The sequence below is a fragment of the Flavobacterium bernardetii genome (assembly GCF_011305415.1).
GTDB lineage: Bacteria > Bacteroidota > Bacteroidia > Flavobacteriales > Flavobacteriaceae > Flavobacterium > Flavobacterium bernardetii.
In genome coordinates this window covers 1-57,671 of record NZ_JAANOQ010000005.1, presented here as the reverse complement: position 1 = coordinate 57,671, position 57,671 = coordinate 1, and the positions used below count along the sequence as shown (strand labels likewise).

Sequence of the window (57,671 nt, the reverse complement as noted above, 5' to 3'; positions counted from 1 at the left end):
AAATGGCGGAAAAACTTGGACAAAAACCTTATTCATCAACGATGAAACAGGGATTATAGATATTAGTTTCGCACCAAATAATCCTAAAATTATGTTTGCCGCCGCTTGGGAGCGTGAAAGAAAAGCATATAATTTCAAAGGAAACGGAATCGGTTCTGGAATATATAAAAGTGAAGATGCCGGAACAACTTGGACAAAAATTGATTCGAATTCTGGTTTTCCAACAAATATTGGAATTGGAAGAATCGGTGTAACATCGTTTAACGAAAATGTTGCCTACGCAATAGTGGACAATCAGAATTTACGTCCAAATTCAAAAAAAGAAAAATCAACAGATGCCAATACGAATTTGTTTGATACCGAAGTAATTGGTGCAGAAATTTATAAAACTACCGATGGTGGAAAAAACTGGAGAAAAACACATAATCAATTTATAAATGATGCTTTTTATTCATACGGCTATTATTTTGCCGACATAACTGTTGATGAATCAAATGAAAACAGATTATACATTTCGGCAGTTCCAATAATTTTTTCAAATGATGGTGGAAAATCTTTTGAATCATTAAGCAAAGATAATGTGCATTCAGATCATCACGTGTGTTGGGTGAATCCGAAAAATCCAAATCATGTCATAAATGGAAACGATGGTGGCGTAAATATCACTTATGATAACGGAAAACATTGGATAAAATGCAACAATCAAGCAGTTGGGCAATTTTACACGGTAAATGTGGATAATAAAGAGGATTATGAAGTGTATGGAGGCTTGCAAGATAATGGAGTTTGGGCCGGACCGAATAACTATGTTCATAATGTAGATTGGCTTCAAGATGGAAAATATCCATACGAATTTTTAAGTGGTGGCGATGGCATGCAGGTTCAAATTGATACCAGAACAAATGACTTAGTTTATACAGGATCTCAATTTGGAAGTTATATTAAAATTGATAGAAAATCAGGTAAAAGTGATTACATTACACCAAAAGCTGACAAAAAAGAGGAACCATACAGATTCAATTGGCAAACACCTATTTTGTTATCGTCACACAATCAGGACATTGTTTATTTTGGCGGACAATACGTGTTTCGTTCTATGAATCAAGGAAAAGATTGGGAAAAAATTTCAACCGATTTAACAAACGGAAAAGTAGAAGGAAATGTGCCTTTTGGAACCATAACTTCTATTGCGGAAAGTAAGTTTAAATTCGGACAACTTGTGGTTGGAACCGATGATGGAAACATTCATGTAACAAAAGATAGCGGTTCAAATTGGACCAAAATTTCTAATAGTTTACCTCAAGGTTTATGGGTTTCTCGTGTGCGATTTTCGAACTTTAAAAAAGAAAGAATTTACATTACGCTAAACGGATATCGAAATGATAATTTCACAACTTACGCTTATGTTTCGGAAGATTTAGGTGCGAATTGGAAATTATTGACAGAGAATTTCAATCAAAATGCTGCGAATGTAATTTTGGAAGATTCAGAAAACGAAAACATTTTATATTTAGGAACCGATACTGGTTTGTTTATTTCTATTGATAAAGGAACATCCTGGCAAGATTTTTCAAACGAAATTCCAAATGTTGCCGTTCACGATTTAGTCATTCAACCAAGAGTAAAAGATTTAATTGTTGCGACTCATGGACGTTCTTTGTATAAAGTTAATATATCTAATATTCAACAAATTAACGAAGCAATAAATACTAAAGGAATTGCGTTATTTAAAATAGAAGACATTTATTTTTCTAAAAACTGGGGAAATAAGTCGTTTACTTGGGGAACAGAAAATAATCCAAATGTTGAAATTTGGTATTATTTAAAAGACAATTCAAATAGTGCAATTACCATAAAAAATAATGATGGAATTGTAGTTTTAAATCGTCATGCTAAAGCCGAAAATGGAATGCTAAAAATAGATTATGATTTAAGCATCGATGAAAAAACAAAAACGGCAATTGAAAAGAAAGATACCAAGATAAAAATTAGTCAAGCCGATAATAAAAAGTATTATTTACCTATTGGAAAATATACAGTTGAATTAGAGTCAAATGGTAAAAAAGAAGCTCAAACCTTAATCATAAAAGAAAGAAAATGAAGATAAAAATTTTAACATTACTAGTGTTATCAGTCATAAGTTTTTCATGTAGTGATAAAGATGACGACCAAGTTATTGCAGAAGACCCACAATTAATTATCAAATTTAAGTTTGATCCCACTCAAGTGAGATTAAACGGTACCGGACAACCTTCAACGATTCCAGCTGGGAATGCAGCACAATCGCCAATTTTTAATAGTATTAGCGCACATTATTTAGAATTTACACCTAATGCATTAACTCAAGTTGGACAAGGCGCTATTTTATATACTGGACCTTCCACAGCTTTAGGAGGTGCTAATGCTATTGATTTTAGTCAAGCCAAAATTGTGGGAGAAGGTGAAGCTTTTTTATCTATACCTTTAAAAAATGTACCTCATGGAAGTTATGAATATGTTCGAGTTTCGTTATCGTATCAAAATTACAACGTCAATGTTTTAGCTAGTGGCGTAAACTATGTTGGTACTTTAGCAAGTTTTGTTGGTTATAATAATTATATCACTACGCACAATGTTGCAGGCAATCCATTTGTTGTAAATGACGATAAATTACAGGGTTATTGGGCTTTCGTTATTCCATCTGTTGGATATTCTACTTCTGGTCAATCGACAGGTGTAACAACTGTTCCAAACCCAATTTCTTCTACTTCCCCAATTCCTGCAGGTTCTTGTTTGGTGACTGGAAAATTTGCCAATAATTTTGTGGTTACAGGTAATGAAACTAAAAATATAGAAGTACAATTATCACTATCAATTAACAATAGTTTTGAATGGCAAGAAGTCAATATAGACGGAAAATACGAACCAGCTGCAGGTGAAAATGTGGTAGATATGGGCTTGAGAGGATTAATTCCTAGTTTTACCATTTTAAATTAACATCTAACGCATTGATATTCAACAAAAGTTAAACTCATTTAAAATCATTATAAATTATCTTTCAAAGGTTGTAAGTCTTACTTATAACCTTTATTTTTGCTTACATTATTCAAACTCAAATTAACTTTAACTATAATTATGGCAAAATCAGCATTTTTAAAGTCATCTATTGCAAAAAAATATTGGATGGCACTTACTGGATTGTTCTTATGTTTGTTTTTAGTTGGGCATTTATTAGGAAACTTACAATTGTTAGCGGGAAATAATTATGAAGCCGCTCTTCAATTTAATAAGTATGCTTTGTTTATGACAACTAATCCAGCAGTAAAATTACTTTCTTATTTAACGTACATCTCTATTATTTTCCATGCAATTGATGGAATTTATTTAGCAATTCAAAACAAAAAAGCGCGTCCTGTAGCTTATGCAATGAATAATCCTTCTAAAAACAGTAGTTTTTCTTCAAGAAACATGGCTGTTTTAGGTACAGTAGTTTTAATTTTTATCGCTACTCACATGGTTAATTTTTGGGCAAAAATGCATTTCGCTAAAAACTTCCCGTTACAAACTATCCAGATAGATAACATGGGTCAAAAAATGAATTTAGTTGTAGGTACTCAAAATGCTCAATTTTTCCCTGCGGATTCAATTGCTTTAGCTCAGCAAGGTATGGAAATTAGAAATCGTTCTGACTTTTACAATAAACAAGCTAACGTAAAAATGGGTGAAGGTTATAAAGACTTACACAAAATAACCTATGCTTTTTTCAAAAGTAAAGGAAAGTTGTTTAATGCCATTCCAAACGAAGGATTGTTTTTCACTTTGTTTTATGTTCTTTCTATGGCAGTTTTAGGATTCCATTTATGGCATGGTTTTCAAAGTGCGTTTCAATCGTTAGGAGTTAATGGTAAATTTACACCAGCAATTAAAGTTTTCGGAAAAGCATTTTCAGTTATAGTTGCAATACTTTTTGCAATCATTCCAATTTACATTCACTTTTTTTCAAAATAAAAACATATGGCATTAGATTCTAAAATTCCTCAAGGTCATATTTCAGAAAAATGGACCAACCATAAGAACAATCTTAAATTAGTTGCTCCGAATAATAGACCAAAAATCGATGTAATTGTAGTAGGAACAGGTTTAGCTGGTGCTTCGGCAGCTGCTTCTCTTGGAGAAATGGGTTACAACGTAAAAGCATTTTGTTTTCAAGATTCTCCACGTAGAGCACACTCAATTGCGGCTCAAGGTGGTATAAACGCTGCAAAAAACTATCAAAATGATGGTGATAGTACGTACAGATTATTTTATGATACTATTAAAGGTGGTGATTACCGTGCGCGTGAAGCAAACGTTCATCGTTTAGCAGAAGTATCTTCAAATATTATCGACCAATGTGTAGCGCAAGGTGTTCCTTTCGCTAGAGATTATGGTGGATTATTAGATAACCGTTCGTTTGGTGGAACGCAAGTACAACGTACTTTTTATGCTGCCGGACAAACTGGACAACAATTATTATTAGGAGCATACTCTGCATTGTCTAGACAAATTGGTTTAGGAAATGTAAAAATGTATAACCGTCATGAAATGCTTGACATTGTTAAAGTAGACGGAAAAGCACGTGGAATTATTGCTCGTAATTTAATTACTGGAGAATTAGAGCGTCATTCAGCTCACGCAGTAATTATTGCTACTGGAGGTTATGGAAATGTATATTTCTTATCAACAAATGCAATGGGAAGTAACGTTACAGCTTCTTGGAAAATTCATAAAAAAGGAGCACATTTCGCAAATCCTTGTTATGTACAAATTCACCCAACTTGTATTCCTGTTCACGGAACAAATCAATCAAAATTAACGTTAATGTCAGAATCATTACGTAATTCTGGTCGTATTTGGGTTCCTGCTAAAAAAGAAGATGCGGAAGCAATTAGAGCTGGTAAATTAAAACCAACACAAATTGCTGAAGAAGATAGAGATTATTACTTAGAAAGAAGATATCCTGCATTTGGTAACTTAGTACCTCGTGATGTGGCTTCTCGTGCAGCAAAAGAGCGTTGCGACGAAGGACACGGAATTGAAGCTAACGATACTAATGAAGGTGTTTATTTAGATTTCGCTGCTGAAATTATTACTAAAGGTAAACAAGCAGCTTTAATTCAAGGAGATCCTAATCCTTCAGATGCGAAAGTACAAGAATTAGGTAAAAAATGGGTTGAATCTAAATATGGTAATCTTTTCACGATGTATGAAAAAATTACAGACGAAAATCCATACGAAACACCAATGAAAATTTATCCAGCGGTTCACTATACAATGGGTGGTGTTTGGGTTGATTATAACTTAATGTCATCTATTCCTGGATGTTTCGTAGCTGGTGAAGCAAACTTCTCAGACCACGGAGCTAACCGTTTAGGAGCTTCTGCTTTAATGCAAGGTTTAGCTGATGGTTATTTCGTATTACCTTATACAGTTTCTAACTATTTAGCAGACGAAATTAGAACAGGTAAAATTTCTACGGATACACCAGAATTTGTGGATGCAGAAAATGCAGTTCGTCAATCTATTGAGCAATTAATCAATAATAACGGAACAAAATCTGTTGACCATTTCCACAAAAAATTAGGTTTAATTATGTGGAATAAAGTTGGAATGGGTCGTAACGAAAAAGGATTAACTGAAGCAATTGAAGAAATCGGACAATTAAGAGAAGATTTTTATGCTGATGTAAAAGTTCCTGGTGCAGCTAACGAATTTAACCAAGAATTAGAAAAAGCACTTCGTGTAGCTGACTTTATCGAATTGGGTCAATTAATGGCAAAAGATGCTTTATTACGTAAAGAATCTTGTGGTGGACATTTCCGTGAAGAATATCAAGACGCTGAAGGAGAAACACTTCGTGACGATGAAAACTTTGCTTATGTTGCAGCTTGGGAATATAATGGAAGCGATGCAAGTAAATCAGTACTTCATAAAGAAGAATTGAAATATGAGTTTATCAAAATTGCAGCTAGAAACTATAAATAAGATATTATGAGTGCTAAAAAAAATATAAATATTAACCTTAAAATCTGGCGTCAAAAAAACGCTAGTGCAAAAGGTAAAATGGAAACTTATAAATTAGATAATGTTTCTACTGACAGTTCTTTCTTAGAAATGTTAGACCAATTAAATGAGCAATTAGTAAATACACAAAACGAACCAGTTGCTTTTGATCACGACTGTCGTGAAGGTATTTGTGGAATGTGTTCATTATACATTAATGGTCGTGCACATGGTCCAGATACTGGAACTACTACTTGTCAATTACACATGCGTAAATTTAAAGATGGTGAAACTATCTTTATCGAACCATGGAGAAGTAAAGCATTCCCAGTTGTAAAAGATTTAGTTGTAGATAGAAGTTCTTTTGATAGAATTCAGCAAGCTGGTGGATTCGTTTCTGTAAATACTTCAGGAAATACAATTGATGCAAATGCAACACCAATTAACAAATCTGATGCAGATAAAGCTTTTGAAGCAGCAGCTTGTATTGGTTGTGGCGCTTGTGTAGCTACTTGTAAAAACGGTTCAGCTATGTTATTTGTTGGTGCGAAAGTATCTCAATATGCTTTATTACCTCAAGGTAAAATTGAAGCTACAGATAGAGTTTTAAATATGGTACGTCAAATGGACGAAGAAGGTTTCGGAAATTGTACCAATACTGGAGCATGTGAAGTAGAATGTCCTAAAGGAATTTCTTTAGAAAACATCGCTCGTATGAATAGAGAATATTTAAAAGCAAGTGTTGTTTAATTAGAACACATAAAATAAATTTTAAAAAACGCATTCATCTTTTTGAATGCGTTTTTTTTATACATTTATAGTATGAACGTAGCGCTTATACAAACCAATATTATTTGGGAAAATCCATCGGAGAACAGAAAAAAATCAGAAGAAAAAATCAATGCTCTAAAAGAAAGTGTCGATTTAATAGTTCTTCCAGAAATGTTTACGACAGGTTTTACAATGCATCCAAATTTGGTAGCTGAAACCATGGATGGAGCAACTATTTTGTGGTTGAAAGAAATCGCAAAAGCTAAAAATTGTGCGATTACAGGAAGTTTAGTAATTACTGAAAATGATAATTTTTATAACCGAATGGTTTTTGTTTTTCCAAATGGAGAAATTCAACATTACGATAAAAAACACCTTTTTACTTTAGCCGGAGAAGATAAAATTTACACTTCCGGAAAGGATAAAGTAATTGTGAAGTATAACGATTGGAAAATTTGCTTACAAGTTTGTTACGATTTACGTTTCCCCGTTTTTTCTAGAAATACAGAATATTACGATTTGTTAATTTATGTAGCAAGTTGGCCAAAAGCTAGAACAAATGCTTGGGATATTTTACTAAAAGCACGAGCTGTAGAAAATTTATCTTATGTCATTGGCGTCAACCGAATCGGAACAGATAACAATAATTTTGAATATATTGGACATTCGCAAATTATTGACGAATTAGGGGATTTCATCATCGTACCAACAGAAAATGAAGGTGTTTTCATTGCCGATTTAGATAAAAATAAAATGCTTGAAACCAGAAATAAGTTGAATTTTCTAGAAGATAAAGATAGGTTTTGTTTCGTATAAATGTTTGCATTTGTTTTTTTATAATTCCTGACTTGAAACTAAATTATCTGTTTTTTTCAATGTATTTTTCTTTAAATAAATGATTTGGATTTAGGTAAACAAAGTTGTTTTGGAAATCTAAAAACAAATTAAATCTTTTTAAAACTTCATTTCCTAAAATATGGATGTTTTTGTTTTTTAACGGCTTGTGTGTTGTCGTTAATTGAATAGGTACATTTTTTAGTTTATATTTTCCAATTTTCAAAAGTTTTAAGTTAGAAGTTATCACTGGAATTTCATTACCTTGAGCGCCTTTCATTATTGTTTTTTTTATAATTTTCATATCTTTTATGGGAAATTCAGCTTGTTTTAATAAATCCTCATCTAACATAACTGTTCTTTGATAACCTGTATCAAATAGAAAAATATCTTTATTGGTGATGTTGTTTTGTTTAATTTCACTTTCAATTAAAAATAAATCTTCAAAAAATTCAATTTTTAACTTTGTGAAAGCATTGTTACTAATTAAGTTTTTTGGTAAAACACTATGAATAATCATTAAATTCAAGTCATAATTTAATTCAACAATTTTGCCTTTGAAAATATCCCAACCAAATCGCCCGTCCGTTCCATGTCCGCTTAGTTCTGCATCATATACTTTTGTACTATAATTTGTATTCCCTATTTTTAAGTTGTAAAAATTAGTATAAAGTTTTGGAGTAGATTTTAGTTTATTACTCAAGACCTCATTTGTTAAAATTAGTTCTGTAGTCCCTGTGTCAAAATTAAGATTTAAAGTATCCTTTTCGTTAAAAATTGCCTGTATTGAAATTGTATTTTGTTTATTGATTGTAAAAGGAATACTATCACTTATTGTTTCATTTTGACCAGAAACATTGATGTATAAAAAAATAAAATAGAGGAAGATTAGTTTTTTCATTTGTTGTGTTTATTTAAAACTATTGTTTTAGTTCAAGTTCTATTACTTTTTTAAACATCGGATCTTTTTGCGATAAGAAGTTTTTCCCTAAAATATCTTCATTTGTTGTTGCACGATCATGCAAAAAATCAATAGGGTAGGTTACAAAATGCTCGACTTGGTTCTGAAAAATATCAGCAACTGTTTTGCAATCTGTAAAATCGATTTGAGGTTCTAATCTAAAAATTACTTTGCTATAGGGTAAGCAAAATACAGAAGGAATGTTTTGTATGCCACCCAATAAATTAGGCATTTCACCAATACTTATCAAACGTTTGTTTTTATAAGCTAAACTTGATAAGTTACTTGTTGAAGAAAAAATAAATCGATCTTGTAATACATAAATATTTCCTTCAAAAGGTAAAATTTCTTTTTCCGGATAGAAGAAACTATAGTTTGGGATAATATTGTAAAACATTTTAAGATTTTTTAGTTTTGGACCTTCTTTTGACAAACTCATACCATAAGCTGTGATTGAATCTTTATTCATTTCATAATATTTACAGTTTAAAGGGCTCAATATACGTCCGACAGTCAGGTTTGTTTTTATTGTATCTTTCAATATTTTCCCTAAAAATTTACCATAAGTATTATCATTACCTCCTCCATTTCCACGCACGTCCAATACAATTGACTTTACAGGAAATTTTTTTATTACGTTTTCAAAATGTTTGGTTAAAGTGTCTCCAAATTTTTCATCCATTGCAGGTATTTTACCATAAAAAATTTGCTCTTTTTCAAAGTAGTGTGTAATTACAGAAGCGGTACTGCTATTATATCCAAAATTATTTTTTTTCTCTTCAAGAAAAGTAACGGTATCATCTTTGGTTATATTTACTATTTTCTTTTCTTGATTTTTGTCAATAAAAGCTAACTTTAATTTATTGTTTTTATATATTTCACCTACAGTGTAAAAATTTTCGTGATATACTTTATTATTTGCTCTGTCCCATCTTAGTGGAGAAATTAATTCTTCCATACTCTTAACAAATTGGTGGATTTTTTTATCATTGCAACTTATGAGTTTCATAGCGGCAGGATAGTTTTTTCCTTTGTAAGAAAAAGGCAGAATATTATAGTATTCCCCATTGATGTATACTAGTTCTAGTTTTAACTTGGTATAAAAATTTTCTTTAATAAACTTTTCGTATTTATAACTATGTGGAAAATCTAATGTGTCTAAACCAGTTGCAATGCCTTTTGGAATCCAAACTGTTTTTACAATATCTAACAGCGAATTACCTAATCGGTTACTGTGTCCGTCTTGTGCTACAATTAAAGTTTTTTCTACCAAAAAAAGGTATTCCTCCCTACTCGTTTTTGAAGTTATTTTCTTTTTTAGCTTTTTAGCGTGTTTGTTAAAGTCGATATGTCTAACTTCTTTATTAAACTGAATAATTGGACTTACTTGATTTATATAAGAAACTAGCGAATCATAATCAGCTAACATTTGTGCTTTTGAAAGTATGGGAGTGTCAGATAAGTAGTTGTTGTGTTTTGAATTATTTTGAGCTTTGGTCTCAAAGAAACATAATAATGTGGCTACAGTTAATATTAGTTTTACAGAAGTTTTCATTTTTTCATTTTTTAGTCAAGTACAAAAGTATGCTACCTTGAAGTATAAAAATTGTAAAAATCTGCCAACTATTTTTAAGTGTTATTCAAATTCCAAATTAATGTATTATCAACCTGTGAACTTGTTTGTTTAAATTGTGATGGAGTGCTATTTGTGTATTTTTTGAATGTTTTTATAAAGTGTGATTGATCTGTAAAATTTAATAAAAAAGCAATTTCAATTAATGGAATGTTTTTTAAAATTAAAGGCATAGCTTCTCTAACTTTTAAAACTTGCAAATATTCTTTTGGAGTAGTATTTAATTGATTTACAAAATATCTATGAGTAGAACGATAGCTTTTGCATAGTAAATCATTTAGTTCCTCGATTTGATTTGATTTTAGTGTTTTGTTAAATAACAAACTATTAGAAAACATTTCGTCGTGTAAAAGAGAAATAAAAAAACTTTCAATTTCGTTTTGAATAATTTCCAAAGAATTGTTACTAAAAACAATTTCAAACAAAGGAGTCCAGTTTTTGTTTTCACTCAGCACATTATTTTTAAAAATATATTGCGAAAGGTTCTCTCCAAAAATTGCTTCTAAACCCATTGGGTTAAAATTTATACACAACTCTTGATAAGGTTGTTTTGTGGTTATCTTAATAGGTTGTTTGTAAATACCAGTTAAGTAACTACTATTTTTTGATGAAGGTAATACAGAGTATTCATTTGTATTTAATTCAACCATTTCTCCACCTCTAATTAAGCTAAGACAATGATTTGTATTTGGATAACACAATTGACTTATCATCTCATTATCACTTTTGGTGATAAATAAAAAATATTGAATAAATTCTTTTAAAATTGGATTTTTAGGGTAAACTATTTTTGTTTTCATTCAATTAAATCAATTTAAATTTATCCATGAATTACTTATAAAACGAATTTTTTAAGTTACTTAACATAAGAAGAGTTTTGAAAACATTTTTAGAGTAAGTTTGAAAAAGATTACTTAAAGTCAAATCAATTCAACTCCAATTCCTGATCCACATCCCAATTAGCTCTAACATCAATTAAAGCAGGGAAGTAGATCATTTCTTCAGGTTGTAGTTTTGTTTTAAAATTACCAGAATCCCAAATTTGATTGTTATTATCGTCGTAAAACAATCTCACTTGATAAGTACTTGGTTGTATGGCTTCGAAATACATTTCTGTCTCTTTTGTACAGATTTTTTCACCAACTATTTCACCAGTATTGTTCAGAATTTGTAGTATATATGGAAATTTCTTTACATTTTTAATGCGTAATTTCAAGTTACCAAAATCACTAATTGCTCCTTTTGTAAAATCAAATTTTAAACTATCGGTTTTGGTGTTATAATCGTCTTCAATTGCGCCAGGTAATAAACTAATAGTGTATTTTTCATTTTCTTCTTGTTTGAAATCAAATGAAATTAACTGTTCAAAATCATTAATCTCCGTAGTGAAAGGAACTGAGGTAGAATCTTTTTTTCGGATAACTATTTTTTCAGAACTTATATTTTGAATTGGAGTAGTTGTTTTTAAGGATAGTTTCTCGTTAAAATTAAAATTCTTATTTACAAAAAGAGAAACTTTTAAAGAATCAGCTTCTTTTAATTTTTTTAATTTTACCGAATAATCCTTTATGAATTTACCCGATTTCACAATTACATTTATCGAATCTTTTGCGTCATTTGGAATAAAAACTTGAAGCGTATCTGATTTTTTTTCTTGCGATTTGGTGAAACGTAATGGTGTTTCAATATTATTTTTCTTAGTAAAGATTTTTACATTTTTAGCATCACCTTCATAACCTAAAAACAACTTATTATTGCTTTCTAAAGTTGGTGTGTACGTTTTAATTTCGTTTTTTTCTGCAAATAAACTCAAGGAGTATGTACTATCATTCGGAATTTTTATCTTTTCTTTTTTGAAAGCAATTTTTTCCGATTTCGATTGATAATTATAATTGTTGTTTTTGTCTTTTAGCGCCACTAAATAATACTCACCTTCTTTTATGTTTTCAATTTTAAAGGACGTAATTTTCTCTAATGTATTAGTAATGTAAATTGGTTTTTTTTTGTAAACTAAACTATCATTATAGGTTGCTGCATCATATAACATTACGGTAACAAAATCATCTGTTTTGTTTTCAAAAGCATCTTTTATATTTCCAGAAACTGTTAAAGAATCAACATAAGCTCCAGTTGAAAAGATATATTTAAATTGCGAATAAGGAATACCTTCGTTATAATCAGTAATGCTTTGTCCGAAATTGAAACTATAAGTTGTGTTTGGTTTTAAATCTTCGTTTAAGGTAATTGAAATAAATTTGCTGGCACTTCCTTGTGGAACAATTGTTGGTGTTTTTTCCATTGGAGGCGAAATAATCAATTGTTTGTTGATGTCTTTAACCTTTATATATTCACTAAAATCAATTTTTATGGTTTTTCCAGTAAAATTAGTTTCGTAATTTTTAGGTTTACTTTTTACAATCACTGGTGCAATAGTGTCTTTTGGACCACCAGTAATAGTTCCGCGTTTGGCACAACTGATAAATAAAGCAGAAATTATAGTAAGTATGAAGATTAATTTTCTCATTAATATATGTCAAATTTAATCCTGCAAAGTAACAATTATATTCACTTCCATCATAATATTTAAATAAAATTTATGATTGCGAATAGGCCATAGTTAGAATGCTAATTTTAGTATTTTTGATTTTCAAAATTTCTTTAGCACAAGCTTCAATTGTGGCGCCGGTTGTGAAAACATCATCTACAAGTAATAGATGTTTGCCTTCAATTTTGTGCTGATTTTCAATTAAAAAGACATTTTTGTTATGTGCTAAACGACCTTCTTTGGATTTATCTGTTACAGATTTTAAATGTTGTGTTTTTATTAAAACATCGTCAAGCATTGGAATTATTAGGTTTTTTTCAATAGCTTTGCAAAAAGTGGTGACTTGATTATAACCTCTTTCGTGAAATCTTTTTTTGTGTAAGGGAACAGGAATAATAAAATCTATTTCTTTGAAAATTTCTAAATCTTTTAATTCGTTAGCATATAGATTTCCTAAATAGGTTCCGATTTCCTGACGATTTTTGTATTTTAAATTATGTATAAGATTTTGTGAGATTCCTTTTTTTGTAAAATACAAAAAGGAAGCGCCAAATTCAAATGGAACTAAGCCAAAAAAAGTTTTATGAATTTCTGTTTCTTTAATTTGGTGATGATGTGTGAATGGTAATTTATGGAGGCATTTAGTACAAATTACTTTTTCATTTTTTAGTAATAAATTAGCGCATCCGTTACAAAAAACCGGGAAAAGTACATTAAACAGATTTTTGGGTATTTCATCGAAAATTTTTAACATATCTAAACAATAATTTTATATTTAATCAAAATAATAAAGTATGTCCTCAAATAAAAACAATTCTTATAAACTTATCATATTAGCATTATCAATATTTTTGTTGATTGTGCTTTTCAAAAGTTATAAAGATAATAAATACTCAAAAGAACAACAAGATAATTTAAAGCAAGAAAGTTTATTAACTCAAAATCAATTATCAGAAATTATTGACAAATATGATTCAATTTCGATGATATACAATAATTATGATGAAAGTTTTTCTGATTTAAGCATTAAAGGTGCAAATTCTAATATTGCAAAAACGAAAGCTGACTATAAAAATTTATCAGATCTTAATAAACAAATTCAAACAATAAAGGATTCAATAAATGTATTGCAAGAAAAGTTAAAAGAAATTGAAAAAATAAGATCTCTTGTTAAGCCTGAAGAAATTAAGGTCAAAATTGCACAAAATGTTACTCCAAATAGTTCAAAATTTGAAATTACAAATTTACAGGTGAAGGGTGTAAAATTTTTAACAGAAAACATTACTCCAAGTAAAATTAAAGCCATAGAACAAATTAGAGTTTGCTTCACAATTGATAAAAATGAAGGTATTACTGTTGGAGAAAAAGAGTTGTTTGTACAAGTGATAAATCCTAAAAACAATATAGTTTCAGTAGAAGGTTTAGCGTTTGAAAAAAACAATACAGTTTTGAAATACAGTAAATTAGCTAAGTTCGAATATAAACAACAAGTTACAGATGTTTGTACTTATGTAGATTTAGAAAAGAACAAAACGTATAAAGGACGTTATATCGTAAATTTATATTCTGGAACAACTAAAATCAGTTCTACAATTTTCAATTATAATTAATTAGAAATTCCTTTTTTAATTCCTTTGCTATTTTTACTTTTGCAGTATGGCAAAACAAGAAGACTTATTTAAGAATGTAGTTTCGCACGCAAAAGAATACGGATTTATTTTCCCTTCTAGCGAAATATACGATGGTTTAAGTGCAGTATATGACTACGCACAAAACGGTGTTGAACTAAAAAAGAACATTAGAGAATATTGGTGGAAATCCATGGTGCAAATGCATGAAAATATTGTAGGTTTAGATGCTGCAATATTAATGCATCCAACCACTTGGAAAGCATCTGGTCACGTGGATGCGTTTAACGATCCATTAATTGACAACAAAGATTCTAAAAAAAGATATCGTGCTGATGTTTTAATTGAGGATTATGCAGAAAAATTAAACATCAAAGCGCAAAAAGAAATCGAAAAAGCAAAATCCCGTTTTGGTGATGCTTTTAACGAACAAGAATTTATTACAACCAATCCTAGAGTTGTAGAATACCTTTCTAAAAAGAACGAAATTTTAGCCAGAATGGCGAAAAGTTTAGATGCTGGCGATTTAGACGATGTGAAACTTTTAATTGAAGAATTAGAACTCGCTTGTCCAGATTCTGGTTCTCGTAACTGGACAGAAGTACGTCAATTTAACTTGATGTTCGGAACTAAATTAGGAGCTTCTGCAGATACAGCAATGGATTTATATTTACGTCCAGAAACGGCTCAAGGTATTTTCGTAAACTTTTTAAATGTTCAAAAAACAGGCCGTATGAAAATTCCTTTTGGAATAGCTCAAACGGGTAAAGCCTTCAGAAATGAGATTGTTGCAAGACAATTTATTTTCCGTATGCGTGAATTTGAACAAATGGAAATGCAATTTTTTGTGAAGCCAGGTGAAGAAATGAAATGGTATCATTACTGGAAAGAAACGCGTTTAAAATGGCATAATTCATTGGGATTAGGAGCGGAAAATTACCGTTTCCACGATCACGAAAAATTAGCACATTACGCTAATGCTGCTGCAGATATCGAATTTAATTTCCCATTCGGATTTAAAGAATTAGAAGGAATTCACTCGCGTACTGATTTCGATTTAAAAGCACATGAACAATTCTCAGGTAAAAAATTACAATATTTTGATACTGAGGAAAATAAAAACTACGTACCGTATGTGGTAGAAACATCTGTTGGTTTAGATAGAATGTTTTTAGCGGTTTTCTCAAAATCTTTACAAGAAGAAACATTAGAAGATGGTTCAACAAGAACAGTTTTACGTTTGCCTTCAGTTTTAGCTCCAACAAAAGCAGCTGTTTTACCTTTAGTGAAAAAAGATGGTTTACCGGAAATTGCTAAAGAAATTATGGAAGAATTGAAATGGGATTTCAACGTAGCTTACGATGAAAAAGATGCCGTGGGTCGTCGTTACAGAAGACAAGATGCATTAGGAACACCATTTTGTATTACAGTAGATCATCAAACAGTAGAAGACAAAACAGTTACTATTCGTCATAGAGATACTATGTTACAAGAACGTGTAGCAATCACCGATTTGAAAAACATTATCGAAAAAGAAGTTTCAGTTAGAAACTGGTTAATGAAAATGTAAACTCATTTTCCTATAAAATTAAAAAGAGGTTGTCCAAAAAGTCCGAAAACCTGTCATTCTGAATTTATTTCAGAATCTCCAACAATTGGTTTTCAATATTATTTAGAATCTGAAACAAGTTCAGATTGACAAAATAATAACTTTTTAGACAACCTCTTTTGTTTTCACTATATTTGAAAATATAAAGATTCATTATATGAAAGAATTACCCGCGTTTTTAAAAGCACATAAATACAAAGGAATTAAATTTAAGTTTTTAAAAACACAACATTTACTAATCAAAGTGAAAGTGAATGGTGTTGCTGGAAATTTTATTTTAGATACAGGTGCGTCAAATACCTGCATAGGTCTAGAAAGTATTGAAAAATACAGATTAGAAGTTAGAGATTATGAAAGTTTTGCCGCCAGCGCAAGTTCTACAACTATGCATGCTAAAATATCAAAAGGCAATTATCTCCAAATTGGTTCTTGGAAACAATTGCCTTCTACATTTATACTTTTCGATTTATCTCATGTAAATGAAGCCTTATCACAACAAAAAATAAAACCAGTCGATGGAATTATCGGCGCGGATGTGTTACTAAAAGGTAAGGCAATTATAGATTATCCAAATCTGTGTTTGTATTTGCAATAGCTGCCGTAGCAATTAGTCGTTGTTTTTTAAACGAATAAAAAGCAATAATCGCACTAAACAACATCAATATTCCTCCCAAAACAAATGGTGCTCCTGGGAAATGTACAGCTGCATTTTTATTAGTGAAATTATAAAACACATTCGACATTAATGGCGGACCAATAATAGCCGTTAAACTCATTAAACTAGTTAACGTTCCCTGAATTTCTCCTTGCTCGTTCGCAGGAACATTTTCTGTAATTACCGATTGTAAAGCCGGACCTGAAATTCCTCCTAAACAATACGGAATTAAGAACGTAAACATCATCCAACTTTCTGTAGCGATGGCGAATAAAAACATTCCTAACGTGTATAAAACCAATCCGTAAATGATGCTTTTTTCGTTTCCGATTTTCGGATTAATATATCTAATCAAACCACCTTGCACAATTCCGACTAACAACCCAATAATTCCCAATGAAATACCAACCATTTTTTCATCCCATTTGAATTGGTACATCGTAAAGTAACTCCAATTGCTATGAACGGCATGCGAACCAATATAAACTAACATAATCGATATAAATAAACCGAAAATTTTTGGATATTTTTTTAAGTTTAAAATAGCACGAATAGGGTTGGTTTTGCTCCAATCTAATTCTCTTCTATTTTCTTTTGGAAGTGATTCAGGCAACACAAAATAACCGTATAAGAAGTTAATAAAGCACAAAGCTGCTGCCGCATAAAACGGAACTCTAGCGCCAAATTGTCCTAACAAACCACCAATTACTGGTCCGATTATAAATCCAATTCCGAAAGCCGCACCAATCATTCCGAAGTTTTTTGCTCGGTTTTCTGGTGTGCTAATATCGGCAATATAGGCTGTAGCAGTTGTGATACTTGCGCCAGTGATTCCAGCAATAATTCTTCCAATAAATAAAAAAGTTATAGTAGGAGCGAAGGCTAAAAACAAATAATCTAATGAAAATCCTAAAAGCGAAAATAAAATAATTGGTCGGCGACCGTATTTGTCACTTAAATTTCCAATTAGTGGCGACAATAAAAACTGTGTAAAAGCATACGCAAATAACAACCAACCGCCAATTTTTGAAGCGTCACTTAAATCTCCATGAATCATTTCTTGAATCAATTTCGGAATAACTGGTATGATAATTCCCCAGCCTGTAATGTCAATCACTAAGGTTAAAAATATAAATCCGATTGCTGCTTTTTTCTCTTTTTTCTTCATAAAACAAAGAAACAAAAAAAATCCCAAACTCTTTTGAATTTGGGATTTTGATAATTTTAATCTTCTTAATATTTATTTTTGAAAATAAACTATTGCTGCATCTAAAAGTTGTTTCTTCATGGCAATAACGTTTTTCATTCCTTTTTAAGAATCTTTCCTTTTTTTAAAATTAGGCTTTGATTAGTAATTCTGTAAAAATATAATCCGGAATTAAAATCAAAGGTTTCTAGTGTAAGTTCATTTATAAACTCTTTTTTAATTATTTCTCTTCCTGCTAGATCAAAAATTCTTAATTCTGATACATCATTAATATTGTTTAGCTTAAAAGTCAGTGTATTTGTGAAAGGATTAGGAAAAGAAACAATTTCGTTTTCAAATGATCTATCATCTAGACTTAAAGCACTTTCAATTCGAATGTTATCCACATGTATCCAACTTCCTGTAGTTCCTGATACTAATGGTTTTAAAGTGATGAAATTTCCATTGCTTGGCGCTACAAAAGTAAAATTCCTTTCCACCTAAGAATAAGAAGGAACAGAACTATGAATTAATGTTCCAAATGATGATGATTCTGTAGAAAGTCCAAACTCAAGTGGAATTAAACCGCCTGCGCCTCCACCAGCTGTTGAAACTTTATCAAAATATCTAATGGTATAAGAATTTCCTTGAACTAAATTCATGTCAATTTCTAACGAAATAGCATCACTTCTATAACCTACACTAGGTTGTGTACCATATCCAAGGCCTAGGAACCAAGTTCCATTTGTAGGACTTCCATACGGACAGGTACTTTTTAGTAAATCAGGACCAGAAAAGGTATAATCCCCAAAAGCAACAGAGTTTGAAATAGAGTTGTTATATGTTGTATTTGAAGGGTTTATAAGACATGAACTTAAAGTGTTTGTCTCAAAATTTCCATTTATTATAGTTTGACTCATACAGAAAGATAAACTAAATAAAGTGATTAAGCTAAGTAGCTTTTTTTTTCATTTTTTAATATTTTTTTATGTGTTGTGTGTTATTTTTACTGAGGCGATTCAATCTTTTAATTCAAAACCCAAACTCTTTTTGAATTTGGGTTTTTAATATATTTTTAAAAATTATTGTTTAATAACTTTCAATGTTTTTACTTCATTATTTGAAGTTACTTTTACTAAGTAAGTTCCTGCAGTTAAATCATTAACATCTATTGAAGTTTCGTTACTATTAACAGATTTTGATAAAACTTCTTGTCCTAATAAATTGTATATAGAAACAGTTGTAATTTCTTTATCTAATGAAATATTAAAAATAGTTTTCACAGGGTTGGGATATAATTTTACGTTATCCAATGAAAAAGATTCAGATGTAAGTACTTGCGTAGTAAATGAGCCTCCCGAAACCCAATTGGTTTGTGTGTTACCACAAATTGATTTTACCCAAAAATAATAGGTTGTGTTTGGCGATAAATTACTTAACACAGCAAAGGTATCTGTAGTAGTTCCTGTGATAGCTCCAGTAGAAAATGGATCGTTGATGGTGCTGTAGCAATATATATAGCCATTGCTTGGTGCAGGCGTTGGTGCTACCCATCCAATATTATTAGTTGTCGACGTTAAACCATCGTAATATAATTGTGTTGGTGCGTTACAACCTGTAGCTGAATAGGTTGTAAATGAACCTCCCGAAACCCAATCGGTTTGTGTGTTATCACAAATAGATTTTACCCAAAAATAATAGGTAGTGTTTGGCGATAGATTACTTAAAACAGCATAGGTTTCTGTTGTAGTTCCAGTGATAGCTCCAGCTGAAAATGGATCGTTGATGGTGCTGTAGCAATATATATAGCCATTGCTTGGTGCAGGCGTTGGTGCTACCCATCCAATATTATTAGTTGTCGACGTTAAACCATCGTAATATAATTGTGTTGGTGCGTTACAACCTGTAGCTGAATAGGTTGTAAATGAACCTCCCGAAACCCAATCGGTTTGTGAGTTTCCGCAAATAGATTTTACCCAAAAATAATAGGTAGTGTTTGGCGATAGATTACTTAAAACAGCATAGGTTTCTGTTGTAGTTCCAGTGATAGCTCCAGCTGAAAATGGATCGTTGATGGTGCTGTAGCAATATATATAGCCATTGCTTGGTGCAGGCGTTGGTGCTACCCATCCAATATTATTAGTTGTCGACGTTAAACCATCGTAATATAATTGTGTTGGTGCGTTACAACCTGTAGCTGAATAGGTTGTAAATGAACCTCCCGAAACCCAATCGGTTTGTGTGTTACCACAAATTGATTTTACCCAAAAATAATAGGTTGTGTTTGGCGATAAATTACTTAACACAGCATAGGTTTCTGTAGTAGTTCCTGTGATAGCTCCAGTAGAAAATGGATCGTTGATGGTGCTGTAACAATATACATAGCCATTGCTTGGTGCAGGCGTTGGTGCTACCCATGCAATATTATTAGTTGTTGATGTTAAACCATCGTAATATAATTGTGTTGGTGCATTACAACCTGAAGCTGAATAGGTTGTAAAAGAACCTCCCGAAATCCAATCGGTTTGTGTTTGTCCACAATTAGATTTTACCCAAAAATAATAGGTAGTGTTTGGTGATAAATTGTTTAACACAGCATAGGTTTCTGTAGTAGTTCCTGTGATAGCTCCAGTAGAAAATGGATCGTTGATGGTGCTGTAACAATATATATATCCGTTGCTTGGTACAGGCGTTGCGGCGAACCAGCCAATATTTATAGATGTAGAAGTTACACCATCAGTATATGGCTCTAGTGGAGTATTACATCCTGTAGGTGTAGCACAAGTAATAGAACGCACTCTTGAACTAGCTTGAGTACCACAATTAGCATTGCTATTAATATGATATCTGATAACTCCTGTAAAATTTGAATTCCATGTTAATGGTGTCAATCCACTTGCTAATACTCCCGTTCCACCCTCATTTGTAATGGTAATAAAATCGGTAGTTACAGAACTTGTAAAAGTATATTGCTTGTTTATTAATATATTAACGTTTGCAAATTCACCTGCATATGCATTGTTTACAATTTGTTCTGGATTGCCAGTACAAGAAGGAGTAAAAGTGGCTGCAGGAAACAAACCATATATTGCACCATTACAAGTTAATGGAGTAAGTGTAGTAAAACTTCCTCCTGAAACCCAATTGCTTTTTGTTCCATTACAATTAGAACGCACCCAATAAAAATAGGTAGTTGAAGCTGTTAATGGGTTTAATGAAGCTATAAATGTACCAGTTGCAGTGTATGTTGCAGCTGTTCCGCTCACAGGAGCTGTATTAACGGTAGATAAATATACATCATAACCAGTTGGAGTAGTTGCAGGTGGAGACCATGTAAGTCTGCAAGAATTTGATGTTATATTAGATAAAACTAAATTACTAGGTACTCCACAAGTTGGTAAGCCCATACATTGAATATATCTTACTCTATTTGTATTTTGTGTACCACAAGAGGCATTGGTATTAATATGGTATCTAACAGTTCCTGAATAAGTACCCGAAACCCAATTTAGAGGTGTAGTACCTGATGCCAGAATCGTATTTCCTAAAGCATTAGTTACTGTAATATAATCGGAAGAAACCGAGCTAAAAAAAGTATATTGGGTATTGGCAACTACATTTACATTAGAATATTCGCCAGCATAAGCATCGGCAACAATTTGTTGCGGATTACCAGTACAAGTTGGGGTAAAGGTTGCATCTGGATACAATCCATAACTTGCACCATTACATGTCAGTGCTGGTGGTGTAGTAAAATTTCCACCTGAAATCCATGATCCAGTCGTAGAACCACAATTAGATCGAATCCAATAGTAATAGGTAGTACCTGCTGCTACATTCAAAGAAATTGAAGTAGATAAGTTAGTAGTACTAAATAGTGTAGGAGTAGAATTAGCATCAGGGGCATTATTTGTTGTAACAATATAAATGTCATAATTAGAAGATGGCACTGGTGAAGCTGCTGTCCATGCTATTTTACAAGAATTTGATGTAACATTTGATACTACTAGATTTGATGGAGGCACACAGTTTGATGCATCGGCACATCTTAAATAGCGAGATCTATTAACTTGTTCACTGCTACAATTAGCATTTGTATGAAGGTAATAACGGATAACTCCTGTTGTACTTCCAGAATCCCATATTACTGGTTGTGTTCCGCTAGCATAGATAATAGTTCCAGTTCCGTTTGTAATTGTAATATAATCATTAGTCACAGAACTCGAGAACGAATATTGTTTGTTTGCAATTACATTTACATTACTGTATTCACCTGCATAACTTTGGCTAGTAATTGTTTCATAGTTTCCACTACAATTTGGTGTAATGGTATTACTTGGAAATAATCCGTTTGTTGCAGAGGTACATCCTATAATTACGGAACTGTTTGTGGTTTGCGCAAACACCAAAGGATTTGGAGATATTTTCAGTCCACTGCTTGTAGCTTGATGAATTCCTGCAGGGTATTTGATCCCTGTTGTGCTTTGAGCTGAAATTTTTGATGCTATAAGAAAAAGCACCAAAAATAAGGATAAAGTAATTTTCTTCCTCATTGTATAAACTTTGTAATTATTATTAAAGTAAGTCCAAAAATAATTTTTACAAAGTTGGCATACAATTTATCTATACGATTATTTATAAATAATCATATAGATTAAAAAGGTTTATTTTGCTGATATTGAGTTGTTTATATTTAATTTTCTAGTTTTTCTATATAATAATTCGGTGAACGTCCCGTTTGCTTTTTAAAAACACGAACAAAAGTATTTGCGTCTTTATAACCCACTTCTTCAGCAATAGCTTGCAATGTATATTTACGAAAATAAGGCGCGTCAATAAGTTTTTGGAGTACATATTGTATTCGTAATTCTTGTGTGTATTCTGAAAAGGTCTTTTGCATAACCTGATTGAAGTATTGTGATAAATAAGCTGTATTCGTGTTTAATTTTTTAGCAACAAAAGCCAACTTGAAGTTTGGATCTAAAAAAGTTTCTTTCTTCTCTATTTTTTTTAAACCTAATACTATTTTTTCAATAAGCTCATCATCAATTATTTGTTTAGGTTGTGTTTCCGTTTTATCGATTTCGAGGTTGTTATTCGACGAGGTTTTAGATTCTTTTAAGTTTTGAATAATTTTTAAAAAACGATAATGCTTTTCTTTCTGAACTTTATGATAATAATAAAAACTATATATTACTGAAGATAAAATGATTAGTATTCCAAAAAGAGAAATTTTAAAATAATTCTTAGACGCGATAATTTTATCAGACTCTTCTTTTATTTTATTTAAATCATAATTGTGAAGAAAATTTAAAGATTTATTTTTTATTCCTCCAATTGATTGAATTAATTCTAAACTTTTTTGAGCATAGAGATAAGCGTTCTTATTGTCTTTTTTTTCACTATAACATTGTGTCATAATGTTATATGCCATTAATAAATTTTCTTTTGAAACCTTAGTTATTTGATAATTTTTTATATATTTTCTACAATAGAAAAGGGCTGAATCAACTTCATTTAAATGATGAAAACAATCGGCCATTCCTAAATCGAATAATTGTTCTGTTCTAATGTTTTCCTGGATACTTGGAAATTTTTTTCTTTCTCTGTATAGAGACAATGATTTGACGTAATTCCCTGCCAAAGCGGCACTTTTTGCCTCTCGCATACTCAACAAGGCTCTTGTGTATTCTGGATAAAAATTATCTTGTAACATCATTTTTGCAGCTACATTAAAGTAGTAATTTGCAGAATCTAAAAGTATAGTTTTCTTGGTTTGGATATAATATTTTTGATAGGCTTCACCAATAATATTATATTTATCAGCAAATAGTTTTTTGTTCATTACTTTTTTTTCTCCAATTCCTAATTTTAAATGATGTGAGGTCTTTAATTCTCTCTTTAACAATGAAATTCCATTTACATAATCGCCCATGGCTACTTTTATTGAGCCATATTGTTCGTTAAAATGATTATTAGGTACATTCTTTTTATATTTATCGAGATAAAATAAGGCTAAGTCATATTCTCCTAAATTTTTATGTATGTAGAAAAGTTTATTGATGCACATTCCAATTAAATCCTGATATACTTTACTAGATTTAATGTTGTCACTTTTTTCAATACGATTTATAAGTGTGATGAGAAGTTGCTTGGAATGTGTAAATTCAGACTTGTTATAAAAATAATTGGCTACATAATATTTGCCAAAAAAACCAAATAACTCGTTTTTAGAATTGCTAATTTCTATTGCACCTTTATAAGCTTTTTCAGGATTAGATATAAGTAGTTCTTGTATACTGCGGTTTTTTTTAATTTCCAACTCACTCAAATTTTGAGAAAACATTCTTGGAGCGGTTACTAATAGTATAAAAAAGTAGAATAATTTATGCATATTGAAAAATTGAAAAAGCTCAATTATTAAATTTTGAAGAGTTAAAAATAAGGAATAAAGCTACAATTTTTTTTAATTTATTTTGAAAATAGTTTTATTTTTTTGTACTTGTTTTTTTAACATAAAAAAATCCCAAATTCGTAAGAGTTTGGGATTAGTTATATTTAGATCCTGAAACAAGTTCAGGATGACAAAGCAAATACTATAACTCTAAAGCTTTCTTAGGATTGTTGTCTAGTAATAATTCCATTGGGTTTTCTAAAGCTTCTTTAACTGCAACTAAGAAACCAACAGATTCTCTACCGTCAATAATTCTGTGGTCATAAGATAACGCCACATACATCATTGGGTGGATTTCCACTTTACCATTTACGGCAATTGGACGCTCAATAATGTTGTGCATTCCTAAAATTCCAGATTGAGGAGGATTAATAATTGGCGTAGATAACATACTTCCGAAAACACCACCGTTTGTAATTGTGAATGTTCCACCTGTCATGTCGTCAACAGTAATTTGTCCGTCTCTTGCACGTAAAGCTAAACGTTTAATTTCTGCTTCCACACCACGGAACGTTAATAATTCTGCATTTCTAACAACAGGAACCATTAATCCTTTTGGTCCAGAAACCGCAATTGAAATGTCTGCAAAATCGAAAGCTACTTTATGGTCACCATCCATCATTGAATTTACATCTGGGTACAATTGCAACGCTCTTGTAACCGCTTTTGTAAAGAATGACATATAACCTAAACCAATACCATTATGTTTTGCTTTAAATTCGTCTTTATATTGATTTCTGATGATATTAATTGGTGTCATGTTAACTTCGTTAAAAGTCGTTAACATAGCTGTTTCGTTTTTAGCGGCAACTAATCTTTCTGCTACTTTTCTACGTAACATAGAAAGTTTTACTCTTTCTGTTGCACGAGATCCATTTGTAGGAGTTCCCATTGAAGGTACTGCGTTTGCTGCATCTTCAGTAGTAATTCTTCCACCTTTTCCAGTTCCAACGATGTCAGAAGGAGAGATGTTTTTCTCGTCTAATATTTTTTTAGCTGCTGGAGATGGTGCTCCTGTAGCATAAGTTTTTTCAGCAACTGGTGCCGCTTTTACTTCTTCTTTTTTCACTTCTGGTGCTTTTTCAACAGCAGGCGCAGCAGTTGCTCCGTCTGGTTTTGCAGCGTCAGTATCAATATGACAAACTACTTGTCCTACAGCCACAGCGTCACCTTCTTCCGCTTTAAGCGTAATAATTCCGCTAGCTTCTGCAGGTAATTCTAAAGTTGCTTTGTCTGAATCTACTTCAGCAATAGCTTGATCTTTTTCAACGTAATCTCCGTCTTTAACTAACCAAGTTGCAATTTCAACTTCGGTGATAGATTCTCCCGGTGATGGGACTTTCATTTCTAAAATCATATTCTTTCGTTTTTAGTTTTAGGCGAAAAGGCTACCTAAAATATATTAATGTGTTGTATAACTGTTATTGAAATAAATTTTTGTCAAAAACCATAGCAATGGCATTCGCTTGACGTTTTTTCGAACGTTCGTAACTTCCTGCTGCTGGTGCACTATATGCTTTTGGTGACGCTAAACGTAATTTTACTAAATCGAAATTCATTAACATAAATCCGTAAGCTCCCATGTTTTTAGGTTCTTCTTGTGCCCAAACATAATCGTCAACATTTGGATACGAATCGATAATCGCTTTGATTTGATCTGTTGCTAATGGGAACAATTGCTCTAAACGAACAACAGCTACATCATTTCTTCCTAATTCTTCACGTTTTGCAATAATATCGTAATACACTTTTCCTGTACAGAATACTAAAGACTTGATCGCTTTTTTATCTGTAACGTTTGGATCGTCTAATATTTCTTGAAATTGTCCATTTGCTAAATCATCGGCAGTTGAAACCGCTTGTGGATGACGTAATAAACTTTTTGGTGAAAACACAATTAACGGTTTACGGAATTTTGTTTTCATTTGTCTTCTCATCAAGTGGAAGAAGTTCGCTGGAGTCGTAACGTCAGCAATGTACATATTGTGTTTCGCACACATTTGTAAATAACGTTCCATACGAGCAGAAGAGTGTTCCGCACCTTGATTTTCATACCCATGAGGCAATAAGAAAACCAATCCGTTTTGATTGTTCCACTTGTCTTCACCTGCAGATATGTATTGGTCAATCATAATTTGCGCTCCGTTAGAGAAATCTCCAAACTGTGCTTCCCAAATCGTTAACGTATTTGGCGATGCTAAAGCGTAACCGTATTCAAAACCAACTACACCATATTCTGAAAGGTGCGAATTGTATATATAAAAGTTTCCTTTTTTGTTTTTAACGTCGTTTAATAAAACAACTTCTTCTTCTGATTCTTCAACTTTAATAACGGCATGACGGTGAGAGAAAGTTCCTCTTTCCACATCTTGTCCAGAAATACGAACATCGTACCCTTCAGAGATTAAAGATCCATAGGCTAATAATTCTCCCATTGCCCAATCTAATTGGTCTTTTTCGAAGAACATGTTTTTTCTATCACCAATTAATTTCGTGATTTTGCTAATGAATTTTTTGTCTGATGGTAATTCTGTAATGGTTGAAGCAATTTCAGTTAATTGTTGCTTGTCAAATTTTGTATCAAATTTCGAAAGCATCACATCATCTGAAACTTTTTCGAAACCTGTCCATTCATTTTGCATAAACGGCGTAATAACCGTTAAGCTTTTCTTACGAGATTCTTCTAAATTTTCATCTAGTTTAGCTTTATAAGCGTCTTCTAGAGTTTTTACATAAGTTCCGTCAATTACACCTTCGTTTTGTAGCTTTTCAGCATAAAGGTCTCTTGAGTTTTTATGTTTAGAAATCGCTTTGTATAATTTTGGTTGTGTGAAACGAGGTTCGTCACCTTCGTTATGACCATATTTTCTGTATCCTAACAAATCGATAAATACATCACCGCCAAATTCCATACGGTAATCTAAAGCAAATTTCATCGCGTGAACTACTGCTTCTGCATCATCTGCATTAACGTGTAAAACTGGCGATAAGGTTACTTTTGCGATATCTGTACAATACGTTGAGGAACGTGCATCTAAATAGTTTGTTGTAAAACCAACTTGGTTATTAATTACTAAATGGATAGTTCCACCAGTTTTATAACCGTCTAATTTTGCCATTTGGATAATTTCATACACAATACCTTGTCCTGCAACTGCAGCATCACCATGAACGGCGATAGGTAAAACTTTTGAAAAATCGTCAGCAAAATATCGGTCTTGTTTGGCTCTTGCAATTCCTTCAATAACGGCACCAACTGTTTCTAAATGCGAAGGGTTTGGTGCTAAGTTTAAATTGATTTTTTTCCCAGAATCAGTTACACGGTCTGAAGTTAAACCCAGGTGATATTTAACGTCACCATCAAAGTTCATGTCTTCATCGTAATCTTTTCCGTCAAATTCTGAGAAAATATTTTGTGTATTTTTTCCAAAAATGTTGGCTAAAACATTCAAACGACCACGATGTGCCATTCCCATTACAAATTGTTCTACGCCTTTTTCAGCAGCAGCTTCCACTAAAGCATCTAAAGCAGGAATTGCAGCTTCACAACCTTCTAATGAGAAACGTTTTTGACCTACATATTTAGTATGTAAGAAAGTCTCAAAAGAAACCGCTTCGTTTAATTTTTTTAATATATTTTTCTTTTCATCAGCTGAGAAATTCGGCTGATTGTCGTTGATGTCTAATCTGTTTTTAATCCAATCTAGAACTTTTGGTTCTCTGATGTACATAAACTCAACACCAATTGATGAGCAATATACACTTTCTACATGCTTGATAATATCCGCCAAAGTACTTGGTTTCATATTTACCATTTTTGCTGCATCAAAAACTGTAGTTAAATCAGCTTGAGATAACCCATAATTTTCTAAAGCTAAAGTAGGAGCATACGTTCTTCTTTCTCTAACAGGATTTGTTTTAGTGAATAAATGCCCGTTGGTTCTGTAGCCATCAATTAATCTAAGAACATTGAATTCTTTTTGAAGTTGCTCAGAATTCCCACCAGAAGCTGAGCCATTAGCAGTATGAGCAATTTGCTCACCTGGATTTGAAAATTCATTCGCAAAATCAAAACCTTGAAAGAAACTTCTCCAACTTGGTTCTACACTATCCGGATTTTGTAAATATTGGTCGTATAAATCTGCAAAAAATGCAGTATGTGCTGCGTTTAAAAAGGAAAACCTATCCATAATTCTGTCCTAATGACGATTTGGTTAAAAAAATTTATGCAAAAGTATAAACTTTTATGCTAAAAGTTCAAAGAAATTTATACTTTTATGTTCATATTAACAAATAAGTAAAAATTCCCATGAAATTACACGCAAAGATACTAAAAACGTTTTTTTACACACTTGTTTTTTTGAATTCCGCATTACTATTTTCACAACAAGATAGTATTCCTAAAACGGAAAGTGTATTTTGGAAAAAAGTTCAGTTTGGGGGTGGATTAGGATTAGCGGTTGGAAATGGCTTTACAAATGTATCTATTTCTCCAACAGGATATTACAATATTGACAAAACGTTTACAGTTGGAGTGGGTTTAACTGGAAGTTATGTGGCGCAAGAACAAAATCCTTCTAACTTTAATTCTATTGGATACAAGTCGACTATTTTTGGCGGAAGTTTAATTGGTTTAGTACATCCGATTGAAGAAATTCAGCTTTCTGCAGAATTAGAACAATTAAAAGTAAACCGGAATTTTGATGGTGATTTCTTAATTGATGACACTTTTTGGAACACGGCTTTTTTTGTTGGTGCGGGTTATAGAGCACAAAATTTGACTGTAGGTATAAAATATAACTTGTTACACAAAGACAACAATCATGTGTATTCACAGGCTTGGGCGCCATTTATTAGAATTATGTTTTAGAAAAGTAATTATTTCTTAACATTGAAACCTTTTGTAAATGTTTAATTTTGCAAAAAAAATCATGCGAATTCTTTTAGCTTTCTTACTATTTTCTATTTCGGTTTTTTCACAAAACAATTTACAATCCGGACCAATGGTTGGATATTGTGAAATGAAAGAAGCTATGATTTGGTTTCAAACCGAAAAACCGGCTTCAGTTTATGTGGAGTATTATTCGGTTGATAATTCCTCTTCAATTTTTCAAAGCGAAAAGTATCAATCTACTAAAGAAAATGCTTTTACTTGTCATGTAGTTTTAGATAAATTACAACCTGGAAAAAAATATAATTACGCTATTTTTATTGATAAAAAGAAAATAGTTTTGCCTTATGAAACCTCTTTTTCTTCCAAAAAATTATGGCAATGGCGAGAAAATGCTCCCGATTTTACAATTGCTTTAGGGAGTTGTTCTTATGTAAGCGAAGAAGCTTTGGACAGACCAGGAAAACCTTATGGTTCTAATTACTCCATTTTTGAAAGTATTGCTCAAAAAAATCCAGACATTATGCTTTGGGGTGGCGATAATATTTATTTGCGTGAAGCAGATTGGGACAGTCAAACTGGAATTTACCACAGATATTCACATTCTAGAAAATTAAAAGAAATGCAACCGCTTTTAGCAAAAACTCAAAATTTTGCTATTTGGGACGATCATGATTTTGGTCCAAATGATAGCGATAGAGGATATTACAACAAATATGTAACGCAACAAGCCTTTAAAGATTTTTGGGCAAATAAATTTTACGGAACAAATTCCAATCAGAAAGAAGGTGTTTTTTCTTGTTTTAATTGGGGCGATGCAGAAGTTTTTTTATTAGACAATCGTTTTTTTAAATCGCCAAACGATAGAATTACTGGAGAAAAAGTGCTTCTTGGAACGGAACAAATGCAATGGTTAATAGATGCTTTAGTTGCTTCAAAAGCGAGTTTTAAAATTATTGTAGTTGGAGGTCAGGTTTTAAATACCGAAGCTGTTTTTGAAAATTACGAAAATTACAAAACCGAAAAAGAACAACTATTAAACGAAATTACCGTAAATAAAATAAAAGGCGTGACGTTTATTTCTGGCGACAGACATTTCACAGAATTATCTATGTTAAAACGCAGCAATTCTTATTCTTTATATGATTGGACCGTTTCACCATTAACTTCCGGACACGGAAATATTGAAAAAGTAGCTAAAGAAGAAAACAAAAACAGAGTAGAAGGCAGCTTGTTTGCGCAACACGTTTTTGGCACACTTTCCTTTTCTGGTGAAAAAGAAATGCGTCAAATGAAATTGACTTTGTTTGATAAAGATGGAAAAGAATTGTGGAATAAAGTAATTTTAAAGAAAGAGTTAGAATAATTTAATACTTATTTCTAAACCAAACCTTTTGCCATTCGCGTTTTAAAATTAAAAACGTGACATCTTCAGACAATTTGAAAACATCTGAACCGTCTAATTTTTTAATTTGTTCTTCGGAAACATCAATGATGTAAAGTAAGTTTAAGTACTCAGCGAATTTGTGATTGATTAATTTCAATATTTTTTCCTGAACCAAAAGCTTTAATTCGAAAGGAAAAATATCCAAAGGAATATCTATATTTTCATTCGCTAAAGCAAAATCTTTGTTGGTTTGCTCAATTAATTTAAAATACAAATGCTGTTCTTCGGCTTCGTTTATTAAAGCGTCAATTGTTGCAGGTGGTAAGTAACTCATTTTGTTAAATTGAAAATTGACACATCGAAAATTGGCACATTAATTACACTTTTCTGTTCATTAATTTATCGCCAAACAATCTTAAAATCATTTTTTTATCTTCCGATAAATGCATTTTTTCTAACGTTTCAAAAGCTTTTTCTGTATAGTTTGAAATGGCATCTTGTGTGGCTTGACTCGCGCCAGAAGCATTGAAAACCGCTTTAACCGATTCGATTTTATCTGTATTATCTTGTGGTTGAATCGAAAATAAATGTAATAACTGCTGTTGGTTTGCTTCGTTTGAAAATTCCATCGCTTTTAAATACAAATAAGTTTTTTTGTTTTCGATAATATCACCACCGACTTGTTTTCCAAACGTTTCTGGGTTTCCGAAAGCATCTAAATAATCGTCTTGTAATTGGAAAGCAATTCCTAAATTCAATCCGAAATTGTAAATTAAATCCGCATTTTCTTCTGAAGATTCGGCCACAATCGCACCCATTTTCATCGCTGCTCCTAATAAAACCGCCGTTTTGTATTCAATCATTTTTAAATATTCCGGAATGGTTACATCATCACGGGTTTCAAAATCCACGTCATATTGTTGACCTTCGCAAACTTCTAAAGCGGTTTTACTAAATAATTTCGCTAAAGCTTGAAATATTTTCGGTTCGTAATTTTCGAAATATTGATACGCTAAAATTAACATCGCATCGCCAGATAAAATCCCAGTATTTAGATTCCATTTTTCATGAACGGTTTCATTTCCTCTTCGCAAAGGCGCATCATCCATAATGTCATCATGCACTAACGAAAAATTATGAAACATCTCAACAGCTTTTGCCGCAGAAATTGCCTTTTTATGATCACCATCAAAAATATCAGCAGCCATTAACGTTAAAACTGGTCGGATTCTTTTTCCACCAAGTGATAAAATATAATCTATCGGCTCGTATAAACTTTTTGGTTGTTTGTCAATGTGTAGGTTTGAAAACTCTTCTGTAATAACATTCTGGTAATCTGATAATGAAAGCATACTTGTAATTTTTGGTAAATTTAAACTAATAATTGCAAAATAGCTTACTTATTGAAATGTTAAATTTATGTGAAAATCAAGGAAACTATTTTAGTGTTAAAAGTTTCCTTTATACATTTGCCCAATAAAATTTAACATCTTACAAAATGACAAATACAAAATGGAACCTAAATGTTAATCAATCAGATTTCATGGTTAGAGCAAAAAATTCAATTATTGCCTATTTGGATAGTTCATTTAATGAGCTTTCGAGTTCAATAGATATTGTAAACAATCAACTGATGAATGCTAATCTGGAATTTGTTTTAGATGTAAATAAAAAAGAAGGCAAATTGGAACATATTGACAGTAATTTAAAATTACAAGATTATTTGAACGTGAGTCAATATCCTTTAGTGGTTTTTAAATCTATTTCTTATGAAAAGATAAATGACAATATCAATTTCGTGAAAGGTTATTTAACCATAAATAATATCACGAAAGTGGTAGAATTAGATGCCAAAATTGTAGAATTAGAAAATACAAACACTTCTTCGAAAGTTTTGGTGGAAATAATTGGTGAAATTAACCGTCTTGATTTTGGTTTATTTGCCAATTCAAATTTACAGAATAATGGGTTGTTAATGGGTTATAATTTAAACTTAACAGCCAATTTAGAATTCACGACTAATACGATATATTAAATGTTAAATTATTGTGAAGATTAAGGAAACTATTTTAGTATTAAAAGTTTCCGTTCTACATTTGCAGTCGAAATTAAAGCTGCATAAAAGAATTTTTACAAAACACCCCAATAAAAATGAAAGATAAAATCATCAAAAAAGCGACAGATATGTTTTTGAAATTAGGTTTCAAGAGTATTACTATGGATGATATTGCTTGCGAAATGTGTATTTCTAAAAAAACGATATACAAATACTTTTCTAACAAAGAATTGCTAATTGAAGAAAGTACACAACTGGTTCACAAAGAAGTTCATGAGACTATCAATAGTATTGTGGCTAAAAATTATAATGCTATTGCAGAAAATTTTGAAATCAGAAGAATGTTTAAAGAGATGTTCAAATCAACAGAAACTTCACCACTTTATCAACTGAAAAGGCACTATCCTGAAGTATATAATAAGGTTTTGGGCAGTCAAATTGAAATTTGTGAATGTTGTTTTAGAGATAACATTTTAAAAGGAATGGCAGAAGGTTTGTATAGAAATGATATAGATATTGAAAATTATGTAAAATTTTATTACACCTTAATTTTCAGTATCAATGAAAATACCGTATTAGAAAAAGATGCAAATATTTTAGAATACAAAGCATTAGAATACCACATTCGTGCAATGGCAACATTAGCCGGAAATTTAGAATTAGAAAAACAATTACAATTAAATAATAATTAAAAATAGTAAAATGAAGAAAAACATAACCATATTTCTTGTTCTTTTGAGTGCAATCAGTGTTTTTTCGCAAACAGAAACTAATTCTTCTAGTTTCACATTGCAACAAGCCATTGAGCAAGCACAAAAGAATAATTATAGCGTAGTAAACGCTAACAGAGATTTAGAAATTGCCAAGGAAAAAAAATGGGAAACTACCACATTGGGTTTACCTCAATTAAATGGTTCGGTAAATTATCAAAACACCTTTGCCTTTCAAAAGCAAGGAGCTGCAGCCAACTCTTTTAATCCAATGGCTGATCCAAATGAAATTACATTATTAGCTTTTGGAACCAAACATGTAGCTGTTGGGAATTTAACTTTAAGCCAGTTGATTTTTGATGGTTCGTATTTAGTGGGTTTACAATCAGCAAAAACGTATTTGAAAATTTCTGAAAATGCGAAAGAAAAAACCAATCAAGAAATCAAAGAAATTGTAATTAATTCCTACGGAAATGTGCTTTTAGCAGATGAGAGTATCTTAATTATCAATAAAAACAAAACGGTTTTAGAAAAAATTCTTTCTGATACGAAAGAGATTTATAAAAACGGATTGATTGAAGAAGAAAACATTGAACAACTTCAAATTACTTTAAATTCTATAAATAATGCCTTAGATAATGTGACCAAACAAAGAGTAATTGCTCTAAATATGGTAAAATTATTAATGGGAATTAATTTAGACGAACCCATTGTACTTACTGATAATTTAAACACGTTGACTCAAAACAACATCGATTTACAAGTTTTAGCTTCAGAATTTAATGTTAATAATAACATCGATTATCAAATTGGTAAAAACGTAGAAGAAAGTAAAAAGCTACTAGTGAAATTAGAAAGAAGTAAAGGATTGCCATCTTTAGGTGCACAATTAAACTTTGGGTATAACTCTTTTTCAAATGAATTTACATTTTTTAATGGAGACCAAAAATGGAGCAACTATTCTAATGTAGGAATTGGTTTAAATGTGCCAATTTTTAGTAGTGGAGCCAGAAGTTCTCGTGTGCAACAAGCAAAAATCGATTTAGAAAAATCAAGAACGCAACTTACAGAAACAGAACAAAAATTGAAACTACAACATCAAAAAGCGAAAAGCGATTATGAATATAGTATCAATCAATATAACAATGCACAGTCTAATTTAAAATTAGCAGAACGTATTGAAAACAAACAGCAAGTTAAATTCAAAGAAGGTTTATCTTCTAGTTTTGACTTTGCAGAAGCACAAAAACAATTATACACAGCACAACAAGAAGTATTGCAAGCCATGCTTGAAATCGTAAACAAAAAAGCAACTTTAGAAAAATTATTAAACTAACTATAAAATTAATTTAGATATGAGAAAAATATTTATACTAGCAACAAGTCTTTTATTAGTGGCTTGTGGTGGAAAATCAACAGACGATTTAATTAAGGACAAAGACGTAACAGCATTAAAAACTAAAAAAACAGAACTGCAAGCAGAACTAGCAAAAATTGATGCGGCCTTATTAGCTGGTGGTGGTAAAGCAACAGAAACGGAAGCTTTAGTTTCTGTATTAACTGTAAAAGATACCGTTTTCAATCATTATTTAGAAATACAAGGAAATGTAGATACGAAAGAAAACATTTTAGTGCAACCAGAATTCAGCGGAACTTTAACAACATTAAATGTAAAAGCAGGACAAAGAGTGGCTAAAGGTCAAATTTTAGGAAGAGTAGATGATGGAGGAATGTCTCAGCAATTAGCAAGTGTTGAAAACCAATACGCTTTAGCGAAAACAACTTTCGAAAGACAAAAAAATCTTTGGGACAAGAAAATTGGTTCTGAAATTCAATATTTACAAGCACAAACGCAAATGATTTCTGCTCAAAAATCGGTTGCGCAAATGAGAGCTCAGGTTTCAAAAACATTAATTCGTGCACCATTTTCTGGAACAATTGATGAGGTTTTCGTAGAACGCGGACAAGTAGTTTCTCCAAACCCACAAGGTTTAATGAGAATTGTAAATTTATCAAATATGTTTGTTTCGACTACAGTTCCTGAAACGTATATCGGAAAATTAAAAGCAGGTACAATTGTAGATGTTTATTTAACATCTTTAGGAAAAACATATAAAGGAAAAGTGCGTCAAGTTGGAAGTTATATCAATCCAAGTAACAGAAGTTTCGGTATTGAAGTAAGTGTTCCAAATCCGGATAATTTATTGCGTCCAAACCAAGTAGCAAAACTTAAAATTATTGATTATACTGTGAAAAACGCTTTAGTTGTTCCAACAAATGTTGTTCAAGAAGACGGTGAACACAACAGATTTGTTTTTGTGGCAACTAATGTAAAAGGTAAAAAGGGTGTAGCTAAAAAAGTGATTGTAAAAGTTGGAAAATCATCTGATAATGTAACAGAAATTTTAAGCGGATTAGCTGTTAATGATTTGGTAGTTACTGAAGGTGTAAATACAATTTCAGACGGAATGAAACTTAATTTTTAGTTTATAAAGGTTATAATGTTTAATTAAGTTTATGATGGATTATAAAATGAAAACATATTCTTTTGAGAATTTATTAGTTTGGCAAAAGTCAAGAATACTTACAAAAGAAATTTATAAAATAACATCAACATTTCCAAAGGAAGAATTATTTGGAATGACCAGTCAAATGAGAAGATGTTCTATTTCCATTCCTTCCAATTTAGCAGAATGTTCAAGCAGAAGAACAAATAAAGATAAAGCACGATTTACAGAAATTGCTTTTGGTTCTGGATTAGAACTTTTAAATCAACTCATTATAGCGTTAGACTTAGATTACATTAAAGAAAATCAATATTTAGAAATAAGAACTAAACTTCAAGAAGTTACATTTTTATTAGATGCTTTGCAAAAAGCACAATTAAAACAAGAGTAAATTATTGAAAAGTTAAAAAGGCTAAACTCAAAAAATAAACCTTATAAACCTTTTCCTAAACCTAATAAACTTAAAATTAATGAGTCATCAAAGTAAAGAATTCGGAATATCGAGTTGGGCTGTAGACAATAGAGTTACAGTATATATCTTGACATTGCTTATTGTAGTTACAGGTATAATCGCCTATGTAACTATGCCGCGTGAAGATTTCCCAGAAATCATCGAAAATAAAATTTACATTTCTTCAGTTTTCCCAGGAAATTCGGCAGAAGATGTAGAAAAACTAATTGTAAAACCTTTAGAAAAGGAAATTAAAAACATTACTGGTGTTGAAAAAATCACATCAAGTTCTTTCCAAGATTACGGAATGATCATTGTTGAATTTGCTGATAAAGTAGGAGTTGAAGAAGCGAAAACTAAAATTAAGGACAAAGTTGATGTCATTAAAGCGGATACAGATTGGCCTAATTTAGATAATGGTAGTAAAGTAGAACCAAGTGTTTTTGAATTGAATATTTCGGAAGAAGTGCCGATTCTGAACATTAACTTGAAAGGAAATTATACCACACAACAACTTAAAAAATATGGAGAATTACTTCAAGATGATATTGAAGAAATCCCAGAAGTTAAAAAAGTTGATATTTTAGGTGTTGATGATAAAGAAGTAGAAATTGCTGTAGATATTTTCAAAATGACAGCGGCTCAAGTTTCTTTTGACGAAATTCAGAATGCGGTTAAATATGAAAACATGACACTTTCTGGAGGAAATTTAATCTCTCAAGGTTCTAGAAATAACATCAGAATTGTTGGTGAAATTAAAGATCCAAAAGAATTAGAAAACGTAATTGTAAAGTCATACGGAGGAACTGTTTATTTAAAAGATATCGCAGTTGTTAGCTTTAAAGAAAAAGAAAAAACAACATATGCTCGTGAAATGGGTAAAGAAGTGGTGATGTTGAACGTGAAAAAACGTTCGAATCAAAACATGATTTCTGCTATCGAACAAGTAAAAGAAAAATTAGAAAAAGCAAAAGAATCGTATTTACCATCTAATTTAGTACTAGAACTTTCTAACGACCAATCTTCTCGTGTAGAACACCAAGTAGATGAACTTTCTAACCACATTATCTTCGGAATTGTGTTAGTAATGATTGTATTAATGTTCACTATGGGATTAAGAAACTCGTTGTTTGTTGGAGCAGCTATTCCACTTTCGATGTTAATGGCATTTACCATTTTATCGGCTTTCGGATTAACACTAAATACTATGGTGCTTTTCGGATTGGTAATGGGATTAGGAATGTTAGTGGATGACGGAATTGTTGTGGTTGATAACGTATTTGCCAATATGAAAAAAGGAATGGACAAGGTTTCTGCTTCCAAAATTGGAATTGGTGAAATCGCTTGGCCCGTAATTTCTTCTACAGCTACTACATTAATGGCGTTTTTACCTTTCGCTTTATGGCCTGGAACTATGGGTAAATTCATGAAATATTTCCCAATTACGTTAACGGTAACATTAACGGCTTCGTTATTCGTAGCGATGGTGGTAAATGCAGCAATGACTGGTGGTTCAATGGATACAGAAGACAGAAATGTTTCTAATAAATCGGCGAAATTATATACTATTATATTTAGTGTTGTAGGTATTGTTTTTGTTTTATTAGGGCATTTAACAGATTCTACTTTCGCTAAAGCAATCGGACATTTAGCTATTATTTCATTAGGATTAATGTGGTTGTACAAAATCAAATTGTACCAATGGACGCAAGATTTTCAACATGGATTTTTCCCTAAAATGGAAAACAAGTATAAAAACTTCTTAGCTAAAATTTTAACTGGAAAAAGAGCTTGGTTAGCCTTAGCAACAATTATTGGAATGTTGTTTTTCTCTTTCATCCTTTTAGGAATTTTCCCAAGAAAAGTATTGTTTTTCCCAGATAATATTCCAAATCAAGTAATTACGTATATCGAATATCCTCAAGGAACAGATATTGCAAAAACGAATAAAGCCACACTTTTTGTGGAAAAACAAGTAATTGAAATTTTAAGCAAATATGTAGATCCAAAAACCAACAAAAATTTCTTAGCGGAAAGTATTGTTTCACAAGTTGGAGTGGGTGCTGGTAATCCAAATGTAGATGCAGGTTCGGCTTCAGAAACACCTTATAAAGGTAAAGTAACCGTGAATTTCTCAGAGTATAAATTCCGTCAAGGAATCAATACAACGGAAGTTTTAGATGAGATTCGTGCGAAAGTAAAAGGAATTGCAGGAGCAACGGTAACGGTTGAAAAAGACGCGAACGGACCACCAGCTGGTTATCCAATTAGTGTGCAATTAACAGGAACGGATTATCAAGAAATGTTATTGGAAGCAGACAAAATGATTGCTTTTATTAATTCGAAAAATATTCAAGGTATTGAGCGTTTAAGTGTAGATGTGAATAAAGAAAGTCCTGAATTAGAAGTAAAAGTCGACAGAGTAAGCGCTGGAAGTTTAGGCGTTTCAACAGGTCAATTAGGATTCAATTTACGTCGTTCTGTGTATGGTCAGGAAATCTCAACGTATAAAGAAGGTGATGACGATTATAACATTACGATGCGTATGCAAGATGACCAACGTAAAAATGAAAATGTATTGTTCAATCAATCATTAACATTCCGTAATCAGAACAACGGTCAAATTATGCAAGTGCCTATTTCTGCAGTTTCAGAAACGAATAAAACAACTACTTACAACCAAATCAAAAGAAAAAACCAAAAGCGTATTATGACGGTTTATTCTAATGTATTGACAGGTTATAATGGAGATGAAATTACGAAACAAATTGCATCAGAATTAGAAACGTACAAATTACCAAAAACGGTAAGTTATTCGTTTTCTGGTGTGCAAGAAGAACAAGGTAAAAACCAAAGTTTCTTACTATATGCCCTATTCTTAGCTTTAGCAGGAATTACAATTATTATCGTTTTACAGTTTAACTCGGTTTCAAAAACTTTGGTGATTTTATTCACGGTATTATTAAGTTTCAGTGGTGTGTTCTACGGATATGTAATTGCAAATATGGATTTTGTTATCTTAATGACGATGATGGGAATTATTTCCCTAGCCGGAATTGTAGTGAAAAACGGAATTGTATTAATGGACTTTTTCGTACTATTATTAGATAAAAAAGTAGCGGATGACAAATTAAAAAGTCATGATGATTTATCGTTAGAAGAAATAAAAGACATCATTATCGAATCAGGTAAAAACCGTTTAAGACCTGTATTATTAACAGCCTTAACCGCAATTTTAGGATTAATTCCGTTAGCGATTGGTTTAAATTTCGATTTCTTCTCTTTAATTACTGAATTCAATCCGCATTTATATATGGGTGGTGATAACGTAATTTTCTGGGGACCATTAGCGTGGACCATTATCTTCGGATTAACGTATGCAACTGTACTGACTTTAGTTATGGTTCCAGTAATGTTCTACTTAGTAAAACGAGTAAAATATTGGTTAAGAGACAGAAGATCAAAACCAGCAGTTGAAGAAATTACAGCATAAGTTTTAATTTAATTTATTTATAAAAAAGGCAATCTCTTTGTTGAGGTTGCCTTTTTTTATCTGCGTAAATCAATCATCGCAAAATAGTTAAAAAATAAATCCGCCCAATCTGTGGACTCATCAAACAAAAAAAATCCGAAAACAAATTGCCTTCGGATTTCTTAAATATTTAATTAGATATTATTTTTTCAATAAATCTCTAATTTGTGTCAATAATTCTTCTTGAGATGGTCCAGCTGGAGCTGCAGCTTCTTCTGGTTTTTTCATTTTGTTAACCGATTTTACCAATAAAAAGATAACAAATGCAATTACTAAAAATGCAATAATTGCGGCTAAAAATTTCCCATATAAAATTCCACCGTCTGTTTTTAAACCAGCTAAATCTTCAACTTGAGCTGCTTTTAATGCTGGATTTAATATTGCTGGTGTAATTACATCATCAACAAGTGATTTTACAATTCCACCAAAAGCACCACCAATAATGACTCCGACTGCTAAGTCCATTACATTACCTTTTGCAATAAAGTCTTTAAATTCTGAAACCATTCCCATACTCTTAATTTTTTAGTTAATTTTAGTTTTGTTTATCACGAAGTTAAAAAAAAATTAACATAATTTTTAATTTTTATAAAAAATTCGCTTTACTCGTTGAGAAATACTTGTTAAAATCTCATACGGAATCGTCTGGCAAACAGCTGCAATTTCAGTTACATGTGGATTTTCTCCAAAAATAATAACTTCGTCTCTTTCGTTACAATTTATGTTTGTGACATCCACCATTAGCATGTCCATACACACATTACCTAAAATAGATGCTTCTTGATTATTGATCGAAACAAATCCTTTTTCATTTCCCCAAGCGCGTCTAATTCCGTCCGCATATCCAATTGGAATAGTTGCCACTCGCATTTCTTTTTTTACCATAAATTTTCGACTGTAACCTATGCTTTCATTTGGTTCAACCGTTCTAATTTGAGAAATAATACTTTTTAAAGTACTTACATTTTCTAACGAACTTTGTTCTTCTTCAGAATTTCCAACGCCATAAATTCCAATTCCTAATCGAACCATTTCAAATTGATATTCGGAATAATTAAAAATTCCAGAAGTGTTCAAAATATGACGAATCGGTTGAATGTTTAATGTGGTTGCAATTTGATTTGAAATCGATTCAAATAATTGAATTTGTTGTAACGTAAAATCTTTAAAATTTAAATCATCTGATGTTGCTAAATGAGAAAAGATACTCGTGACTTTCACAAAATTATTATGTTGCAATAAAGTAATTAATTCTGAAATGTCTTCTTTTTCAAATCCCAAACGATGCATTCCGGTATCAATTTTTAAATGAATTGGATACGCGTTGCTGTTTTTTTCTTTAGCTAATTCTATAAAGGAAGTTAAACCAGAAACATTATACATTTCAGGTTCTAAATTATAAGCAATCATCGCTTTATAACTACTAATTTCTGGATTTAGGACCATAATTGGTGTGGTTATTCCAGCTTTTCGAAGCGCGATTCCTTCATCGGCGAAAGCCACACCTAAATAATCTACTTTTAAATGTGCGAGTTGTTTCGCAATTTCATAACCACCATTTCCATAGCCAAAAGCTTTCACCATGACCATAATTTTGGTCGAATTTTCTAGCTTTTGTTTGTAAAAATTATAGTTTGAAGTCAGTGCGTCTAAGTTAATTTCTAAAACCGTTTCGTGTACTTTTTCTTCCAATAAAACGACAATTTCGTCAAAATTAAAACTACGAGCGCCTTTGATTAATATAGTTTCGTTGTTGAATGAATCCGTATTAAATTGTTGTAAAAAGGCATTCGTGTTGGCAAAAGAAATCACGTGAGGCAAATCTTGAAAATAATTTCCAATAGTTTCACCAATTGTTATAATTTGAGTAATGTTATTTTGCTGTAACAACTTGATAACATTACTGTAAAGTTCTTTTACATTCAAGCCGCTCTGAAAAATATCCGATAAAATAATCGTTTTTTTCTGATGTAGTTTTTGTTGTTCTAAAAAGTCTAACGCAATTTTTAGCGATTGATAATCACTTGAAAAACTGTCGTCAATTAGTAAGCAATTGTTAATTCCTTTTTTGGCTTGTAAGCGAATTTCTATATTGTATAATTTCGAAGTTCTTTCTATAATCGTCGAAATATCCGTTTTTAAATACAATAAAGTAGCCAAACAAGTTATTGCATTTTCAATAGAAATGTCATCAGTAAACGGAAGTGAAACTTTAAACGTTTTGTCTTCAAACTGAATTTCTAAGATTGTTTTTAAATTGTTTTTGACTTTATCAAGCACAAAAAGATTCGCTTTCGGATCTTCAAAACTCCATGTAAAAGTTGGAGTTGTAATGTGTTTCTCTATCCAATCGTTTTTTTCTAAAATTACGATTTCAGAGTTTTTAAACAATTGGCATTTTTCTATGATTTTTTCTTCAACAGTCGTAAAACCTTCTTGATGTGCGTTACCTAAATGTGTGAAAATTCCAATATTAGGTTGGATGATTTCTGCTAATTTTTGCATTTCGCCTTTTAACGAAATTCCAGCTTCAAAAATTCCTAAAGTATGATTTTCATTAATTCCGAAAATCGATAAAGGCACACCGACTTGCGAATTAAAGCTTTTCGGACTTCGAACCACAGAAAAATCCGGACTTAATAAAAAGTTTAACCATTCTTTTACGATGGTTTTTCCGTTGCTTCCTGTAATTCCAATGGTTTCAATTTGGAATTGATTTTTATACGATTTTGCTAAGTTTTGTAACGCATTTGTAGTGTTTTCAACTACGCAAAAATGGGCTTTTCCAACTGCATTTTCAGGAATATATTCTACCACAAAATGTTGAACGCCTTTCTCAATTAAACCTTCAATATAAATGTGAGCGTCGTTGTTTTGTCCTTTCAAACAGAAAAACAAAGTGTCATTTCTGTTTTGTAAACTACGACTATCAATAGAAATATGATCAAATTCAATAGTTGAATCTGAAAAGTTTAAAGAAGTTGAAGTTAATATTGTTGAGGTTATTTTCATTTGAAAATTATTTTGATTGTGTTAGTTTTTCTGGGTTTTGTCTACAATCAAAAATATCTACTATTCTAATAGTATTGTTGTTTTCGTCAAATGTGTAAATTATTTTGTAATTACCTTTAACTAAATATCTGTATTTTTCAGGTTTAGAAGTTAGTAATTCTTCTTTTTGTCCTAAATCTGTATGAAATTTTAATTTTGTAACTTCTTTAGAAATTTCTGAAGTTATTTTTTTTGCAGTTTGAAGTGATGCTTCGATTTTGTAATATTTAAAAATGACTTTTAATTGACTATTAGCAAATTCAGACCAGATTATCACTATTTCCATGTTTCAATTTCTTTTATTAAATCGTCATGGTTTATTGTTCTTCCGTTTTTAAAATCGTCAAGAGATTTGTCAATTCGTTTGTTAAATTCATCAATTGTAAATGGTTTGAAATCGTTTTCAGCTGACTTTTTTTCTTTGTTAATTAGTTTTTCCAACTTAACAATAATACTTTCATTTTGTATTGACAGAAATTCCTGAATTAGTGATAATTTTCTTGCTTCAATGTTCATAACCAATTTTTAATCAAATTTATGAAAATACTTTTGTTTTTACAATTTATTGTTTACTCTTCTTTTTCTTCGCGCATGGCTTTGTAGTAAGCTGCTCTGCTCAAAGGTTCGTATTCTTCGGTTTCACCTAGCATAACCAGTTTTTCATCAGCTGATTTTCTAAAACTATAATGGGCTAAATTTCCTGTTCGGGTACAAACGGCGTGCACTTTTGTAACATATTCTGCTGTTGCCATAAGCGCAGGCATTGGTCCGAACGGGTTTCCTTTAAAATCCATATCTAAACCGGCAACAATTACTCGGATGCCGTTATTCGCTAATTCATTGCAAACATTTACAATTTCATCATCAAAAAATTGCGCTTCATCAATACCAACTACATCGCAACCTTGTGCTAAAATTCTAATGTTTTCAGAAGCAGGAACTGGCGTAGAACGAATTTCGTTTTTATTGTGCGAAACCACCATCTCATCATCGTATCGCGTATCAATTGCAGGCTTAAAAATCTCCACTTTTTGTTTGGCAAATTGGGCACGTTTTAGTCGGCGAATCAATTCCTCAGTTTTACCCGAAAACATCGAACCGCAAATAACTTCTATCCAACCAAACTGTTCTTCCTGATTTACCGTATTTTCTAAAAACATTTTCTTTTTTTAATTAAATCGTATAATAATCTGCAACCAATAGTACTGCTTTTGCCACGAATTCTCGAATTTATGATTTTAAAATCAACGTAATTACAATTTATTCGAATTAATTATCGACGAAGTCGATTTTTCCTTTTTTTCTATTTTTTAATTCGAAAATTCGTGGTAAAATATTTTTCTACTATTTAATTATAGTCATATTTTCTTTTACCTTTGTAATGATAACAAAAATATAAAAATCACCGCTATAAACGTTCAACACAAACAAAAAGTTATGAAGAAAAAAATTGAAGGCGAATTAATTAGCATAGCGCACCGTTTATTAAAGCTAAAAAACCATACAGAAACGGTTCAATTACATGAAGAAGTTAAAAAACTGTACGAACAATTAACGTTATTGAAATTTTACGAAGCCAATACCGCTTTAGTAAATGAAGAATTTTCTGAAACTGTTTTTGAAGAGAAAGTAGCTAAAATTGTGGTTGGAACTATTGAAGTGGAAGATGAGGAAGAAGAAATGATGGAATTGGCTTCCAAAGAACATATCGCACAAATTGAAGAAGAACTTTTCGAAAATAATCAAATTTCGCATGAAGCATTTCCTGGAAATGGAGACGATGAAATAGAAATGGCTTCTAAAGAACATATTGCACAAATTACCGAAGAACTTTTCGAAAAAAATGAAATTTCTCACGAAGCATTTCCTGAAAAAGAGGTTAAAGCACAAGCGGTTGTTGAAGAAGTAGTAGAAGAAGTCAAAGAGGAGAAGATTCTAACAACCACAAATTCTGAAATTATTGGAACAAAGGTTTCGAAACAAATTTCTATGGATGATATTTTGGTACACGATTATCAAGCTACGATGTTCGTAAAAAAAGACGAACCTATTATCGAAGAATTAATTAAAGAATCCGCTTTTGAAGCCGTTCAACCTGAAGTAATTCTGGAAGAAGTGAAAGTTGAAGCAGATCAAGTTAACGCAGTTATTGCTGAACCAAAAGCAGAAATTAAAGAAGAACCAAAAGCAGAATCTGTACCAACAGGAAAGGCAATTGTTTTAGGTTTAAACGATAAAATTGCTTTTGAGAAAAACTTATTTGCTGGAAACGGTGACGATTTACAACGCGTTTTATCACAATTAAACACGTTTACCAATTGGGACGAAGCCAAATCTTTTGTTTTAGACTTTGTGAAACCGGATTATAACAATTGGGAAAACAAAGAAGAATTTGAAGTTCGATTTTTAGAAATTGTTGAAAATAAATTTAAATAAATACTACTTTATTAAACACAGATTCCGCAGATTCACACAAAATAATCAGTGAAAATTTGTGTAATCTGTGTTTTAAATTTTCGACAAAGGCGATAGTAATTCGAGTAATAATAAAGATTAGAAAAATTCGTTAATTCGAGAATTCGTGGCAAATAATAACATTTTCCGTTAAGCATTTTATGAGCAAATTATATATAGTTCCCACACCAATTGGTAATTTAGACGACATGACTTTTCGTGCCATTCGCGTACTAAAAGAAGCCGATTTAATATTAGCTGAAGATACTCGCACTAGCGGTAAATTACTAAAGCATTTTGAAATTTCTACACACATGCACAGTCACCACATGCATAACGAACACAAAACCGTAGAAAATTTAATCGCTCGTTTAAAAGGCGGCGAAACCATTGCCTTAATTTCAGATGCGGGAACGCCAGCGATTTCCGATCCTGGATTTTTGTTAACACGCGCTTGTGTGGAAAACGGAATTGAAGTGGATTGTTTACCTGGTGCGACAGCTTTTGTACCGGCTTTGGTAAATAGTGGTTTGCCTAACGATAAATTTATTTTCGAAGGATTTTTACCTGATAAAAAAGGAAGACAAACGCGTTATTTGGCTTTGGCCGAAGAAACTCGAACCATGATTTTATACGTTTCTCCACATAAATTAGTCAAAACATTAGCCGAATTCATCCAATATTTTGGAGCTGATAGACAAGTTTCTGTTTCCAGAGAAATTTCAAAATTACACGAAGAAACCATTCGTGGAACGGCTGAAGAAGTCCTAAAACATTTTGAAGCGAAACCACCAAAAGGCGAAATTGTTGTAGTTGTTGGAGGGAAAAGTTTGAAATAGTTGGTTTATGTTTGAAGCCAAATTATATCATCCAGAACTTATTGGAAATGAATTAAGTGTATTTAATTCTAAACTTAATTTTTACGGAATAATTTTAATTTGCTTAGGACTAATTCTATATTTAACTAATAAATTTGTTTTTCAATCTGATGTTTTTTTTACAACAAGTCTAATAGTTATCATTTTTGGATTAATTCTATTTGGGATTTCAAAAATTCAATATAGTTTTGATACTGATTTAGTTTCAGGAAAAATAAACGGAGGATTGACTTTTTTAGATTCAAAATTAATTATTGAAGGAAATGAATTTCAATATAATTCAATTCAAAATTTTAAATATATAGTTACTGATTATAAAGGGAAAAATTCAGGTTTTTTTAGAACTGATTTGCAATTTAATACTAGTAATTATGAAGTAGGAAAAGGTGTAAATAATTGGGTTTCATTTGAATCTAATAATAACAAATACAAATTTTATTTCTTTCTAAATAATAAAAAACATCATGATGAATTTTGTTTTTTTATTTCTGAACTTTCTAATAAAATAAAAATAATTAAAGCTTATGATTTTTAACTTACAACAACTATTAACAAAAAAATCTTTCCCAGAAACCATCACCCATATTGATGAAAATTATATGTTCACACCAACGACTTTCAAAAACGGGAATCAAATTAATAATGCAGGTGAAAATAATGGTTCGTGTAAAATTTTTGCTTTTGCACAATTGAATAATTTATCAAAAGAAGAAACATTGTCTTTATTTGGTGATTTCTATCAAGATGTATTAAACACACCAGATGCAACGGATCATCAAAACATTAGAAATTTTATGATTTTTGGTTGGGAAGGGATTCAGTTTGAAGGTGAAGTATTAAGAGCCAAGTAAAAAGTAAAAAGTAATAAGTGAAAAGGCAAAAGGGATAAGTAAAAAAATCCTTTTAATCCTTTCAATCTGCGTGAAATAATTTTTTTTATATATTTACAAATCAATACTATTCGCCAAAAATCATAAATCGTAACACGTAAATCCAAAATCACTATGCGTTGGACCATCAAATCAAAGCCAGAAAAAGAAAAAGTACAAGCCTTACAAAATGCCCTTCAAGTAGACGAAACGGTCGCTACTTTATTAGTTCAAAGAGGAATTGAAACCTACGAACAAGCCAAAACATTTTTCAGACCTACATTAAACGATTTACACAATCCGTATCTGATGAAAGATATGGACAAAGCGGTAATTCGTATCGAAAAAGCCATTGCCAATAACGAAAATATTCTAGTTTTTGGCGATTACGATGTCGATGGAACAACAGCCGTTTCTTTGGTTTCAAGTTATTTACGAACTTATTATCCAAATGTTGCCACTTATATTCCAGACCGCTACAACGAAGGTTACGGAATTTCCTATATCGGAATTGATTATGCAGAAGATAACGATGTGTCTTTAATTATTGCACTCGATTGCGGAATAAAATCTATCGACCACGTCAATTATGCGAAAGCCAAAAACATCGATTTTATCATTTGCGACCATCACCGACCTGGCGATTCTTTACCAGATGCCATTGCGGTTTTAGATCCAAAACGTGCCGATTGTAGTTATCCATACGACGAATTATGTGGTTGTGGCGTCGGATTTAAATTGATTCAGGCTCTAGCCGAAAACAGAAAGCAAACGATTGAAGATTTACTTCCGTATTTGGATTTAGTCGCCACCGCCATTGCCGCAGATATTGTACCAATGACTGGAGAAAATCGTGTATTAGCCAAATTTGGTTTGGAAGTGATTAATACGAATCCACGACCAGGAATTAAAGCTTTAATTCAAAACACAAAGAAGAAAGTTTTAACGATTACCGATGTGGTTTTCATCGTCGCGCCAAGAATTAACGCAGCGGGAAGAGTGAAACACGGAAACGAAGCCGTAGCACTTTTAACCGAATATAATTTAGAACAAGCCGAACAATTCGCTTCAGAAATTGAAGGTTATAATTCGGATCGAAAAGATTTAGACAAACAAATTACCAAAGAAGCTTTACTTCAAATTGAAGAGAATAATGAAATCGAACGTTTTTCAACAGTCGTGTATCAAGAAAGTTGGCACAAAGGCGTGATCGGAATTGTAGCTTCTCGATTAGTGGAAAATTACTATCGTCCAACTATTGTTTTTACGAAAAGTGGGGATAAATTGGCAGCTTCGGCACGTTCGGTAAAAGATTTTGATGTGTATAATGCGTTGGAAGCTTGTTCAGAACATTTAGAACAATTTGGCGGACACATGTATGCCGCCGGAATGACATTAAAAGAAGAAAATTATCAGAAATTTAAAGATGCCTTCGAAAAGGAAGTCAAAAACACCATTCACCCCGATCTATTAATTCCAGAAATTGCAGTAGATTTTGAACTAGATTTTTCAGACATAAATGAAAAATTCATGCGCATTCTAAAACAATTCGAACCGTTCGGACCAGAAAATATGACACCTATTTTCATGTCGAAAAATGTAGTTGATTCCGGTTATGCCAAAACATTAGGAAACGAGGCAGAACATTTAAAGGTTTTCGTAAAACAAAACCATTCACCAAATTTCAATGCAATAGGTTTCGGATTAGGAAAGAAAATAGACATTGTAAAAAACAAAAATCCGTTCGACGCCGTTTATGTAGTAGAAGAAAACGAATGGAACGGAAACGTAAGTTTACAATTACAATTACGTGATATAAGAGCCAAGTAAAAAGAGCCAAGTAAAAAGTAAAAAGAACCAAGTAAATAAGCGTTAAATAACAAAAACTTTGCGACCTTTGCGAAAATCTTCGCGTCTTCGCGGTTAAGAACTATGACAAAAAAAGATCCCTTCTCGTCCTTAAGAATCCCAGAATTTCGTTGGTTTATACTCATGCGATTGGCTATAGTTTTAGCTTGGTCGATGCAATTTGTATTGATTGAGTGGGAAGTGTACAGAATTACTAAAAATCCATGGTCGTTAGGATTAATTGGTTTAATGGAAGTGATTCCAGCCATAACAATGGCCTTATTTGCCGGACATATTGTAGATCAATCCGAAAAAAGAAGCATGTTATTAAAATGCTTTTTAGGAACTTTAACTATCAGTGTTCTATTCTGTTACTTGGTACATCCAGAAACTGTTTTGGCTATTGGGAAACAACCTTTTTTATATGCAATTTACGCTTTGGTTTTCTTAGGCGGAATTATTCGTTCGTTTATTATTCCTTCTGTTTTTAGTTTATTAGGATTAATTGTTCCGAAATCGCAATTTACTAATGCGGCAACGTGGAGCAGTTCTTCTTGGCAAGTTTCTGCGGTTTTGGGTCCAGCTTTAGCCGGATTTTTAATTGGTGGAATCGGCGTTTTCAACTCCATGATCTTCGTTACGATTTCTATTATTATTGGAATTATTGTGTTGTTACAAATTAGTAAGAAACCTATTTTAAATAAAAAAATTGGCGAACCCGTTACTGAAAGTTTAAAAGCCGGACTCCGATTTGTGTTTCAAAATAAAATTATTTTAAACGCCCTTTCTTTAGATATGTTTGCGGTTTTATTCGGTGGAGCAGTAGCCTTATTACCCATTTTTGCACAAGATATTTTAAAAGTAGGATCAGAAGGTTTCGGGATTTTACGAGCAGCACCAGCCATTGGCGGATTATTAACCATGTTGGCTTCCACGATGTTTTCCATCGAAAAAAATACAGGTAAAAAATTATTACTCGCCGTTTTCGGATTCGGAATTTGTATTATCGTTTTCGGATTGTCTACTAATTTTTGGATATCAGTCGTAGCGTTGTTTTTAAGTGGTGTGACCGATGGTTTTTCTGTCGTAATTCGTTCTACAATTTTACAAATTTATACACCAGATGACATGCGCGGTAGAGTTTCTTCAGTAAATTCCATTTTCGTAGGTTCTTCAAACGAATTAGGAGCATTCGAAAGTGGTTTAACTTCTAAATTATTTGGCGTAGTAAATGCCGTTGTGTTTGGTGGAATCATGACTTTACTAGTCGTTGGAACCACCGCAGTCGCTTCACCAAAATTCAGAGATTTAGAAATAGAAAAGTAAGTTTTTGGGCGTTACCACAAGGGTCGGGCTGTACGCTATATCTTTTTATGTTTTTTTTTCGCACTGTCACACTGATCGGAGTCGAAGTGCTTTAATAAACAAAAAATAAAAACATAAAAGGATGCCGCTTCCATCCCTAACGCAAATTCGTGTTTCAGAAGAAAAGTAGTTGTTAATATTTTTTCAATTCAAATGTTGAACCATCAAAAACACCATACGTAAAATAACCAATCCAATCACCTAAGTTGATGTATTTGGATTGTTCGTTTAATTGAATTTCCATAGGTAAATGGCGGTGTCCAAAAACAAAAAAGTCATAATGTTTGGTTTCTAATTTGCGTTTGCAATATTGAACCAACCATTCGTTGTCTTCTCCTAAAAATTTTACATCTTCAGCACCCGAAATCAATTTGTTTTTGACAGATAAATATTGTGCTAAACTTACCCCAATATCTGGATGTAACCAACGAAACAACCATTTGGAAAACGGATTGGTAAATACTTTTTTCATGCGTTTGTAACCCATGTCTCCAGGACCTTTTCCATCACCATGACCAATTAGAAAAGTTTTTCCGTTAAAAGTGAATTCTTTATTATCGTGATAAACAGGAATATTGAGTTCCTTTTCGAAATAATCGCCCATCCATAAATCGTGGTTTCCTACAAAAAAATAAATCGGAATTCCAGCATCTTTTATTTCAGCTAATTTTCCTAAAACTCTAACAAATCCCTTAGGAACAACAGTTTTATATTCGAACCAAAAATCGAACAAATCGCCTAGTAAAAAAATGGCTTCTGCATCTTGTTTAACTTCATCCAGCCATTGCACAAATTTTTGTTCTCTAGGAAAACTAATTTCTGGTGTAGGTGCTCCTAAATGCTGGTCAGAAGCGAAGTAAATTTTTTTTGTACTCAAAACGTTGATTTTTTTACAAATTTAAAGAAAATATTTTAGTTAAATAAAGCTTTTTGTCGATGAAAAATGTATTTTATCGATATATGTTCAATGTGTCACATTTATTCCTACTTTTGTTAAGTTAAAGATATTAATTAATCACAACTTACTATAATCTATAATGAAAAAACTATTACTATTATTATTATTTATGTTCGCGGGTTTGAATGTTTTCGGTCAAGAAAACTTTGACGGCCTAACAGCGCCAGCTCTACCAGCGGGTTGGGCACAATTTGAAACCGGTACTGGTGTTATTCCAGGACAAGCCTGGTTAACAACAAATTCAGCAGCATTTACTTACGGAGGTACTGGTAACTCAGCATTTCTTAACAGAGAAAATGTACCTGCAGGTCAAGCAATTGACTGGCTAGTTACGAATCAGATTACTGTTCCAGCAAATGGACAGTTACGTTTTCAAACAAAAACTATTCAAGCTGGAGTTCAAGGAAGTTTGTTTGATATTAAAATATCTACAGCTTCACAAACGAATCCGGCTGATTTTACAAACCTTATTTCTTATGATGAAGCTTCATTAACGGCAACAAATAACGTTTTTGAAGAAAAAATAATTGATTTATCTGTTTATCCAAATGGAACTCTAGTTTACATTGCATTTGTTATGACAAATGACAATGGTGATAGATGGGTGATTGATAATGTAAACGTTGTACAGAAATGTATGGATCCAATTGGACCATTAACAACTTCGAATGAAACTACTACTTCAGCTCAATTAAGTTGGGGTACACCAGCAGGAGCAGGAGTTACACAATGGGAAGTTCAAGTTGTTGAGTCTACTTTACCTTTTACTGATCCATCTGTTCAAACTCAAATAGCTAATACTAATGTTAACTATGTATTTGGAGGTTTACTACAAAATAAAATATATAAATTTCAAGTACGTTCAGTTTGTTCAAGTGGTCTAGGTAATTATCAAAGTGATTGGTTTGGACCAAAAGTTTTTCAAACAGCTTCTTTAGGGGATTATTGTTCCGGTCCAATTGTTGTTGGTGCATTACCTTATCAGACTGTTGACAATACTGCAAATTATTTAGATACTAATGATATTGTTCAACCATTAACTTGTAGTGGAACAGCAAATAACTATATGAGTGGTAATGATGTATTTTATTCATTTACACCAACATTCACAGGAAATATTGCTATAAATTTAGCACCAACAGCTACTTTTTCAAGTATTCATGTCTATAGTGCGTGCCCTGGGACTGGAGGAGCAACATGTTTAGCTGGTGTTGCCAATAATAATGCTAATCCAAGAAATATTAATCCCTTTCCTGTTGTAGCAAATACTACATATTATATAATAATATCTTCTTATGTAAGTGCTACAGTGCCTATAAGTACGCAACAAACAGTAGGTTATACATTAACGATCCAACAAGTTTTTTGTAACCAGCCAACAGGTTTAACAGCAACTAATATTACATCTACGTCTGCAGAATTAGGATGGGCTGCAAATGCAGGAACTACTGCTTGGCAGTATTCATTTGCACCAGCTCCTTACGGTTTACCTTCAGGTACAAGTATAATAAATAACACGACTTCTAATACTGGTAATATTGCAGCAGGAATTCCTGGTGTGGTTTATCAATATTATGTTAGAGCGGATTGTAATGATGGAAATCACAGTATTTGGTCAGGTCCATTTACATATACTTTACCTCAAGTTGCCACTCCATTAAACTTTACAGATGGATTTGAAACTTTAACAGGTTGGACATTAAGTAGTCTTGGACAAGTAAACAAATGGGCTATTGGAACAGGAATTAATAATGGTGGAACACATGCCTTGTATATTACTGATGATAATGGCGTTACAAATGCGTATAATAATACAGCAACTTCTGTTGTTCACGCGTATAAAGATTTTGTGATTCCTGCTGGAGCAACTCAATTAGATTTAACTTTCGATTGGCGTTCTTTAGGAGAATTAGCAGATTATATTACCGTTTGGACAGTTCCTGCAACTTTCAACCCTGTAATTGGAACTCCAATTACAGCTTTAGCAAATAGCAGAATTAAAGTTGGAAATGATTTAACTGGAACTACAAGTTTTTCAACTCAAAATTACACAGTAAATGCTTCACCATATGCTGGAAGTAATATGCGTTTAGTTTTTGAATGGAGAAATAATAATACAGCTGGAAATCAACCACCTGCTGCAATTGATAATATAAAATTAGATTTAATTACTTGTCCTAAACCAGGAAGTTTAGTGATTTCTAATATTGGATATAATGCTGCACAACTAGTTTGGGCAAATGGAGGTTCTGAATCTCAATGGGAAATTATCGTTTTACCAGCGGGTTCACCAGCTCCAAATGCAGGTTCTGTAGGAACAATAACAAATATTGCAAGTCCATATGTTATTACAGGATTAACTTCTGTAACATGTTATGATGTTTATGTAAGAGCAAGATGTTCTGCAACGCAATTTAGTTTCTGGTCAGTTCCAGTAAACTTCTGTACTACACCAAATTATTGTGCTGGAGATCATTTTTATGATACAGGAGGGATTTCTGGTAACTATCAAAATAGTGAAAACATTACGTCAATAATATGTCCTGATAATGCAGGTGATGTTGTAACAGTTGTTTTCAATAGTTTTAGTTTAGCAGCAGGTGATACGTTAACAATTAGAGATGGTAATTTACCAACTTCTCCAGTTGTTGGTACACCATATACAGGTACAAATTTACCACCATCTTTTTCTGCAACTTCTGCAAGTGGATGTTTAACATTTGTTTTCTCTTCAACAGCTAATGGTGTGAGTGCAGGTTGGGATGCTACAATTTATTGTACACCACCAATTACTTGTCCAAAACCAGCTTCTGTTATAGTATCTAATATTACTGCTTCAAGTGTTGATTTATCTTGGACAGAGTCTGGTACAGCTACAGCTTGGCAAGTATTAGTAGTACCTGCAGGTTCAAATGTTCCGGTATTTACTGCAACTGGAATAGGTTATTCTTCAACAACAATTACTTATCCAGGCTTATTTCCTTCAACTGCATATACAGTGTATGTAAGAGCTATTTGTTCTAGTTCAAATAAAAGTTTCTGGACAGATGGAATTAATTTTTCTACACCGCCAGTTAATGATAATTGTATAAATGCAATTCAAGCTTTTGTGAATGCTGATTTAGCATGTGTTAATACAAATCCTGTCGATTTGAAAGGCGCAACTCCAAGTATTACTACTGGAACTTGTAATGTCAATGCAAATGATGTATGGTATAAATTTACTGCCACTAGTACAACTCATACAATTCAAACCGAAGGTACTGCTGCAGTGATGGGAGCTGTTAATTTAGCTTTATATTCAGGAACATGTGCAAGTTTAAACTTAATTCAATGTGGTACTACTCAAACTGTAGCTGGGCCAACTGTAGTTGGTAACGCCATTGAAGGACATGTTGCTAATGGATTAACGATTGGTCAAACATATTACATAAGATTAGTAACTACTTTAGCTACTGACTCATCAATTCCTTTTAAATTATGTATTGGTTCTGTATCTTGTACAGGAGCTGATCCATTATGTGCGGGAGTAACTTATTCGAACTCTGTTGATGTTATTAATTTTGGTAATTACGGGTGTTTAGGAACTTCACCTAATGTGAAATTCTTTTTCATTCAAGCAGGTATTACAGGAAATTATACTTGTGATATTTCGCAAACATCAGGAGATGTTGATTACGCGCTTTGGGGACCTTATGCAACTAAACAAATTGGTTGTAATGACGTTCCAAATCAAACACCTATAAGATGTAGTTTTTCTGCAGCAGCGGAAGAGAGTTTTGTTTTACCAGTAATAGCGGGTCAGTTTTACATATTGATGGTTACGAATTATGCTAATGACCCAGGTACAATTTCTATTGTAACAAATCAAACACAGCCTACATGTTATAATGCTGATTTTCATTATTCAGCGCCAGCATATTGTAAAGATGAAAGTCCTGCTTCACCAATTTTTGTAAGTGGTGGATCTGCAGGTACATTTACGGCTACTCCAGCTGGAATGTCAATTACTCCTTCTACAGGTGTGATTGATTTTGCTGCAAGTGCTCCTGGAAATTATGTTGTAACAAATACAGTTATACCAAATAATTTACCTCCATACACTAATGATCCAATAACTCATAGTGTATTAGTAACGGTAACACAACCATCGAATGCAACTATAACTTATGCTAATAATGCTATATTCTGTAACTCGGATGCTACAACTTATCCTGTTATTCCAACAGGAAATTCTGGACCAAATCCATTCTATAGTGCAACTCCTTCAGGATTACAATATGCTTTGGATCCTATTTCTGGAAGTTTAACTCCAAGTTTAGCACAACCAGGTATCTATACCGTTACAATGACAATTCCAGCAAATGGAGGATGTGCTTTGTATACAACTACTAAAATAGTAGAGATATTAGTTTCTCCAGTTATACCATATATTCAAGATGTAAATGCTTGTAACAGCTATGTTTTACCTGCTTTAACAGTTGGTAATTATTTTACAACAACTGGTGGTGTTGGACCTTTAAATGCTGGTGATGTTATTTCAGCAAACCAAACTATTTATGTATATGCAACTAATGGTACTTGTAGTTCTCAAGTTTCATTTAATGTTAATGTTATTTCAATACCAACACCAACGTTTGATTATTTAACTCAACCAACATGTGCGGTACAAACAGGTTCTATTAATATTACTGCGCCAGTATCAGCTGGAGGAACAGTGCCAACAAACTTATTTATATCTGAAGTTACTGATGCAAATACAGGACAATTATCATATGTAGAACTTTATAATGGGACATCTGCACCAATAAATTTATCAACTTATAAATTGAGAGTCTTTACTACATCTGGTGGTTTACCTTATACAACTTCATGTGATAATGCATTGTCTGGTACTATTCTTGCTAATTCAACATTTGTTATCAAATTAAGTACTAATGCAAGTATTCCAGGTGTAGCCCATAACTTACCATTAACTACATGTCAGGGTGTTAACAACAATGACAATATTAAGTTAACAACATCTACAAATGTAGTTGTTGATAATTGGGGTACAACGGATGGTAGTACATTTACACCAGCAGGTCAATCAGGTTATACATATAGAAGATTAGCGAATGCAACTCCACTTCCTAGTTCAACATGGAATCCTTTAGATTGGAGTACTACTGATCCAGAAAATTACTCAAATTTAGGTCAATATACACTTAATACTTCTAGTTATGAGTATAGTGTAGATGGTGGTACATACCAAACAAGTACTACATTTACTGGATTAACTCCTGGAAATCATACTTTTATTGTTCATGATTTAATTAATAATTGCTATTCTGCACCAATTCCATTTACAATTAATGCAGTACCATACACAACTGCTGTTACGGACTTTACGTACACAACACCAGTTTGTATTACTAATACAACAAATCCAACTCCTGCATTAGCAGCCGGATTTACTTCAGGTGGTACTTTTAGTTATACTGGTGGAGCTGGATTAGTTTTAAATTTAAACTCTTCAACAGGAATTATAAATTTAGTTGGAAGTGATGCCGGAACTTATGTTGTAACTTATACTTATGCAGAGAACTTAGCAAATTGTATTCATACAAATTCAAGTAGTTCTACTATTGTAATAACTCCATTTGTAACAGCTACATTTGCTCAAATTACTAATATTTGTCAAAACACAACTGCTCCAACATTACCTTTGTCATCAACTAACATACCACCGATAACTGGTACTTGGAATGCGGCTATTAATACAGGTACAGCTGGAACAACAACTTATACATTTACACCTAATCCAGGACAATGTGGAGTTGGTACTACTATGAATATTACTGTTGATCCAATTGTTGTTCCTACATTTCCAGCAATAGCAAATATTTGTCAAAATACTACTGCTCCAACATTACCTTTATCATCAACTAACACACCACCGATAATTGGTACTTGGAATGCGGCTATTAATACGAGTACAGCTGGAACAACAACTTATACATTTACTCCTAGTGCTGGACAGTGTTCTCAAGCTATTTCTATTCCAGTAACAATTGTTCCTATTGTAACGCCAACTTTTACTCCAGTTGAAACGTTATGTGTTGGAGATGCTAATGTTACTTTACCAACAATTTCAAATAATTCAATTGAAGGTAGTTGGTCACCTGCAGTAGTTAATACTTCTGTAGATGGTACTTTTGTTTACACCTTTACACCTGATGATCTTTCAGATTGTGCTTCTACAACAACAATGACTGTTAAAATTGAGTTATGCGACATTCAAAAAGGTATTTCACCAAACGGGGATGATAAGAATGATTATTTGAAGTTGAAAGCTAACAAGGTTGAGATTTTCAACAGATACGGTAAGGAAGTTTATAGTAAAACGGATTACAATAACGATTGGCATGGTCAGTT

At 32.1% G+C, this 57,671-nt stretch carries 44 protein-coding genes (1 of these 44 running past the window's edge); 24 read left to right on the top strand and 20 right to left on the bottom strand.

Going from position 1 to position 57,671, the window contains the following annotated elements; genetic code table 11:
* The 6 genes from G6N05_RS10180 to G6N05_RS10155 all read left to right on the top strand — a co-directional run.
* A protein-coding gene (locus G6N05_RS10180) for a WD40/YVTN/BNR-like repeat-containing protein (RefSeq protein WP_166128166.1) crosses the window boundary here: on the top strand, positions 1–2,101 show its 3' portion. Its footprint begins 509 nt before the window's first position; 2,101 of the gene's 2,610 nt are visible here — the last part of the coding sequence; the start codon falls outside the window, past its left edge; the stop codon is at positions 2,099–2,101.
* The gene (locus G6N05_RS10175) at positions 2,098–2,976 is read left to right on the top strand and encodes a hypothetical protein (RefSeq protein WP_166128163.1); all 879 of its coding nucleotides are present in this window, start codon (positions 2,098–2,100) and stop codon (positions 2,974–2,976) included. The genes G6N05_RS10180 and G6N05_RS10175 overlap by 4 nt, the downstream gene beginning before the upstream one ends.
* A 138-nt stretch (positions 2,977–3,114) precedes the next feature.
* Positions 3,115–3,987: a succinate dehydrogenase cytochrome b subunit gene (locus tag G6N05_RS10170; RefSeq protein WP_166128158.1), complete on the top strand. Its 873-nt coding sequence runs from the start codon at positions 3,115–3,117 to the stop codon at positions 3,985–3,987.
* A gap of 6 nt (positions 3,988–3,993) precedes the next feature.
* Positions 3,994–6,003 (top strand): fumarate reductase/succinate dehydrogenase flavoprotein subunit, encoded by a 2,010-nt coding sequence (locus tag G6N05_RS10165; protein ID WP_166128153.1) that lies wholly within the window; start codon positions 3,994–3,996, stop codon positions 6,001–6,003.
* Between the two features lie 6 nt (positions 6,004–6,009).
* On the top strand, positions 6,010–6,771 hold the full coding sequence (locus G6N05_RS10160) for a succinate dehydrogenase/fumarate reductase iron-sulfur subunit (RefSeq protein WP_166128148.1): 762 nt from the start codon (positions 6,010–6,012) through the stop codon (positions 6,769–6,771).
* 72 nt (positions 6,772–6,843) lie between these two features.
* Complete coding sequence (locus tag G6N05_RS10155; RefSeq protein ID WP_166128143.1) at positions 6,844–7,608, top strand: nitrilase family protein; 765 nt, start codon at positions 6,844–6,846, stop codon at positions 7,606–7,608.
* A gap of 43 nt (positions 7,609–7,651) precedes the next feature.
* Here the strand turns inward: G6N05_RS10155 and G6N05_RS10150 are convergent, their stop codons facing one another.
* The 5 genes from G6N05_RS10150 to G6N05_RS10130 form a co-directional block, all read right to left on the bottom strand.
* Positions 7,652–8,527, bottom strand: a complete 876-nt coding sequence (locus G6N05_RS10150) for a pepsin/retropepsin-like aspartic protease family protein (protein ID WP_166128141.1) — start codon at positions 8,525–8,527, stop codon at positions 7,652–7,654.
* Between the two features lie 19 nt (positions 8,528–8,546).
* Positions 8,547–10,142 (bottom strand): S41 family peptidase, encoded by a 1,596-nt coding sequence (locus tag G6N05_RS10145; protein ID WP_166128138.1) that lies wholly within the window; start codon positions 10,140–10,142, stop codon positions 8,547–8,549.
* Positions 10,143–10,216: 74 nt separating this feature from the next.
* Positions 10,217–11,020: a helix-turn-helix domain-containing protein gene (locus G6N05_RS10140; protein WP_166128136.1), complete on the bottom strand. Its 804-nt coding sequence runs from the start codon at positions 11,018–11,020 to the stop codon at positions 10,217–10,219.
* 125 nt (positions 11,021–11,145) lie between these two features.
* Positions 11,146–12,744, bottom strand: a complete 1,599-nt coding sequence (locus G6N05_RS10135; protein ID WP_166128133.1) for an Ig-like domain-containing protein — start codon at positions 12,742–12,744, stop codon at positions 11,146–11,148.
* A gap of 70 nt (positions 12,745–12,814) precedes the next feature.
* Positions 12,815–13,519, bottom strand: a complete 705-nt coding sequence (locus tag G6N05_RS10130) for a ComF family protein (RefSeq protein WP_222616340.1) — start codon at positions 13,517–13,519, stop codon at positions 12,815–12,817.
* Between the two features lie 40 nt (positions 13,520–13,559).
* Here G6N05_RS10130 and G6N05_RS10125 point away from each other — a divergent pair, with 40 nt between their 5' ends.
* The 3 genes from G6N05_RS10125 to G6N05_RS10115 all read left to right on the top strand — a co-directional run bounded on the left by G6N05_RS10125 (position 13,560) and on the right by G6N05_RS10115 (position 16,597).
* Entirely contained in the window at positions 13,560–14,375 is an 816-nt protein-coding gene (locus tag G6N05_RS10125) for a hypothetical protein (protein WP_166128130.1), read from the top strand.
* A gap of 46 nt (positions 14,376–14,421) precedes the next feature.
* Positions 14,422–15,963, top strand: a complete 1,542-nt coding sequence (locus G6N05_RS10120) for a glycine--tRNA ligase (protein ID WP_166128127.1) — start codon at positions 14,422–14,424, stop codon at positions 15,961–15,963.
* A gap of 196 nt (positions 15,964–16,159) precedes the next feature.
* Positions 16,160–16,597, top strand: coding sequence for a retropepsin-like aspartic protease (locus G6N05_RS10115; protein WP_166128125.1), 438 nt, complete (start codon positions 16,160–16,162; stop codon positions 16,595–16,597).
* Here G6N05_RS10115 and G6N05_RS10110 read toward each other — a convergent pair.
* From G6N05_RS10110 to G6N05_RS10080, 7 genes are all read right to left on the bottom strand, one after another.
* Positions 16,560–17,825 carry a TCR/Tet family MFS transporter gene (locus G6N05_RS10110; protein WP_166128123.1) on the bottom strand — a complete coding sequence of 422 codons (1,266 nt, stop codon included), beginning with the start codon at positions 17,823–17,825 and terminating at the stop codon, positions 16,560–16,562. The two genes, G6N05_RS10115 and G6N05_RS10110, sit on opposite strands and share 38 nt — an antisense overlap.
* Before the next feature lie 134 nt (positions 17,826–17,959).
* The gene (locus G6N05_RS15765) at positions 17,960–18,343 is read right to left on the bottom strand and encodes a T9SS type A sorting domain-containing protein (RefSeq protein WP_166128121.1); all 384 of its coding nucleotides are present in this window, start codon (positions 18,341–18,343) and stop codon (positions 17,960–17,962) included.
* Entirely contained in the window at positions 18,344–18,763 is a 420-nt protein-coding gene (locus G6N05_RS10100; RefSeq protein WP_166128118.1) for a hypothetical protein, read from the bottom strand. It abuts the gene before it with no gap.
* A gap of 162 nt (positions 18,764–18,925) precedes the next feature.
* Positions 18,926–22,396, bottom strand: a complete 3,471-nt coding sequence (locus tag G6N05_RS10095; RefSeq protein ID WP_166128116.1) for a fibronectin type III domain-containing protein — start codon at positions 22,394–22,396, stop codon at positions 18,926–18,928.
* Positions 22,397–22,536: 140 nt separating this feature from the next.
* Complete coding sequence (locus G6N05_RS10090; RefSeq protein WP_166128113.1) at positions 22,537–24,237, bottom strand: helix-turn-helix domain-containing protein; 1,701 nt, start codon at positions 24,235–24,237, stop codon at positions 22,537–22,539.
* Positions 24,238–24,439: 202 nt separating this feature from the next.
* Positions 24,440–25,654 carry a 2-oxoglutarate dehydrogenase complex dihydrolipoyllysine-residue succinyltransferase gene (gene odhB / locus G6N05_RS10085; RefSeq protein ID WP_166128109.1) on the bottom strand — a complete coding sequence of 405 codons (1,215 nt, stop codon included), beginning with the start codon at positions 25,652–25,654 and terminating at the stop codon, positions 24,440–24,442.
* Positions 25,655–25,718: 64 nt separating this feature from the next.
* Positions 25,719–28,487: a 2-oxoglutarate dehydrogenase E1 component gene (locus G6N05_RS10080; protein WP_166128106.1), complete on the bottom strand. Its 2,769-nt coding sequence runs from the start codon at positions 28,485–28,487 to the stop codon at positions 25,719–25,721.
* 119 nt (positions 28,488–28,606) lie between these two features.
* On the opposite strand from G6N05_RS10080, the gene G6N05_RS10075 reads away from it, so the two are divergent.
* Positions 28,607–29,167 carry a hypothetical protein gene (locus G6N05_RS10075; protein WP_225875155.1) on the top strand — a complete coding sequence of 187 codons (561 nt, stop codon included), beginning with the start codon at positions 28,607–28,609 and terminating at the stop codon, positions 29,165–29,167.
* A 37-nt stretch (positions 29,168–29,204) separates the two neighbouring features.
* Positions 29,205–30,554: an alkaline phosphatase D family protein gene (locus G6N05_RS10070; RefSeq protein ID WP_205729756.1), complete on the top strand. Its 1,350-nt coding sequence runs from the start codon at positions 29,205–29,207 to the stop codon at positions 30,552–30,554.
* A gap of 1 nt (position 30,555) precedes the next feature.
* Here the strand turns inward: G6N05_RS10070 and G6N05_RS10065 are convergent, their stop codons facing one another.
* Positions 30,556–30,909, bottom strand: a complete 354-nt coding sequence (locus G6N05_RS10065) for a hypothetical protein (RefSeq protein WP_166128101.1) — start codon at positions 30,907–30,909, stop codon at positions 30,556–30,558.
* Between the two features lie 43 nt (positions 30,910–30,952).
* Positions 30,953–31,927, bottom strand: coding sequence for a polyprenyl synthetase family protein (locus G6N05_RS10060; RefSeq protein WP_166128096.1), 975 nt, complete (start codon positions 31,925–31,927; stop codon positions 30,953–30,955).
* A 146-nt stretch (positions 31,928–32,073) separates the two neighbouring features.
* Between G6N05_RS10060 and G6N05_RS10055 the strand changes: the two genes are divergently transcribed.
* From G6N05_RS10055 to G6N05_RS10030, 6 genes are all read left to right on the top strand, one after another.
* The gene (locus G6N05_RS10055; protein WP_166128093.1) at positions 32,074–32,610 is read left to right on the top strand and encodes a YceI family protein; all 537 of its coding nucleotides are present in this window, start codon (positions 32,074–32,076) and stop codon (positions 32,608–32,610) included.
* A gap of 116 nt (positions 32,611–32,726) precedes the next feature.
* Positions 32,727–33,323 (top strand): TetR/AcrR family transcriptional regulator, encoded by a 597-nt coding sequence (locus G6N05_RS10050; RefSeq protein WP_166128088.1) that lies wholly within the window; start codon positions 32,727–32,729, stop codon positions 33,321–33,323.
* 10 nt (positions 33,324–33,333) lie between these two features.
* Entirely contained in the window at positions 33,334–34,677 is a 1,344-nt protein-coding gene (locus tag G6N05_RS10045) for a TolC family protein (RefSeq protein ID WP_166128084.1), read from the top strand.
* Positions 34,678–34,696: 19 nt separating this feature from the next.
* Positions 34,697–35,827, top strand: a complete 1,131-nt coding sequence (locus G6N05_RS10040; protein ID WP_166128080.1) for an efflux RND transporter periplasmic adaptor subunit — start codon at positions 34,697–34,699, stop codon at positions 35,825–35,827.
* A 46-nt stretch (positions 35,828–35,873) separates the two neighbouring features.
* Positions 35,874–36,239 (top strand): four helix bundle protein, encoded by a 366-nt coding sequence (locus tag G6N05_RS10035; RefSeq protein ID WP_166128076.1) that lies wholly within the window; start codon positions 35,874–35,876, stop codon positions 36,237–36,239.
* 79 nt (positions 36,240–36,318) lie between these two features.
* Positions 36,319–39,792: an efflux RND transporter permease subunit gene (locus G6N05_RS10030; protein WP_166128072.1), complete on the top strand. Its 3,474-nt coding sequence runs from the start codon at positions 36,319–36,321 to the stop codon at positions 39,790–39,792.
* A 180-nt stretch (positions 39,793–39,972) separates the two neighbouring features.
* Here G6N05_RS10030 and mscL read toward each other — a convergent pair whose 3' ends face one another.
* The 5 genes from mscL to G6N05_RS10005 form a co-directional block, all read right to left on the bottom strand.
* Positions 39,973–40,344, bottom strand: coding sequence for a large conductance mechanosensitive channel protein MscL (gene mscL / locus G6N05_RS10025; RefSeq protein WP_166128067.1), 372 nt, complete (start codon positions 40,342–40,344; stop codon positions 39,973–39,975).
* Between the two features lie 66 nt (positions 40,345–40,410).
* On the bottom strand, positions 40,411–42,843 hold the full coding sequence (locus G6N05_RS10020; protein WP_166128062.1) for a bifunctional UDP-N-acetylmuramoyl-tripeptide:D-alanyl-D-alanine ligase/alanine racemase: 2,433 nt from the start codon (positions 42,841–42,843) through the stop codon (positions 40,411–40,413).
* A 7-nt stretch (positions 42,844–42,850) separates the two neighbouring features.
* Positions 42,851–43,168, bottom strand: coding sequence for a type II toxin-antitoxin system RelE/ParE family toxin (locus G6N05_RS10015; protein WP_166128059.1), 318 nt, complete (start codon positions 43,166–43,168; stop codon positions 42,851–42,853).
* Positions 43,159–43,398 carry a hypothetical protein gene (locus tag G6N05_RS10010; RefSeq protein ID WP_166128055.1) on the bottom strand — a complete coding sequence of 80 codons (240 nt, stop codon included), beginning with the start codon at positions 43,396–43,398 and terminating at the stop codon, positions 43,159–43,161. The genes G6N05_RS10015 and G6N05_RS10010 overlap by 10 nt, the downstream gene beginning before the upstream one ends.
* A gap of 53 nt (positions 43,399–43,451) precedes the next feature.
* Positions 43,452–44,042, bottom strand: a complete 591-nt coding sequence (locus tag G6N05_RS10005; protein ID WP_166078171.1) for a thymidine kinase — start codon at positions 44,040–44,042, stop codon at positions 43,452–43,454.
* Between the two features lie 277 nt (positions 44,043–44,319).
* Here G6N05_RS10005 and G6N05_RS10000 point away from each other — a divergent pair, with 277 nt between their 5' ends.
* From G6N05_RS10000 to G6N05_RS09975, 6 genes are all read left to right on the top strand, one after another.
* Positions 44,320–45,318 carry a hypothetical protein gene (locus G6N05_RS10000; RefSeq protein WP_166128051.1) on the top strand — a complete coding sequence of 333 codons (999 nt, stop codon included), beginning with the start codon at positions 44,320–44,322 and terminating at the stop codon, positions 45,316–45,318.
* Positions 45,319–45,497: 179 nt separating this feature from the next.
* Entirely contained in the window at positions 45,498–46,175 is a 678-nt protein-coding gene (gene rsmI, locus G6N05_RS09995) for a 16S rRNA (cytidine(1402)-2'-O)-methyltransferase (RefSeq protein WP_166128048.1), read from the top strand.
* A gap of 7 nt (positions 46,176–46,182) precedes the next feature.
* On the top strand, positions 46,183–46,749 hold the full coding sequence (locus tag G6N05_RS09990) for a hypothetical protein (protein WP_166128045.1): 567 nt from the start codon (positions 46,183–46,185) through the stop codon (positions 46,747–46,749).
* Positions 46,739–47,065, top strand: coding sequence for a HopJ type III effector protein (locus tag G6N05_RS09985; protein WP_166128040.1), 327 nt, complete (start codon positions 46,739–46,741; stop codon positions 47,063–47,065). Before G6N05_RS09990 ends, G6N05_RS09985 begins: the two co-directional genes overlap by 11 nt.
* Before the next feature lie 153 nt (positions 47,066–47,218).
* The gene (recJ, locus tag G6N05_RS09980; protein WP_166128035.1) at positions 47,219–48,913 is read left to right on the top strand and encodes a single-stranded-DNA-specific exonuclease RecJ; all 1,695 of its coding nucleotides are present in this window, start codon (positions 47,219–47,221) and stop codon (positions 48,911–48,913) included.
* A 102-nt stretch (positions 48,914–49,015) separates the two neighbouring features.
* Entirely contained in the window at positions 49,016–50,257 is a 1,242-nt protein-coding gene (locus G6N05_RS09975) for an MFS transporter (protein WP_166128031.1), read from the top strand.
* A gap of 172 nt (positions 50,258–50,429) precedes the next feature.
* Here G6N05_RS09975 and G6N05_RS09970 read toward each other — a convergent pair whose 3' ends face one another.
* On the bottom strand, positions 50,430–51,182 hold the full coding sequence (locus G6N05_RS09970) for a UDP-2,3-diacylglucosamine diphosphatase (RefSeq protein ID WP_166128848.1): 753 nt from the start codon (positions 51,180–51,182) through the stop codon (positions 50,430–50,432).
* Positions 51,183–51,333: 151 nt separating this feature from the next.
* Between G6N05_RS09970 and G6N05_RS09965 the strand changes: the two genes are divergently transcribed.
* A partial coding sequence (locus tag G6N05_RS09965) for a fibronectin type III domain-containing protein (protein ID WP_187003013.1) occupies positions 51,334–57,671 on the top strand: 6,338 nt, incomplete at its 3' end.

Excerpts from the sequence above, each read along its gene's own strand:
- G6N05_RS10175 (WP_166128163.1), top strand. The coding sequence starts at position 2,098 with ATGAAGATAAAAATTTTAACATTACTAGTGTTATCAGTCATAAGTTTT.
- G6N05_RS10170 (WP_166128158.1), top strand. The coding sequence starts at position 3,115 with ATGGCAAAATCAGCATTTTTAAAGTCATCTATTGCAAAAAAATATTGG.
- G6N05_RS10165 (WP_166128153.1), top strand. The coding sequence starts at position 3,994 with ATGGCATTAGATTCTAAAATTCCTCAAGGTCATATTTCAGAAAAATGG.
- G6N05_RS10160 (WP_166128148.1), top strand. The coding sequence starts at position 6,010 with ATGAGTGCTAAAAAAAATATAAATATTAACCTTAAAATCTGGCGTCAA.
- G6N05_RS10155 (WP_166128143.1), top strand. The coding sequence starts at position 6,844 with ATGAACGTAGCGCTTATACAAACCAATATTATTTGGGAAAATCCATCG.
- G6N05_RS10150 (WP_166128141.1), bottom strand. The coding sequence starts at position 8,527 with ATGAAAAAACTAATCTTCCTCTATTTTATTTTTTTATACATCAATGTT.
- G6N05_RS10145 (WP_166128138.1), bottom strand. The coding sequence starts at position 10,142 with ATGAAAACTTCTGTAAAACTAATATTAACTGTAGCCACATTATTATGT.
- G6N05_RS10140 (WP_166128136.1), bottom strand. The coding sequence starts at position 11,020 with ATGAAAACAAAAATAGTTTACCCTAAAAATCCAATTTTAAAAGAATTT.
- G6N05_RS10135 (WP_166128133.1), bottom strand. The coding sequence starts at position 12,744 with ATGAGAAAATTAATCTTCATACTTACTATAATTTCTGCTTTATTTATC.
- G6N05_RS10130 (WP_222616340.1), bottom strand. The coding sequence starts at position 13,519 with ATGTTAAAAATTTTCGATGAAATACCCAAAAATCTGTTTAATGTACTT.
- G6N05_RS10125 (WP_166128130.1), top strand. The coding sequence starts at position 13,560 with ATGTCCTCAAATAAAAACAATTCTTATAAACTTATCATATTAGCATTA.
- G6N05_RS10120 (WP_166128127.1), top strand. The coding sequence starts at position 14,422 with ATGGCAAAACAAGAAGACTTATTTAAGAATGTAGTTTCGCACGCAAAA.
- G6N05_RS10115 (WP_166128125.1), top strand. The coding sequence starts at position 16,160 with ATGAAAGAATTACCCGCGTTTTTAAAAGCACATAAATACAAAGGAATT.
- G6N05_RS10110 (WP_166128123.1), bottom strand. The coding sequence starts at position 17,825 with ATGAAGAAAAAAGAGAAAAAAGCAGCAATCGGATTTATATTTTTAACC.
- G6N05_RS10100 (WP_166128118.1), bottom strand. The coding sequence starts at position 18,763 with ATGAGTCAAACTATAATAAATGGAAATTTTGAGACAAACACTTTAAGT.
- G6N05_RS10095 (WP_166128116.1), bottom strand. The coding sequence starts at position 22,396 with ATGAGGAAGAAAATTACTTTATCCTTATTTTTGGTGCTTTTTCTTATA.
- G6N05_RS10090 (WP_166128113.1), bottom strand. The coding sequence starts at position 24,237 with ATGCATAAATTATTCTACTTTTTTATACTATTAGTAACCGCTCCAAGA.
- odhB (WP_166128109.1), bottom strand. The coding sequence starts at position 25,654 with ATGATTTTAGAAATGAAAGTCCCATCACCGGGAGAATCTATCACCGAA.
- G6N05_RS10080 (WP_166128106.1), bottom strand. The coding sequence starts at position 28,487 with ATGGATAGGTTTTCCTTTTTAAACGCAGCACATACTGCATTTTTTGCA.
- G6N05_RS10075 (WP_225875155.1), top strand. The coding sequence starts at position 28,607 with ATGAAATTACACGCAAAGATACTAAAAACGTTTTTTTACACACTTGTT.
- G6N05_RS10070 (WP_205729756.1), top strand. The coding sequence starts at position 29,205 with ATGTTTAATTTTGCAAAAAAAATCATGCGAATTCTTTTAGCTTTCTTA.
- G6N05_RS10065 (WP_166128101.1), bottom strand. The coding sequence starts at position 30,909 with ATGAGTTACTTACCACCTGCAACAATTGACGCTTTAATAAACGAAGCC.
- G6N05_RS10060 (WP_166128096.1), bottom strand. The coding sequence starts at position 31,927 with ATGCTTTCATTATCAGATTACCAGAATGTTATTACAGAAGAGTTTTCA.
- G6N05_RS10055 (WP_166128093.1), top strand. The coding sequence starts at position 32,074 with ATGACAAATACAAAATGGAACCTAAATGTTAATCAATCAGATTTCATG.
- G6N05_RS10050 (WP_166128088.1), top strand. The coding sequence starts at position 32,727 with ATGAAAGATAAAATCATCAAAAAAGCGACAGATATGTTTTTGAAATTA.
- G6N05_RS10045 (WP_166128084.1), top strand. The coding sequence starts at position 33,334 with ATGAAGAAAAACATAACCATATTTCTTGTTCTTTTGAGTGCAATCAGT.
- G6N05_RS10040 (WP_166128080.1), top strand. The coding sequence starts at position 34,697 with ATGAGAAAAATATTTATACTAGCAACAAGTCTTTTATTAGTGGCTTGT.
- G6N05_RS10035 (WP_166128076.1), top strand. The coding sequence starts at position 35,874 with ATGAAAACATATTCTTTTGAGAATTTATTAGTTTGGCAAAAGTCAAGA.
- G6N05_RS10030 (WP_166128072.1), top strand. The coding sequence starts at position 36,319 with ATGAGTCATCAAAGTAAAGAATTCGGAATATCGAGTTGGGCTGTAGAC.
- mscL (WP_166128067.1), bottom strand. The coding sequence starts at position 40,344 with ATGGGAATGGTTTCAGAATTTAAAGACTTTATTGCAAAAGGTAATGTA.
- G6N05_RS10020 (WP_166128062.1), bottom strand. The coding sequence starts at position 42,843 with ATGAAAATAACCTCAACAATATTAACTTCAACTTCTTTAAACTTTTCA.
- G6N05_RS10015 (WP_166128059.1), bottom strand. The coding sequence starts at position 43,168 with ATGGAAATAGTGATAATCTGGTCTGAATTTGCTAATAGTCAATTAAAA.
- G6N05_RS10010 (WP_166128055.1), bottom strand. The coding sequence starts at position 43,398 with ATGAACATTGAAGCAAGAAAATTATCACTAATTCAGGAATTTCTGTCA.
- G6N05_RS10005 (WP_166078171.1), bottom strand. The coding sequence starts at position 44,042 with ATGTTTTTAGAAAATACGGTAAATCAGGAAGAACAGTTTGGTTGGATA.
- G6N05_RS10000 (WP_166128051.1), top strand. The coding sequence starts at position 44,320 with ATGAAGAAAAAAATTGAAGGCGAATTAATTAGCATAGCGCACCGTTTA.
- rsmI (WP_166128048.1), top strand. The coding sequence starts at position 45,498 with ATGAGCAAATTATATATAGTTCCCACACCAATTGGTAATTTAGACGAC.
- G6N05_RS09990 (WP_166128045.1), top strand. The coding sequence starts at position 46,183 with ATGTTTGAAGCCAAATTATATCATCCAGAACTTATTGGAAATGAATTA.
- G6N05_RS09985 (WP_166128040.1), top strand. The coding sequence starts at position 46,739 with ATGATTTTTAACTTACAACAACTATTAACAAAAAAATCTTTCCCAGAA.
- recJ (WP_166128035.1), top strand. The coding sequence starts at position 47,219 with ATGCGTTGGACCATCAAATCAAAGCCAGAAAAAGAAAAAGTACAAGCC.
- G6N05_RS09975 (WP_166128031.1), top strand. The coding sequence starts at position 49,016 with ATGACAAAAAAAGATCCCTTCTCGTCCTTAAGAATCCCAGAATTTCGT.